Origin of the sequence: Flavobacterium hercynium, from assembly GCF_002217285.1 — a bacterium.
Classification (GTDB): domain Bacteria; phylum Bacteroidota; class Bacteroidia; order Flavobacteriales; family Flavobacteriaceae; genus Flavobacterium; species Flavobacterium hercynium.
The window spans coordinates 57672-101094 of the sequence record NZ_MUGW01000054.1 but is presented as its reverse complement, the minus strand read 5'-3'; the positions used below and the strand labels follow the sequence as shown (position 1 = coordinate 101094).

At 33.7% G+C, this 43423-nt stretch carries 43 protein-coding genes and 1 tRNA gene (1 of these 44 running past the window's edge); 21 read left to right on the top strand and 23 right to left on the bottom strand.

What is annotated here, in order from left to right; translation table 11 throughout:
- Positions 1 to 169: 169 nt before the first annotated feature.
- Positions 170 to 1789, top strand: coding sequence for an alkaline phosphatase PafA (gene pafA, locus B0A66_RS20415; protein ID WP_089051700.1), 1620 nt, complete (start codon positions 170 to 172; stop codon positions 1787 to 1789).
- A 77-nt stretch (positions 1790 to 1866) separates the two neighbouring features.
- Here pafA and ald read toward each other — a convergent pair whose 3' ends face one another.
- Positions 1867 to 2982 carry an alanine dehydrogenase gene (gene ald, locus B0A66_RS20410; RefSeq protein WP_089051699.1) on the bottom strand — a complete coding sequence of 372 codons (1116 nt, stop codon included), beginning with the start codon at positions 2980 to 2982 and terminating at the stop codon, positions 1867 to 1869.
- A gap of 198 nt (positions 2983 to 3180) precedes the next feature.
- Between ald and B0A66_RS20405 the strand changes: the two genes are divergently transcribed.
- Positions 3181 to 3639 (top strand): Lrp/AsnC family transcriptional regulator, encoded by a 459-nt coding sequence (locus B0A66_RS20405; protein ID WP_089051698.1) that lies wholly within the window; start codon positions 3181 to 3183, stop codon positions 3637 to 3639.
- Positions 3640 to 3708: 69 nt separating this feature from the next.
- Here B0A66_RS20405 and B0A66_RS20400 read toward each other — a convergent pair whose 3' ends face one another.
- Positions 3709 to 5157, bottom strand: coding sequence for a glyceraldehyde-3-phosphate dehydrogenase (locus tag B0A66_RS20400; RefSeq protein WP_089051697.1), 1449 nt, complete (start codon positions 5155 to 5157; stop codon positions 3709 to 3711).
- Between the two features lie 161 nt (positions 5158 to 5318).
- The gene (locus B0A66_RS20395) at positions 5319 to 6719 is read right to left on the bottom strand and encodes a Do family serine endopeptidase (protein ID WP_089051696.1); all 1401 of its coding nucleotides are present in this window, start codon (positions 6717 to 6719) and stop codon (positions 5319 to 5321) included.
- 138 nt (positions 6720 to 6857) lie between these two features.
- On the opposite strand from B0A66_RS20395, the gene dapF reads away from it, so the two are divergent.
- From dapF to B0A66_RS20375, 4 genes are all read left to right on the top strand, one after another.
- On the top strand, positions 6858 to 7640 hold the full coding sequence (gene dapF / locus B0A66_RS20390) for a diaminopimelate epimerase (protein ID WP_089051695.1): 783 nt from the start codon (positions 6858 to 6860) through the stop codon (positions 7638 to 7640).
- 81 nt (positions 7641 to 7721) lie between these two features.
- Positions 7722 to 8255 (top strand): GNAT family N-acetyltransferase, encoded by a 534-nt coding sequence (locus B0A66_RS20385; RefSeq protein ID WP_089051694.1) that lies wholly within the window; start codon positions 7722 to 7724, stop codon positions 8253 to 8255.
- A gap of 10 nt (positions 8256 to 8265) precedes the next feature.
- Positions 8266 to 9306, top strand: coding sequence for an endolytic transglycosylase MltG (gene mltG / locus B0A66_RS20380; RefSeq protein WP_089051693.1), 1041 nt, complete (start codon positions 8266 to 8268; stop codon positions 9304 to 9306).
- A 556-nt stretch (positions 9307 to 9862) separates the two neighbouring features.
- On the top strand, positions 9863 to 10522 hold the full coding sequence (locus B0A66_RS20375; protein ID WP_089051692.1) for a peptidoglycan-binding protein LysM: 660 nt from the start codon (positions 9863 to 9865) through the stop codon (positions 10520 to 10522).
- 76 nt (positions 10523 to 10598) lie between these two features.
- On the opposite strand, the gene scpA is transcribed toward B0A66_RS20375, so the two are convergent.
- The 11 genes from scpA to dnaA all read right to left on the bottom strand — a co-directional run bounded on the left by scpA (position 10599) and on the right by dnaA (position 20855).
- Positions 10599 to 12737 (bottom strand): methylmalonyl-CoA mutase, encoded by a 2139-nt coding sequence (scpA, locus tag B0A66_RS20370; RefSeq protein ID WP_089051691.1) that lies wholly within the window; start codon positions 12735 to 12737, stop codon positions 10599 to 10601.
- A 15-nt stretch (positions 12738 to 12752) separates the two neighbouring features.
- Positions 12753 to 13043, bottom strand: a complete 291-nt coding sequence (locus tag B0A66_RS23085) for a type II toxin-antitoxin system RelE/ParE family toxin (RefSeq protein ID WP_089051690.1) — start codon at positions 13041 to 13043, stop codon at positions 12753 to 12755.
- Positions 13033 to 13269 carry a hypothetical protein gene (locus B0A66_RS20360; protein WP_089051689.1) on the bottom strand — a complete coding sequence of 79 codons (237 nt, stop codon included), beginning with the start codon at positions 13267 to 13269 and terminating at the stop codon, positions 13033 to 13035. Before B0A66_RS20360 ends, B0A66_RS23085 begins: the two co-directional genes overlap by 11 nt.
- 43 nt (positions 13270 to 13312) lie before the next feature.
- Complete coding sequence (locus tag B0A66_RS20355; protein ID WP_089051688.1) at positions 13313 to 14677, bottom strand: methylmalonyl-CoA mutase subunit beta; 1365 nt, start codon at positions 14675 to 14677, stop codon at positions 13313 to 13315.
- A 17-nt stretch (positions 14678 to 14694) separates the two neighbouring features.
- A complete protein-coding gene (locus B0A66_RS20350; protein WP_089051705.1) occupies positions 14695 to 15027 on the bottom strand; it encodes an FtsB family cell division protein in 333 nt (110 codons plus the stop codon).
- A gap of 120 nt (positions 15028 to 15147) precedes the next feature.
- Positions 15148 to 15756, bottom strand: coding sequence for a uridine kinase (udk, locus tag B0A66_RS20345; protein WP_029272650.1), 609 nt, complete (start codon positions 15754 to 15756; stop codon positions 15148 to 15150).
- A 254-nt stretch (positions 15757 to 16010) separates the two neighbouring features.
- Complete coding sequence (locus tag B0A66_RS20340) at positions 16011 to 16892, bottom strand: SDR family oxidoreductase (protein WP_165766666.1); 882 nt, start codon at positions 16890 to 16892, stop codon at positions 16011 to 16013.
- 74 nt (positions 16893 to 16966) lie between these two features.
- On the bottom strand, positions 16967 to 18094 hold the full coding sequence (locus B0A66_RS20335) for a methionine aminotransferase (protein WP_089051687.1): 1128 nt from the start codon (positions 18092 to 18094) through the stop codon (positions 16967 to 16969).
- A gap of 105 nt (positions 18095 to 18199) precedes the next feature.
- The gene (locus B0A66_RS20330) at positions 18200 to 18913 is read right to left on the bottom strand and encodes an SAM-dependent methyltransferase (protein ID WP_089051686.1); all 714 of its coding nucleotides are present in this window, start codon (positions 18911 to 18913) and stop codon (positions 18200 to 18202) included.
- A 37-nt stretch (positions 18914 to 18950) separates the two neighbouring features.
- On the bottom strand, positions 18951 to 19418 hold the full coding sequence (locus B0A66_RS20325; protein ID WP_089051685.1) for a low molecular weight protein-tyrosine-phosphatase: 468 nt from the start codon (positions 19416 to 19418) through the stop codon (positions 18951 to 18953).
- Between the two features lie 9 nt (positions 19419 to 19427).
- On the bottom strand, positions 19428 to 20855 hold the full coding sequence (dnaA, locus tag B0A66_RS20320; RefSeq protein ID WP_065451227.1) for a chromosomal replication initiator protein DnaA: 1428 nt from the start codon (positions 20853 to 20855) through the stop codon (positions 19428 to 19430).
- A 186-nt stretch (positions 20856 to 21041) separates the two neighbouring features.
- On the opposite strand from dnaA, the gene B0A66_RS20315 reads away from it, so the two are divergent.
- A complete protein-coding gene (locus tag B0A66_RS20315; protein WP_089051684.1) occupies positions 21042 to 21446 on the top strand; it encodes an acyl-CoA thioesterase in 405 nt (134 codons plus the stop codon).
- 31 nt (positions 21447 to 21477) lie between these two features.
- Here B0A66_RS20315 and B0A66_RS20310 read toward each other — a convergent pair whose 3' ends face one another.
- The 3 genes from B0A66_RS20310 to ribD are packed head-to-tail and all read right to left on the bottom strand — an operon-like array spanning position 21478 to position 23765.
- Positions 21478 to 22110 carry an IMPACT family protein gene (locus B0A66_RS20310; protein WP_089051703.1) on the bottom strand — a complete coding sequence of 211 codons (633 nt, stop codon included), beginning with the start codon at positions 22108 to 22110 and terminating at the stop codon, positions 21478 to 21480.
- A gap of 10 nt (positions 22111 to 22120) precedes the next feature.
- Positions 22121 to 22723 carry an HAD family hydrolase gene (locus tag B0A66_RS20305; protein WP_089051683.1) on the bottom strand — a complete coding sequence of 201 codons (603 nt, stop codon included), beginning with the start codon at positions 22721 to 22723 and terminating at the stop codon, positions 22121 to 22123.
- Positions 22716 to 23765, bottom strand: a complete 1050-nt coding sequence (gene ribD, locus B0A66_RS20300; protein ID WP_089051682.1) for a bifunctional diaminohydroxyphosphoribosylaminopyrimidine deaminase/5-amino-6-(5-phosphoribosylamino)uracil reductase RibD — start codon at positions 23763 to 23765, stop codon at positions 22716 to 22718. The genes B0A66_RS20305 and ribD overlap by 8 nt, the downstream gene beginning before the upstream one ends.
- 116 nt (positions 23766 to 23881) lie before the next feature.
- On the opposite strand from ribD, the gene B0A66_RS20295 reads away from it, so the two are divergent.
- Entirely contained in the window at positions 23882 to 24367 is a 486-nt protein-coding gene (locus B0A66_RS20295) for a GNAT family N-acetyltransferase (protein WP_089051681.1), read from the top strand.
- A gap of 85 nt (positions 24368 to 24452) precedes the next feature.
- Positions 24453 to 25307, top strand: coding sequence for a peptide chain release factor N(5)-glutamine methyltransferase (gene prmC, locus B0A66_RS20290; RefSeq protein ID WP_089051680.1), 855 nt, complete (start codon positions 24453 to 24455; stop codon positions 25305 to 25307).
- 13 nt (positions 25308 to 25320) lie between these two features.
- On the opposite strand, the gene B0A66_RS20285 is transcribed toward prmC, so the two are convergent.
- On the bottom strand, positions 25321 to 26565 hold the full coding sequence (locus B0A66_RS20285) for an ABC transporter permease (protein WP_165766665.1): 1245 nt from the start codon (positions 26563 to 26565) through the stop codon (positions 25321 to 25323).
- Positions 26566 to 27047: 482 nt separating this feature from the next.
- Here B0A66_RS20285 and hisS point away from each other — a divergent pair, with 482 nt between their 5' ends.
- From hisS to B0A66_RS20230, 11 genes are all read left to right on the top strand, one after another.
- The gene (gene hisS / locus B0A66_RS20280; RefSeq protein WP_089051678.1) at positions 27048 to 28475 is read left to right on the top strand and encodes a histidine--tRNA ligase; all 1428 of its coding nucleotides are present in this window, start codon (positions 27048 to 27050) and stop codon (positions 28473 to 28475) included.
- Positions 28476 to 28679: 204 nt separating this feature from the next.
- Positions 28680 to 28750, top strand: a tRNA-Trp gene (locus B0A66_RS20275).
- Between the two features lie 305 nt (positions 28751 to 29055).
- Positions 29056 to 29634: a nucleotide exchange factor GrpE gene (locus tag B0A66_RS20270; protein ID WP_089051677.1), complete on the top strand. Its 579-nt coding sequence runs from the start codon at positions 29056 to 29058 to the stop codon at positions 29632 to 29634.
- Positions 29635 to 29731: 97 nt separating this feature from the next.
- Positions 29732 to 30844 carry a molecular chaperone DnaJ gene (gene dnaJ / locus B0A66_RS20265; RefSeq protein ID WP_089051676.1) on the top strand — a complete coding sequence of 371 codons (1113 nt, stop codon included), beginning with the start codon at positions 29732 to 29734 and terminating at the stop codon, positions 30842 to 30844.
- A gap of 162 nt (positions 30845 to 31006) precedes the next feature.
- Complete coding sequence (locus B0A66_RS20260; RefSeq protein WP_089051675.1) at positions 31007 to 31927, top strand: ABC transporter ATP-binding protein; 921 nt, start codon at positions 31007 to 31009, stop codon at positions 31925 to 31927.
- Between the two features lie 154 nt (positions 31928 to 32081).
- On the top strand, positions 32082 to 33398 hold the full coding sequence (locus tag B0A66_RS20255) for an ABC transporter permease (RefSeq protein WP_089051674.1): 1317 nt from the start codon (positions 32082 to 32084) through the stop codon (positions 33396 to 33398).
- Positions 33399 to 33602: 204 nt separating this feature from the next.
- Positions 33603 to 34766, top strand: coding sequence for a sigma-54-dependent transcriptional regulator (locus B0A66_RS20250; RefSeq protein ID WP_089051673.1), 1164 nt, complete (start codon positions 33603 to 33605; stop codon positions 34764 to 34766).
- 242 nt (positions 34767 to 35008) lie between these two features.
- Positions 35009 to 35701, top strand: a complete 693-nt coding sequence (locus B0A66_RS20245; RefSeq protein ID WP_089051672.1) for a DEAD/DEAH box helicase — start codon at positions 35009 to 35011, stop codon at positions 35699 to 35701.
- Between the two features lie 25 nt (positions 35702 to 35726).
- Positions 35727 to 35945 carry a putative signal transducing protein gene (locus B0A66_RS20240; protein ID WP_089051671.1) on the top strand — a complete coding sequence of 73 codons (219 nt, stop codon included), beginning with the start codon at positions 35727 to 35729 and terminating at the stop codon, positions 35943 to 35945.
- Between the two features lie 60 nt (positions 35946 to 36005).
- Complete coding sequence (locus B0A66_RS20235) at positions 36006 to 36809, top strand: Cof-type HAD-IIB family hydrolase (RefSeq protein WP_089051670.1); 804 nt, start codon at positions 36006 to 36008, stop codon at positions 36807 to 36809.
- A gap of 10 nt (positions 36810 to 36819) precedes the next feature.
- The gene (locus tag B0A66_RS20230; RefSeq protein ID WP_089051669.1) at positions 36820 to 37347 is read left to right on the top strand and encodes a GNAT family N-acetyltransferase; all 528 of its coding nucleotides are present in this window, start codon (positions 36820 to 36822) and stop codon (positions 37345 to 37347) included.
- Positions 37348 to 37453: 106 nt separating this feature from the next.
- On the opposite strand, the gene B0A66_RS20225 is transcribed toward B0A66_RS20230, so the two are convergent.
- Entirely contained in the window at positions 37454 to 37969 is a 516-nt protein-coding gene (locus tag B0A66_RS20225) for a hypothetical protein (protein WP_089051702.1), read from the bottom strand.
- A 490-nt stretch (positions 37970 to 38459) separates the two neighbouring features.
- Between B0A66_RS20225 and mtaB the strand changes: the two genes are divergently transcribed.
- Complete coding sequence (gene mtaB, locus B0A66_RS20220) at positions 38460 to 39794, top strand: tRNA (N(6)-L-threonylcarbamoyladenosine(37)-C(2))-methylthiotransferase MtaB (protein WP_089051668.1); 1335 nt, start codon at positions 38460 to 38462, stop codon at positions 39792 to 39794.
- Positions 39795 to 39949: 155 nt separating this feature from the next.
- Here the strand turns inward: mtaB and B0A66_RS20215 are convergent, their stop codons facing one another.
- From B0A66_RS20215 to B0A66_RS20200, 4 genes are all read right to left on the bottom strand, one after another.
- Positions 39950 to 40459: a hypothetical protein gene (locus tag B0A66_RS20215; RefSeq protein WP_089051667.1), complete on the bottom strand. Its 510-nt coding sequence runs from the start codon at positions 40457 to 40459 to the stop codon at positions 39950 to 39952.
- Positions 40460 to 40523: 64 nt separating this feature from the next.
- A complete protein-coding gene (locus tag B0A66_RS20210) occupies positions 40524 to 41240 on the bottom strand; it encodes a 3-ketoacyl-ACP reductase (protein ID WP_089051666.1) in 717 nt (238 codons plus the stop codon).
- 111 nt (positions 41241 to 41351) lie between these two features.
- A complete protein-coding gene (locus B0A66_RS20205; RefSeq protein WP_089051665.1) occupies positions 41352 to 41939 on the bottom strand; it encodes a phospholipid scramblase-related protein in 588 nt (195 codons plus the stop codon).
- 79 nt (positions 41940 to 42018) lie between these two features.
- Positions 42019 to 43423 carry the 3' portion of a prolyl oligopeptidase family serine peptidase gene (locus B0A66_RS20200; RefSeq protein WP_089051664.1) on the bottom strand. Its footprint extends 752 nt past the window's final position, so only the last 1405 of its 2157 coding nucleotides appear in the window; its start codon lies beyond the right edge, outside the window; its stop codon occupies positions 42019 to 42021.

Below are 43423 nucleotides of genomic sequence, written 5' to 3'. Positions count from 1 at the left end.
ACAATATGCATTGATCCCTAGAAACTCGACAAAGATTGGTAATACTTTAATAAGTTATTTGCGGAGATTTACTAATCTGTTAAATTAAAGTCAATTTTAGGTTTTAAACTAAATCACAATAGACATTTTAGTGGGTATTGAGTATTTTTGCATCAAATTATAATATAGTATGAAAAAAAGTATTTTACTGCTGACACTCTTTGTTATTTCAAATTTAAGTGCTCAGCAACGTCCAAAATTAGTAGTAGGTATTGTGGTTGATCAAATGAAAATGGAGTATTTATATCGGTTTTCTGATGATTTTTCACCTAATGGTTTCAAAAGATTAATGAATGATGGATATACATTTCAGAATATGCATTATAATTATGTTCCAACATATACAGCTCCAGGTCATGCCTCTATTTATACAGGTACTACGCCGGCCACACATGGAATTGTAGGAAACGAATGGTTTAGTAGAACATTAGGGAAACAAATGTATTGCACTGATGATGCTTCGGTAAAAATAGTTGGGAATGGTACAGCGGAAGAAGGCGCTATGTCACCTAAAAATTTACAAAGTACTACAATTACCGATGAAGTAAGAATGGCTACTAATTTTCAAGGAAAAGTAATCGGAATGAGTCTTAAAGATCGTGGTGCTATTCTGCCAGCAGGTCATTTTGCGAATTGGGCATTCTGGTTCAGTAAAACAGGAGCTTTTATTTCCAGTAGTTTTTACGGAGAAAAGTTACCGGAATGGGTTAATCAATTTAATAATGAAAAAAACTATTTACCTTATCTAAATAAAGGATGGGATTTGTTTAAGCCTGCTTCAATCTACAATGAAAGTTTACCGGATAATAATCCGTATGAAGGAAAATTGTATGGTAGTGCAGCTCCCGTTTTTCCTTATGATTTAAAATCAATGTATGAAAAGAATGATGCAGGAGTAATAAGATCAACTCCATTTGGAAATGATTTATTAGCTGAATTTGCTAAAAGAGCTATTGATAAAGAAGAATTAGGTAAAGATAATATCACCGACTTTTTAACCGTGAGTTTTTCTTCTACAGATTATGTAGGTCATTTACTAGGGCCGCGTTCTATGGAATTACAAGATACTTATTTGAGATTAGATCAAACGATTGCTGACTTTTTAGCCTACCTTGATAAAACAGTTGGTAAAGACAATTACTTATTGTTTTTAACAGCGGATCATGCTGGGGCAGAAAACGTAATTTATTTAAAAGATCGTAAATATAATGTAGACAATTATCCTTCAAAAGAAGTTAGAAAAAGTCTTCAGGATTTCTCAATTAAAACGTATGGAGTTGATTTACTTTTAAATTACTCAAATAATAATATCTTTTTTAATAAGCAAATTATAAAAGAGAAAGGTTTGGAATTAGCAAAAGTGAAACAAGATTATAAGGAATTTCTACTAGCACAGCCTCAAATTAAGAAAGTTTATACAGAAGAAGAGATCATGGCAAATGCCGGAAATGATTATGCTCTAAATTTTGTTGCAAAAGGATACGATATTACCCAAAATGGTGATATGGTAATAGTTGATAAGCCTGGAGATATTCAATATTCAGCAACAGGAACTTCACACGGAACAATGTATACGTATGACACACATGTACCGGCTATTTTTTATGGCTGGCACGTAAAAAAAGGTGAATCGTACGATAAAAAAGGAATCACAGAAATTGCACCAACTATCGCTCAGAAAATTAAGGTTGCTTTTCCAAATGGAACCGAAGCTAAAGTACTTCAGGAAGTTTTGGATGATCAAAAATAAATATAGGTTAAATTAGTCTTAAAGTAAAAAGGGCCTTTTCGTTTAAGAAAAGGCCCTTTTTTTATGATTGTGATAGATTAGTTTGCTAAAACTAACTCTTCGTTAAAAGGAAGATTCCAAGCTTCTGCAACCCCTTTGTAAAGGATTTTTCCGTTTGCAATATTTAATCCTTTCTTTAATTCTTCATTTTCAGCACATGCTTTTTCCCATCCTTTGTTAGCTAATTGTACAGCATAAGGAAGAGTAGCATTAGTTAAAGCTAGTGTAGAAGTATAAGGAACTGCACCAGGCATATTTGCTACACAGTAGTGAACAATATCATCAATAATGAAAGTTGGGTTTTCGTGAGTTGTAGGAGTACAAGTTTCAATACAACCACCTTGATCAACAGCAACGTCAACAACAACAGTTCCTGGACGCATTAATTTTAGCATGTCACGAGTAATCAAGTGAGGTGCTTTTGCTCCTGGAATTAAAACAGCTCCAACAATTAAATCAGCATCAGCAATTGCTTTAGTGATATTGTAGTGGTTAGACATTTGTGTATTTACGTTTGCAGGCATAATATCATCTAAATGACGTAAACGTGGCAAACTTAAATCCATAATAGTTACTTGAGCACCAAGACCAGCAGCCATTTTTGCAGCTTGAGTTCCAACGATTCCTCCACCTAAAACTAAAACTTTAGCTGGTGGTACACCTGGAACTCCACCTAAAAGAATTCCTCTTCCTTTTAATGGTTTTTCAAGATATTTTGCTCCTTGTTGAATAGCCATACGACCAGCAACCTCAGACATTGGAACTAATAATGGTAAACTACGATCTGTTTTTTCAACTGTTTCGTAAGCTAAACATACAGCACCTTTTTCTAACATAGCGTGAGTTAATGACTCAGATGATGCAAAGTGGAAATAAGTGAAAAGTAATTGATCTTTTTTGATTAATTCATACTCAGATGCAATTGGTTCTTTTACTTTGATGATCATTTCAGCGATAGCATAAACTTCTTCAATTGTTGGTAAAACAACAGCTCCGGCATTTGCATATTCTTCATCGCTAAAACCACTTCCTAAACCAGCAGTCGATTGAACATAAACTTTATGTCCGTTATTTTTCATTTCTGAAACACCTGCAGGAGTTAAAGCTACACGGTTTTCATTATTTTTTATTTCTTTTGGAACACCTATTATCATTTTATCTAAATTTTTTTGTTTTGTAATTTGATATACAAATCTACAGATAGCGAATATATTATGGATAAAGGATGATTAAATAAGAAAATATTATTTTATTCAGTAATTTTACAGAAAAATATTCTTTTTGGAAACGTTTTTGAATCCCAAAAAAGAAAAAATGACTGAATTTTAATTATTAATTATATCGTTTTCGTTATGGCTTTAGATGAAATTGACAAGAAAATCTTACGTCTTTTGCAAGTAGATGCGCATTACACCTTAAAAGACATTGCAAACAAAATAAATTTGTCGCTTACACCAGTTCATGATAGAGTTAAACGTCTTGAAAAAGAGGGTGTTATAGAAAAGTATGTCTCTATATTAAATAAGAAAAAATTAGGAAATAATTTGACCGTTTATTGTCAGGTTACCTTAACAAAACAAACGTATGACACATCCGAAGGTTTTAACCAATCGATTTTGGAGTTACCGGAAGTTGTAGAATGTAATTATGTGTCAGGAAATTTCGATTACATGTTAAAAGTTATTATTCCTGATATGGAAAGCTATCATCATTTTCATCAAAAGAAATTATCTGTTTTACCTGAGGTTTCTTTAATCAATACCGTGTTTGTTATTTCAGAAGTAAAAAGTACGACAGAGTTGCCTATTTAACTCAAAAAAAAACCATCACTTTACAATGATGGTTTAAAAGTGGTTATATAGTTTTTGGTTTGTATGCTATTAGTAATAAGTGAAACGTCTAACTTTTGCAATATATTTTGCCAGACGAATTACCTGATGGCTATATCCGAATTCATTATCGTACCAAATGTATAACACAATGCTTTTTCCATCTTTAGAAACAATTGTAGCATTGCTGTCATAAATAGATGGAGCAGAAGTTCCAACAATATCAGACGAAACAAGTTCATTATTTAAGGAGTATTTTATTTGCTCTACCAATTCTCCTTCTAAAGCAGATTTTTTCATGATTTTATGAATCCCTGCTAAAGTAGTACCTTTTTTTACATCTAAATTTAAGATTACTAAAGAACCATTAGGTACAGGAACGCGAATTGCATTTGAAGTTAGTTTACCTTCTAAGGTCGGTAATGCTTTTGCAACAGCACTTCCGGCACCTGTTTCCGTTATGACCATGTTCAGCGCTGCAGCTCTGCCACGACGGTATTTTTGATGCATATTGTCAACCAGATTTTGGTCGTTGGTGTAAGCATGAATCGTTTCTAAGTGTCCTTTTACAACGCCTAAATTATCTTCTATAACTTTTAAGATTGGAGTAATAGCATTTGTTGTGCAGGAAGCAGCAGAGAAAATAGCAATGTTATCAGGGTTGTATTCGTTATGATTTACTCCATGAACAATATTTGGAATTCCTTTTCCCGGGGCAGTTAATAAAACTTTATGAGCACCTTTAGAAGTTAAGTGTCTCTTTAAGGCAGCCTCAGTAGTAAATGCGCCGGTATTATCAATTATTAAAGCATCATTAATGCCATAAATTGTATAATCTATTTCTTCCGGTGTGTTGGCAGTAATGACATGCACCGTAGTTCCGTTGATGATTAAAGCGTTATTTTTTGGATCAGCAACTACAGAACCATGAAAATCTCCGTGAATAGAATCATAACGTAATAGAGAAGCTCGTTTCTCTAAACTTGATGCATCATTTTTGTCGCGGGTTACAATTGCTCTCAAACGCAATTGATTTCCTTTACCGGTTTTAGACATTAATTCTCTGGCAAGTAATCGGCCAATTCTTCCAAAGCCATAAAGAACAACATCTTTAGGCTGAATTTCTTTTGAAGCCTTAGCGTTCTTTAATTTTTCAATTACAAAATATCGTGCATCCGGATATTTTTCATCCTCCAGACTATATTCATACGTTAGTTTTCCTAAATCTAATTTTGAAGGAGGAAGGTCTAACGATAAAATAACTTTTGCAATTTCAACGGTATCAAAAATAGAAATAGGTTTCCCGACAAATTCACCTGCATAATGATGCAAATTAATTATATCGCTGACATTTTTATCCAGTAATTGATTTTTAAACAAAACCGTTTCAATGGATTTGTCATACCATAAATCGCTTATGATTTTTATTAATTCGACACCGGCTCTTCTTCGGTCGACTTGTAATGATACCTCTTTCTGGTACAAAGTTTTTTTGCTCATAATTGATTAAATTGAAAAAATAAAAACAGACATATTTGTAAATTTTTCGCAAAAGTATCCATTTCAATCGATTTCGTAAACTATTTTGTCAATTATTTTTAAAATAAAAAAAGCCACCTTAATTTTTTAAGATGGCTTTTGAGTATGTAATATTTGTTATTTTAGATGATGATTCTCAAAATCTCACCAGCTTTATTGATCATTTCGATTCGTACACTTTGACCGTCATCTTTTCTGTTTAAAAGCTTAGATACCGTTTCAACATTTGTTGCTTTTACATTGTCAATACTTAAAATGATATTACCTTGTAGTTCATTTTGATATTGCATTAAATTTTCATTCGTAATTGATCTAATCTTTACACCATAATCAATTTTGAATTTTTTCTTATCAGCAGCATCAATATTTTCTAATTCTATTCCTTTAAATTCCGTGCTGTAAAATTCATTTTTACTTAAAGTTACCGAAACTGTTTTAGTCTTTCCGTCTTTCACGTAAGTAACTTTCACAACATCGTTTGGTCGTTTTGTATTGATATAACCCGAAAGATCGGCAAAAGTTGAAATATTTTGCTCATCAAGTTTTACAATAATATCCCCTTTTGTAAGCCCAGCTTTTTCAGCACCTGAGTTTTTAGTAACTTTATTGATATAGAATCCCTGCGTTTCAGTAATTCCTAATTCTTTTGAAGCATTACTGTTCAATTCTCCACCTTCAACGCCCAAAATACCTCTTTGAACATTTCCGAATTCCATAATATCTTCAATAATTTTTCTGGCATTGTTTGATGGAACAGCAAATGAATATCCAACATAAGAACCTGTCATAGACGAAATCATAGTATTAATACCAATTAACTCACCTCTTGTATTTACTAACGCACCTCCACTGTTTCCAGGATTTACGGCAGCATCAGTCTGAATAAAAGATTGAATTCCTTTCGTATCCAAATTACGTGCTTTTGCAGAAACAATTCCGGCAGTTACAGTCGAAGTCAAATTGTATGGATTTCCAACTGCAAGAACCCATTCACCAACTTTTACAGAATCAGAATTGGCAAAAGCAGTATATGGAAGTTTTTCATTTGCATCTATTTTTAATAATGCGATATCCATTTTAGAATCAGTACCAATTAACTTGGCTTTGTATGCTTTTTTATTGTTTAAAGTAATTTCAATTTCCGTTGCATCTTTAATAACGTGATTGTTCGTTACAATGTAGCCGTCTTCAGAAATTATAACACCGGATCCGGTACCCACTTGTTCTTGTTGTTGCTGTCCTCCGTAACCATAGAAAAATTCCATCATCGGATTACTAACCGTTCTTCGGGACACATTTTTTACGTGAACAACCGTGTGAATGGTCTTGTCAGCAGCAGCTGTAAAATCAACAGTTTCAGCAGCCAGTGCAACATTTTTTCCAAAAGAATTAGGTGCAAGAGTTACAACTGGATTTTCTTTTGCAAAGAAAGAATTATTGCTTTCAAATAAAAGCTTGTATGCACCAAGGGTAGTAGCACCACTCATTAGTGACACTAAAAATAAGGTAGAAAATCTTTTCATATTGGGGTTCATATTTAATTTATTTAACGTAAAATTACTTGAAAAAATTACGTGGAAAAATGGTTTAACGCTCTTTAACAATGATTAACATTTCCTTAAATATTAGTTCGTACTTTTGTATCTATAATTGAAAGAAAAATGAAACTAGAATTTTATAAATATCAAGGAACCGGGAATGATTTTGTAATGATAGATAATCGTTCTGATTTTTTTCCTAAAGATGATATTAAGTTAATAGAACGCTTGTGTGACAGGCGTTTCGGAATTGGAGCAGACGGACTTATCTTATTAGAAAATGATAGCGAAACTGACTTCAAAATGGTTTATTATAATTCCGACGGAAACCAAAGTTCAATGTGTGGAAATGGTGGCCGTTGTCTGGTTGCTTTTGCGAATAAGTTAGGCGTAATAGAGGACAAAACTACCTTTATTGCAACAGACGGTTTGCACCATGCTACAGTTGGAGAAGATGCTATTGTGTCTTTACAAATGATAGATGTAGATGAAATTAAAAACAATGAATCTTATACTTTTTTAAATACAGGTTCTCCGCACCATGTTCAAATGATAGATGATCTCGAACATTATAATGTAAAGGAAAATGGTGCAGCAATTCGCTACGGTGAATTGTATGGAGAAAAAGGAAGTAATGTCAATTTTGTAAAGAAAGTTGATGATGCTACTTTTTCATTACGTACATATGAACGTGGTGTTGAAGATGAAACTTTAGCTTGCGGAACAGGAGCAACAGCAGTTGCGATTGCGATGAATGCAACTGGTCAGACTGATAAAACGGCTATTAATTTAAATGTTGAAGGAGGAAAACTTATCGTTTCTTTTGATAAAATTGGAGAGCACTTTAAAAATGTCTTTTTAACCGGACCAGCCAAATTTGTTTTTAAAGGTACAATTGAGATTTAATATTTAAGTCGAAAGTTAGAAAGTCAAAAGTCAAAAGCAAAAAAAATCTAAAATCTGCAATCTAAAATCTACAATCTAAATATGATGACACTCAAAGGAGATTCGATTTATCTTCGGGCATTAGAGCCGAATGATTTAGAATTTATATATGCGATGGAGAATGACCAGAGTATATGGGAAGTCAGTAATACATGCACACCATACAGCCGATTTTTGATTCGGCAATATCTCGAAAATGCCCAACAAGACATTTACGAAGCAAAACAATTGCGTCTGGCGATCTGTCAGGACGAAGATTTTCCTGCCGTTGGATTAATAGATTTATTTGAATTCGATCCCAAAAATAATCGAGCAGGAGTTGGTATTGTAATTCAGGATAAAGAAAAAAGAAATCAAAGCATTGGTTCTGAGGCATTAGAGTTATTGATAAACTATTGTTTTCATAATTTAAATTTACATCAATTGTATGCAAATATTGCTGTAAGAAATGTAGCAAGTATTGCGCTTTTTACTAAATTTGGCTTTGAGAAGATAGGAATTAAAAAAGATTGGATTTTGCTAGATAACCAATATCAGGACGAAGCAATTTTTCAGTTAATTAACAAACAAATTTAAATTATACACCTTGAGCCTAAAAAAGATCATCACAATAGTTGCTGTGGCCGTAATTTCAGTTTTAATGATTTATGGATTTATTTTAATCAATAAAATTTTCAGCGCCAATACAAAATTTGAAGAAAAAGAAGTATTTGTTCACGTTCCAACAGATGCTACCTATAACGATGTTAAAAAGATTTTAGAGCCTTACATTAAAAATTACAGTGATTTTGAAATGGTGGCTGAAAAAAGAAGTTATCCGGAGAATGTAAAATCAGGACGCTTTTTGCTTAAAAAAGATATGAATAATATCGATTTGGTTCGTGCAATGCGTTCTAATGTTCCGGTAAAATTAGCTTTTAACAATCAGGAGCGTCTGGAGAATTTTGCAGGAAGAGTTGGTTCAGAAATCGAAGCGGATAGTTTGTCATTAATGAAAGCAATAAAAGATTCTACGTTTTTGAAGGCGAATGGCTTTAATGAAGAAAATGTTTTTGCGATGTTTATCCCAAATACGTATGAAATTTATTGGAATACTTCAGCGGTGAAGTTTCGTGATAAAATGATCAAAGAGTATAATAATTTTTGGACACAAGAAAGAATTAATAAAGCAGAGAAGGAAGGTTTGACTCCTGTTCAGGCTTCAATTTTAGCTTCAATTGTTCATAAAGAATCTGTAAAAAGAGACGAAAGACCTCGAATTGCAGGTGTTTATTTGAATCGTTTGCGTTTAGGAATGCCATTGCAAGCAGATCCAACCGTTATTTATGCGTTGAAACTAAAAGACAATGATTTTGATCAGGTTATCAAAAGAGTACTTTATAATGACTTATTAATGAAGTCACCTTATAACACTTACGTGAATGTTGGACTGCCTCCGGGACCAATCGCAATGCCGGACATTACAGCTCTTGAAGCAGTTTTAAACCCTGAAAAACACGATTACATCTATTTTTGTGCAAGCATAGATCGTTTTGGATATCATGAATTTGCTTCAACTTATGAGCAACATACTGTAAATGCAAAGAAATATTCAGCTTGGATTGCCAGTAAAGGGGTGACAAGATAGTAATTAGATCAATCAATATAGAGAACCGAAGTTTTATACTTCGGTTTTTTTATGCCTAAATATTTTTTGAAATTAAAAAAATAGAAAAGCTTTGAATTATCAAGTTTCTAAAATAGTACTGTTTTAAGATTAGTTATTTTGAGAAATACTATTTTTTTACTTATACTTTCTTTTTTTCGTAATAGGATCAGATATAAAATAGCGATTAAAATTTAATTTAAACATAAAATTCTGTATAATTTTTTGTGAAATTTCAAAATATGACATTTCGTTTTTTTCTAAAAACCTTGTTTTAAGAAAGTTAAATCTTATGTTTTTAACATTTTTGCTAAAGAAATGATAAAAATGGCGTTTTTTGAAATTTTTATTTTAGTGTTTTTGAGGCTAATTCAATAATAGCAACATTGCCCGAATACTGCATTAATAAAGGGGTTAAGCAATGTTTAGTAAAATGTTAAATCATGTAAAGTATTGATTTACAGGATTATTTTGTATTTCTTATCTTTGCACCGTAGAAATTTCAAGAGGGTGACAGCGTTTTGAAGAAAAACAAATTATGATAAAGAAATGGTACTATTACACAAGTTTAGTCGTTATTATTACATTTTTGAGCCTGGGGTTTAAACCCTTTACTATAAAAGCCAAACCTTGGTTTTTAACAGAAACAACAGATGGAGCAGCATACTTATTTCCATCTCAGCAAGAGGATGATTATCCTAAAGATAAGGATACTTACCACAATTTAAATTTTCCTTATACAGGAAATCATTTAATAGGTTTTAAAGAAGCTGTTGCTTACAAAGAATCTCAAGGAAAATACAAGTTAGTTAATTCTTTGGGTTACATGGGAAAATATCAGTTTGGTTCTAAAGCTCTAAGAGCAATCGGTATCAAAAGTGATGAAGAATTTTTAAAAGATCCTGCTTTACAGGAAAAAGCATTTGTAGCGTTACTATCTAAAAACAAATGGATTTTGCGTCGTGAAATACGAAAATACGCAGGGAAAATTATTAACGGTGTTGAAGTTACAGAATCTGGAATTTTGGCAGCGGCACATCTTGGAGGAGCTGGTTCAGTAAAGAACTTCTTTAAAAATAACGGAGAACGTCATTTTAGAGATGCATACGGCACTTCATTAAGAAGTTATATGAAAGCTTTTGGAGGATATGACCTTTCATACATCAAAGCAAACAATAATGCTACAATACACGATTAGTCAGATTTAATCAATTTGACAATAAAAAATGCCTTCAAAAGCTTACTGTTTTTGAGGGCATTTTTTTATAAGCTAACTAGTCAATTAGGATATCAAGAATTTTAATGGCGGCTTCGCTAATTTTTGTTCCGGGGCCAAAAACGGCAACAGCACCGGCATCAAACAAAAATTGATAGTCCTGAGCAGGTATAACACCGCCGACAATAACCATAATATCTTCTCTGCCATGTTTCTTAAGTTCTTCAATAACTTGCGGAACTAAGGTTTTATGACCTGCTGCTAACGAAGACACACCTAATATATGCACATCATTTTCTACGGCTTGTTTAGCAGCTTCGGCAGGAGTTTGAAAAAGTGGCCCTATATCAACATCAAAACCAACATCAGCGTATCCTGTGGCGACTACTTTTGCCCCTCGATCGTGACCATCTTGTCCCATTTTGGCAATCATAATTCGGGGACGTCTTCCTTCTTGTTTAGCAAAGGTATCAGCTAACTGTTTTGCCTTTTCAAAATTCTCGTCGTTTTTTATTGCTGCACTATACACACCGCTAAAGGATTTAATTTGCGCCTTGAATCTGCCAAATACACTTTCGAGAGCATCACTAATTTCACCTAATGTCGCTCTGTTTCGTGCTGCTTCAATGGCAATTTCTAACAAGTTGCCTTGTCCTGTCTTAGCGCAATGAATTAATTTATCTATGGATTGAGTTACTTTTTCAGTATCTCTGTTTGCTTTAATTCTTTCGAGCAGATCAATTTGCTGTTTTCGAACCATTTGGTTGTCTACATCTAAAATATGCAAAGGATCTTCTTTTTCTAATCGGTATTTGTTTACCCCAACAATAATATCCTGACTGCTATCAATACGGGCTTGTTTTCTGGCGGCAGCTTCTTCGATTCTTAGTTTTGGAATTCCGGCTTCAATAGCTTTTGTCATTCCGCCTAATTCTTCTACTTCTTCAATAAGTTTCCAGGTACTTTTCAGGATTTCATTAGTCAAACTTTCCACATAATAACTTCCGCCCCAAGGATCGACAGTTTTGGTAATTTTAGTTTCTTCCTGTAAAAAAATCTGCGTATTGCGGGCAATTCTTGCAGAGAAATCAGTTGGTAAAGCAATCGCTTCATCAAGAGCATTTGTATGCAAAGATTGCGTACCTCCAAAGGCAGCAGCAGTTGCCTCGATACACGTTCTGGCAACATTATTAAACGGGTCTTGCTCTGTTAAGCTCCATCCACTTGTTTGGCAATGTGTTCTTAATGCCAGTGATTTATCGCTTTTTGGATTAAATTGCTGAATTAATTTTGCCCAAATCATTCGTCCGGCACGCATCTTGGCGATTTCCATAAAATGATTCATTCCAATTGCCCAGAAAAAAGATAATCTTGGAGCAAATTCATCAATAGTCATTCCCGTAGATAATCCGGTTCTAATATATTCTAAACCATCAGCAAGCGTATAAGCCAATTCAATGTCGGCAGTAGCTCCCGCTTCCTGCATGTGATATCCTGAAATGGAAATAGAATTGAATTTTGGCATTTTTTTGCTCGTATATTCAAATATATCGGCAATAATCTTCATAGAAGGCGTTGGCGGATAGATATAGGTATTACGAACCATAAACTCTTTAAGAATGTCATTTTGAATCGTTCCTGACAGTTTCTCGATAGCAACACCTTGTTCTTCTGCAGCTACGATATAAAAAGCCATAATGGGTAAAACAGCGCCATTCATGGTCATAGAGACAGACATTTCGTCTAACGGAATCTGATCAAACAAAACCTTCATGTCTTCTACAGAATCTATCGCAACACCAGCTTTACCAACATCACCAACAACACGCTCATGATCGGAGTCATAACCGCGGTGCGTAGGTAAATCAAAAGCAATTGAAAGCCCTTTTTGACCAGCAGCTAAATTTCTTCTGTAAAAGGCATTGCTTTCTTCTGCAGTCGAAAATCCTGCATATTGACGTATCGTCCACGGACGCCTTACGTACATCGTTGCGTAGGGACCACGTAAATTAGGAGCAAAGCCAGCGCCAAATTCCAAAAACTCTAAATCCTCAATATCTTTTTCAGAATAAGTCTTTTTAAGTTGGATTCCTTCGGCAGTAAAAAAGTTCTCCGTTATTGGTAGCTGATCTTGTGAATCAACATCTAACTTCTCACTTTTAGCGTTTAACTTTATATGTGTAAGGTCTTTTCTCAATTGTAAAAATGTTGTTTAGAATACGTTTAATTCACTTTCTCTGGAAGTGTGAAAGATGGATTTAATAACGATCCGATTTTCATAAATAGAATAATGGATAGCGTATGGAAAAGTTTTTAAAAATACAACTCTAATGTTATCATATCTTATTTGAAATAATAACGGATCTATTTTTATAATTGCTAAACTTCTTTTAAACGAATCATTAAATCTAATAGCTAATTTTGGATGTACATTTTTATACCAAAGTAAGGATTTTTTATAATCCGCTTTGGCTTCTTCAATAATAACTATCTTATAGATCATCTTCAATTTCTTTTAAAAAATCATCAATGTTTGTTACATTTTTTGGATTTTTTAAATATTTCTCCGTTCTTTCTCTCACTTGATCAACTTGCCATTGGGGAATTTGGTATTCTTTATTTTGTACAGGTAAAATAATTACTTCTACTTCATCAGCTATAAAATCATCTGGTAAAATAACGGTTACAGAGTGGTTTTTAACGGATATAATTTGTCTAATTGCTTCCATAATTATTTGGTTTACATTTAAATATAACTATTTAAAATTTATTTTATTCAAGTTTAAGTCTTTCCTGTTCCAGTTTTTCAGCAAGACGTTTCTCTATAATTGGCGTAATTAATGTTTTTCTTGGTTTTATTTTTACAAACGGAAACAATTCCAGATCGTTTTTCATTTTGTCTTCTTTGTTCGGATATTTATTTGTTCCAAGCAAAACTTCTTTTTTAGAATCAAATAATTCCTGTTCTTTCGCAGCACTTTCCTGAATTTTCTTTTTTATCGTTCCGTCGTTCAAAAGTTTTAAGAAACCGCCGTTGGATTCTATGTCCTTAAATAAAGTTAAGCTTTTTTCAGCCAATTGCGTTGTAAGGCTTTCGATATAATAACTTCCATCAGCAGGATTGTTGACTTTATCAAAATAACTCTCATGTTTTAGAATCAACAATTGATTTCGGGCAATTCGGTCACCAAATTCATTGTCTTTATGATACAAAGCATCATACGGTAAGTTAGCCACAGCATCTGCACCGCCTAAAATTGCCGACATGCATTCGCTCGTAGTGCGTAACATGTTGACATTATAATCGTAAATGGTTTTATTGCGTTTTGTTGGCGTAACCAGTAAATGACAAGATATTTCCGGATTATACTCAGCCGCAATTAATTCAAAAAGCATTCGTAAAGCACGAAGTTTGGCGATTTCAAAGAAATAATTTGTTCCTACCGAAACCTGAAATACAATTTCATTGGAGATTGTTGGCAAACGATTAAGATATTCATTTGCATGCGCTAAACTATAAGCAATTTGTTGCGTAATATTAGCACCGGCATTTTGGTATAAACCTAAGTCAATACTCAGTAAAGAAAGGTTAGTGGTTGCTTTTGAAATCTTAGCTATGGTTTCGAAATTATTTTTATCCAAAGTCGATATCCAATTTCCTTCTCTTGCAAAATGACCAATCGGATCCATATTGCAATAAAACTTCGCTTTTTTCTGAATCGAAATAGTGTCTAATGTCTTTACGAAATCGATTGAAATAAAGCCTAAATTGAAGTAAACGGTTCTGTTTTCTAAAGGAAGGTTTTCCAGTAATTTTTGAATGTCTATTTTTTCGTTTTGAATCGTAAAACGTAAACTTTCAGCTCCTCTTTCAATACTGTTTATCGCTCTTTGAATAGACTTTTCAAGATCGTAAACAAAGATGTTTTGACAAATTTTAAAATTTGATGCTTGTGTTTGTACATTAGCAGATGCTGAAAAATCATCGCTATGATAAAAAGGTTTTACCTGAATATCTTCCGGAGAGTTCCAGATTACAGTTTCGTTGTATTCGGCTCCATCTAATTCAAACTGAATTTTTTGTTTCCATTGTTTGGATGAAATCGAATTAAAATCGTCGAACAGGGTAGTAGCCATTTATTGTTATTTTCGTATTATTCTTCTTCTTGAGTTTTAATTGTATCACCTTCAAATTGAATGATGTAGATATCTTCGCTGTCTTTTTTCATGAAATATTTTTCACGAGCATATTTTTCAATTTGTTCAGGATTTTTTAATTGCTTGATATGTTCCTGGTCTTTTTTAATCTCTTCCTGATAATAGGTTTTATTATCCTTTAACTCGTGAATTTGATTGTCGAGAAAACGATGATCAAAATAAGAATAATTGTCTAAAAATAACATCCAGATAATAAAAAACAGTAAAACCCAGACATATTTATTGCCTAAAAATTTCAACCAGGATTTATCTTTAAATGGATTTTTCATTTTAGTATTCATTTTGAACTTCTGCTAAAAGTCAATATCTTTTATAATTTACTGTTACAGAAAGATATTGACCAAAGCCAAAAGTAACTTTTTATTTTATGGATAAATTTACAATAAAAATTATGAAATTCGTTGATTAATTACCGCCCGAACAACATCAATTGCAACGGTATTGTATTTGTCATTTGGGATAATGATATCTGCAAAAGCTTTTGATGGCTCAATAAATTGCTCGTGCATCGGTTTTAAAGTGTTTTGGTAACGCGTTAAAACTTCATCAATATCACGGCCACGTTCTGAAATGTCTCTTTTTAAACGACGAATTAATCTTTCGTCAGAGTCAGCATGAACATAAATTTTAATGTCAAAAAGATCACGTAATTCAGGATTTGTCAGGATTAAAATTCCTTCCACAATCATTACTTTTCTTGGGTGCGTCGAAACCGTATCATCAGTTCTGTTGTGCTGAATAAAAGAATAAACCGGCTGATCTATTGTTTCACCTGCTTTTAAAGCTTTAAGGTGTCTTTCCAGTAATTCAAAATCAATAGCACGAGGGTGATCAAAGTTTATTAAGGCTCTTTCATCAAATGACAAATTATGGGTTTCTTTATAGTAAGAATCCTGAGAAATTACCCCAACTTCCGTATCTGGCAATTCATTCATGATTTGATGTACTACTGTCGTTTTTCCACTTCCCGTTCCTCCTGCAATTCCAATAATGAGCATATAATTTTATGTTTGATATTTGTTCCGCAAAAATAATAATTTAAGTGGATTGTCTACACAAATTGTTTATTTAAACCATAAACGTAACGGAAGTAAAAGTTAGCAGTCAGATATTTAAATAAATCACTGCTTAACTGAAATAATACTAGCGATATGGTTAAAAAGGATAAAAAAATCCCGACAGCAATGCTATCGGGATTTGTGCAATCAGTATAGTTTTAATAAAATATTCTGAATTTAGTAAGCACTTGTAATTATTTATTCTTTTTAGCTTTAATCATCATTTCCAGCTGATCCCAAAGTTCTTCCGGAATTGCTTCTAACAAATTAAATTGTCCTGCACCTTTAAGCCATTCACCACCATCAATCGTAATCACGTCTCCGTTTACATACGCTGAAAAGTCAGAAACTAAGTAAGCCGCAAGATTGGCCAATTCCTGATGATCGCCGACACGTTTTAATGGAACTTTTTTTGCCATGTCAAACTTTTCAGCCAAATCTCCCGGTAACAATCTGTCCCAGGCTCCTTTTGTAGGGAATGGCCCTGGAGCAATAGCGTTAGAACGAATTCCGTATTTTGCCCATTCTACAGCAAGACTTCTTGTCATAGCCAAAACACCAGCTTTTGCAGTAGCACTTGGTACTACGTAAGCAGAACCTGTCCAGGCATAAGTCGTTACAATATTTAAAATTGTAGAAGAAGTTTGTTTAGTGTCGATCCAGTGTTTTCCAAAAGCCAGCGTACAGTTTTTAGTACCTTTTAGTACGATGTCTATAACAGTGTCAAATGCATTTGCAGATAATCTCTCAGTAGGAGAAATAAAGTTTCCGGCTGCATTATTTAATAAAACATCAACTTTTCCAAATTCTTTCAGAACACCCTGAAGCATGTTTTCTACTTCTTCGTAATGACGAACATCACATTGAAGTGGTAAACATTTTCCGCCAGTTTCTGTTTCAAGTTCTGTAGCAGTTGATTTTAACTTCTCTAAATCTCTTGAAGTAATGGCAACATTAGCGCCTAATTCCAAAAAATATTTAGTCATGGCTTTTCCTAAACCACTTCCGCCACCTGTAACTACAATGACTTTGCCTTTTAAAGCGTCGTCGCGTAACATTTTATCTGTATAGCTCATACTTTTCTTTTTTTACAATATTAATTAAATAAAATAGGATGCACGCATAATATTGTTACAAAATTTCGAAAAAATTATATTTCGCATAATTTTTTTGCTGCAGCCTCTAAAGTCAGATTGTCTTTTGCAAAACAAAAACGTATTAATTTTTGGTCTTTATGATCCGAGTAAAAAGTCGAAATTGGAATGGCAGCAACGCCATGATCGGTAATTAATTTTTTGCAAAAGGTCACATCATCGTCGTTCGAAATAGAGGTATACGAAGCAACCTGAAAATAAGTTCCTTCACAAGGTTTCAATTCGAAACGGCTGTTTTGAAGCAATTTTTGAAAGTAATCCCGTTTTTCCTGATAGAATTTCCCAAGTAATTGAACATCTACAACGTCCAAATAGTGACTAATCGCAACCTGAGAAATACTGTTGACACTAAAAACTAAAAACTGATGTACTTTTTTAATTTCTTTCATTAAATATTCCGGTGCTACCGTATATCCAATTTTCCATCCGGTGATATGAAATGATTTTCCGAAGGAAGAGACCATAATACAACGGTCTAAAAGAAATTCTATGGTGTGGGCTGAAATGTGTTTTTCTTCAAAAGTAATATATTCATACACTTCATCAGACAAAACTAAAGCCTTAGGATATTTAGAAAGTAATTTTTCGAGCTGTAAAAAATCCTCATCCGTCAGGATTTTACCTGTTGGATTGTGTGGATTATTAATGATAATCATTTTCGTTTTTGCAGAAAATGCTTTTTCGATTGTTTCCCAGTTTGGTGTGTAATCATCGTTTAATGCAACCCGAACCGGTTTTGCATGGCAAAGGAGCACAGGAGATTCATACGAATCGTAACTAGGATCTAAGATTACAACTTCATCACCGGATTTTACTAATGCCAATATGGAAGTGAAAATTCCCTGAGTCGCACCTGCGGTGACCAAAACTTCACTTTCCGGATTGATTTTTCTGTTATAAGAAGTATAAACCAATTTCGCAATCTGATCCATCAAAGGCGGATAACCAGCCATTGGTGTGTATTGATGCACATTTTCTTTGGCTAGTTTTGCTATAATATCCGTAAGTCTTTCGTCAACAGGAAAGTTGGGAAAACCTTGTGATAAATTAATGGCATTGTGTTCGGCTGCCATTTTAGACATCACCGAAAATATACTGGTGGTTACATTTGGAAGTTTACTCATGAAAAATTAGTAGTTAAAGCTTTGTGAGTGAAAAACGTTTACTAATAGTGACGTTTTCAGCAATGAAATTACAACATTTTCAGAGATAATGAAACGCAAAGCCGTTTACATTTTATGTATAATAAAAATCGTTGGACGATTATGTAAATCTACTTTTAATTTCTTCCAGTCAGAAATACGCATCGTTTTAATAAATTCTGTTGGTAATGTGATATCCGTTGCAATACAAAGATGTGTTGACGGATTTACAATTTGCAAAATATCTTCAACTAATTTGTTGTTTCTGTATGGTGTTTCAATAAAAATCTGAGATTGATTTTTATCGGCAGATAATTTTTCAAAATGCCTTAAAGCCGATTTTTTTTCGTCTTTATCGATTGGCAAATAACCATTAAAAGTAAAACTCTGACCATTCATTCCGGAAGCCATCATAGCTAACAAAATAGAAGATGGACCAACTAAAGGAACAACCTGAATCCCTTTTTCATGCGCCAATTTTACAATGACAGCACCAGGATCAGCAACTCCGGGACAACCGGCTTCGCTCATTAAACCAACATTTTTTCCTTCTAACAAAGGTTTGATGAAATCTAAATGCTCGCTGGTTTCGGTTCGTTTATTTAAGGTGAAAAGTATAAGCTCTGATTGTTTCTTTTCAGGAGCAACCGCTTTTATTGATTTTCTTGCTGTTTTTTCGTTTTCAACAATATAATGATCTATAAAATCAATAGTTCGTTTTACCGTTTGTGGCAAAACATCCATAGGATCACTTTCGCCCATTGTTGTTGGAATTAAATATAGTTTTCCTAAAAGTTTCATGGGTGATTATTTTATAGGTTGAAAAAACGAGATAAGGTTACGAATGTTTTTCGATGAGTTTTTGTGCAATCAAATCAGTTACTTCGTCTAACATTTGATACACATTATCAAAACCGTTCGCTACTCCAAAGTAAGGATCGGGTACATCTACATTTTCGTTTGGAAATAATTCGTTCAGGATAAGGTGAACTTTTTCTTTGTGTTCAGGAGTTTTAGCAAGATCAATTACATCACGATAATTAGAATTATCCATTACATAAATATAATCGAATTCCTCAAAATCTGAGGTTTGAAATTGTCTTCCTTTTTGAGTGTCAATGCACAAGCCATTTTTTTTAGCAACGGCAATAGAACGTTTGTCTGGTGCATGACCAACATGCCATGATCCTGTTCCTGCAGAATCAACGACAAAATCAGTTTGAGGTAATTTTGATGCCAGAATACCTTCGGCTAAAGGTGATCTACAAATATTTCCTAAACAGACCATTAAAATTTTTACTGGCATGATTCGCGTTTATAGCGTTAATTTCTTGTTGATGTCTTCGACAAATTTCTTGAATTGCTTGTCCGTCGATACTAAATTATCTACTGTTTTACAAGCATGTAATACGGTAGCGTGATCGCGATCTCCAATTTGAGAACCAATGTTTGCCAAAGATGCTTTAGTGAACTTTTTAGCAAAAAACATAGCCAATTGTCTCGCCTGAACAACGTGTCTTTTTCTGGTTTTAGATTGAAGGGTTTCAATATCCAACTGAAAATAATCAGACACAATTTTTTGAATATAATCGATAGAAATTTCTCTCTTTACGTTTTTAACAAATTTCTCTACAACGCTTTTTGCCAGCTCAATTGTAACTTCTTTTTTGTTGAAAGAAGATTGTGCAATTAAGGAGATAATAGCGCCTTCAAGTTCTCTAACATTCGATTTAATGTTGCGGGCAACATATTCTATAATGTCTTCCGGCATTTCAACACCATCGCGGTACAAAATGTTTTTTAGGATCGAAATACGGGTTTCGTAATCCGGCTGATGTAACTCAGCAGATAATCCCCATTTAAAACGAGACAACAAACGCTGCTCGATATCTTGCATGTCAACAGGAGCTTTATCCGAAGTTAAAATTACCTGTTTTCCGTTTTGATGTAAATAATTAAAGATATGGAAGAAAACGTCCTGAGTACCTGATTTACCAGATAAGAACTGAACGTCGTCAATGATTAAAACATCGATCAACTGATAAAAGTGAATAAAATCATTACGATTGTTCTTTTTAACAGAGTCGATATATTGTTGTGTGAAAATCTCGGCAGAAATATATAAAACCGTTTTTTCAGGATATTTGTCTTTTACTTCAACACCAATAGCGTGTGCTAAGTGTGTTTTTCCTAAACCAACTCCACCAAAAATCAATAACGGATTAAAAGAGGTTCCACCTGGTTTGTTGGCAACAGCCATACCTGCAGAACGTGCCAAACGGTTTGAGTCTCCTTCTAAGAAGTTGTCAAAGCTATAGTTTGGATTTAATTGCGATTCAATTTTTAGATTTCTAATTCCCGGAATTACAAACGGATTTTTAAGCTCAGGGTTTAAATTTTTAAATGGAGCATCAACCTCTTGCGGTTTCATAGGTACTCTATTGGAACTTGGCAACTGTTCAGTGAACGGTTGTTTGTTTCCATAAGTATTTTCCATTTTGATTTTATAGAGTAACTTTGCGTTTTTTCCCAGTTCTTTGGTAAGCGCAACTTTCAATAATTTAACGTAATGTTCTTCTAGCCATTCGTAGAAAAATTTACTTGGAACTTGAATATATAATGCGTTGTCGGTTAGCTCAACTGATTTGATTGGTTCAAACCAAGTTTTGTATGCCTGGTCTTGAATATTGTCTTTTATAAAGGACAAACAGTTTTCCCATACCGATTGAGCAGTTTTAGTCATAAATTCAAGTAAATTTGTTTATTATTGTTTAAGATTCTCCTGATAAAAATGGAGCAATTTTATTCCGTATTTCGGGATAACAAATATGTGAACAAATTTCTGTAAAAAAAAATAAATTGAACTTAAATTTTATAAAATAAAGTTGTAAGGGAAGTTTTTTAAAGCTAATTTTTTAATATAAAAAGAATGAAAAATCATCAAACGCAAGTGCGTGTTCGTTACGGAGAAACCGATCAAATGGGGGTTGTATATCACGGGAATTATATACCTTATTTTGAGATAGGACGCGTGGAATGGCTTAGAAATAAAGGAGTTTCGTATAAAAGCATGGAAGAAAGCGGTATTGGGCTGCCAATTGTATCCATGCAAGTAAACTATAAAAAATCGGCGCGCTATGATGAACTTCTGACTATTCATACAACATTCAAAAGTCAATCCTCTGTCAAGATCGAATTTGACTGCGCAATTTACAACGAAGCAAATGAGTTATTAACAACTGCCGTATTTATTTTGGTTTTTGTTTCGCTAAAAACGGGTCGTCCAACGGCTCCTCCGGATTATATTTTAGAATTGTTCAAAACGTTAGAATAAGTGTTAAATTGAAACGCGTTTTTTAGCTATTTTATATAATTTTAACGTCGATTTCAAACATTAAATCAAAAATGTCGAATACCATTTCGGCATTTTTTTTTCGTGTTTTGGTAACAATTTTTCCAATTGGCATTCCGGAATCTTCATCAATTTCCATTTCCTGAGATATGATTTCCAGTTTTTTTTCTTTGATTACACGCATTACCTTGTTCATGTTTTTATAATCAAAGGAAACTAAAAAATGTACATCAATAGTTTTTTCTGTTATTTCGCAGATGTCAAGCGTCATTTGAGCAGTTGTTTTGTAAGCAGCAATTAATCCGCCCACACCTAGTTTTACTCCGCCAAAAATCCGAACGACCACTACAAGAACGTTAGTTAGTCCAAAAGATTGTATCTGACCGTAAATTGGTGCGCCAGCCGTATTGCTTGGTTCTCCATCATCGTTAGTACGATACGCTATTTTTGGAGCTGTTCCTATTTGATAGGCATAACAAAAATGTACAGCGTGGGGATGCTGTTTTTTTAAGTCTTCAATTATGGGTTTAACGGCATCTTCGTTTTCAATAGGAAAAGCGTAGCCAAAGAACTTACTGCCTTTTTCCTTCAATAAGACTTCTTCAGATTCGAAAGCAATAGTTTTAAAAGTATCGGGATATTCCAAAAGTAAATTTCTAAAGTAATTTTTTATCAAATAAATCAACAACATCTTCCTGACCAACCTGCAGGTTCCATACATGCAAGCCTAAAGCAGCTGCTGCATCCGTGTTTTCTTTTTTATCATCGACAAACAACGTCCGTTTTGGTGATAGCTCGTGTTTGTTGATTACGTATTGAAAAACTTCTGCGTTTGGTTTTCTCATTCCAATTTCAAAAGAAAAATAAACTTTTTCAAAACATTGGTAAAAGTCGCTGTAAAAAGAAATGCCGCTTTTGTTCTCAAAAGTCTGAATGTGTATAGCATCGGTATTACTCAATAAAAACAAACGGTATTTTTTAGAAAGCATTTGCAGAAACTCTAATCGGTACAAAGGGAAATCCGCCAAAATAGAATTCCAGGCTGCCAAGATGTCTTCAACAGAAGCGTTGGGAAGTTCTTTCTGAAAACCTGCCAAGAACTCGTCCTGCGAAACATCTCCTGTTTCATATAATAAATTTAGGCGATCCAGTTCGGGAGTCCATTCCGTTAAGCCTAGCTTTTGCAATCCCGATATCGTAGCTTGTTTATCTAAATTGATAAAAATATCTCCAAAGTCAAAAATGATAGTATCAATCATGATTTCTAATATTTAATAGTTCGTCTTTTTCGATGTATGTTTTTTCGATGTTTTTCTTAGAAAATATCGGGGCTTTAGTTCCTTTTCCGAAAGTAGTATTTCCAACAAATATTCGGGCTTCATCCCAAACATCTTCGTCAATAAAGGATTGTAAGGTCTGTAATCCTCCTTCGATAATAATAGACTGAATTTGATTTTGATACAAAACAGCCAATATTTGTGGTACAATGTTTTGGTCGAAATCCAATACTTCAAATAAAGTATTCGTGTAATTATTTGTAATTGGAGATTTTGTGAAAACAATTGTTTTTACACTATCGTCAAAAACAAAACTGTCTTTTGCAATACGATTGTTTTGATCCAGAACGACGCGTACCGGATTATTTGCGCTCCAATCCCGAACATTTAGTTTTGGATTATCATCAACAACAGTTTGTGTGCCTACTAAAATAGCCTGCTCTTCGCTGCGCCATTTGTGAACTAATTGTCTAGAATAAGTATTGGTGATCCAAACTGGTTTACGTTCCTGATTGATTTCTTTTTCAGGTGCCAGAAAACCATCCTGACTTTCTGCCCACTTTAAGATGATGTAAGGTCTCTTTTTTTGATGAAAAGTAAAAAAGCGTTTGTTTAGCTCGTTACATTCTTTTTCTAATACGCCAACAACAACATTGGCTCCTGCCGCAATTAGTTTTTTAATTCCATTACCGGCTACTTTTTCATTAGGATCAACCGTTCCAACAATGACGTTTGGAATCTCGTTTGCAATTATTAAATCGCAACATGGCGGTGTTTTTCCAAAATGACTGCAAGGTTCAAGACTCACATAGATGGTTGCTTTTTTTAATAATGATTTATCTTTTACACTATTTACAGCATTTACTTCTGCATGCGGTCCGCCAGCTTTTTTATGCCAGCCTTCGCCAATAATTTTACCTTCGTAAACAATTACACTTCCTACCATCGGATTAGGAAAAGTAGTTCCTAAACCATTTTTAGCCAATTCGATGCAACGTTTTATGTATTTCTCATTTGTATTCACAGTACAAAAGTAATTATTTTTGAGTTTAGGTCTTCAAAATGAGTGAATCTAATTAGCAATTAACAGATATAAAAACTATTTTTACTTTTGTAGAAATATCAGAAAATAGTGAAGAAATGCAAAATTGGGTAATCAGGAAAATAAAAATAGAAGACAATCAGTCAGTTGCCCGTTTAATAAGATCCGTTTTTGATGAAATGGAGATTCCTAAAGTGGGTACAGCTTATGAAGATCCGTATTTAGATTTGATGTTTCAGGAGTATAATAAACCTCAATCTGCTTATTTTGTTGTGGAGCACGAGGGTAAAATTGTGGGTTGTGCCGGAATTGCACCTTTAGCCAATGAAGATGCAAGTATATGCGAGTTGCAGAAGATGTATTTTCTGCCTGAAACACGTGGTTTGGGAATAGGAAGTGCCATGATGGAGAAATGTTTGGAGCAAGCGATGGAATTTGGTTTTAAAAAATGCTACATCGAAACAATGCCATTTATGCATGCTGCTCAAAAATTATATAAAAAAACAGGTTTTACATATTTAAATGCTCCGCTTGGTAATACTGGGCATAATTCTTGCCCCGTCTGGATGTTGAAAGATTTGTAAAAATAATTGTAACAAAATTAGTTTTGTAAAGCCTAACAAAGAATACAATTGACTTTAGCCGAAAATTAATGATCATAGTCCTAAAATGAAAATTAAACAATATCGTACTCAATTTATTAAAGAACTTTCGCCGCTTTACGATGCGTATGAAGCAGAAAGTTTTTTCTATTTGATTTTAGAAGATAAGCATAAACTGCGACAAATTGATTTAGCCTTGAATCACGAATTAACTTTTACCAATTCAGATTTAACGGCGTGGAGTTCATTTTTAGCACAATTAAAAAAAGAAGTTCCGGTTCAGTATTTAATTGGAAAAACAAATTTTTACGGTTTGTATTTTGAAGTTAATGACAATGTATTAATTCCAAGACCGGAAACAGAAGAATTAGTCGAATGGATTATTAGTGAAAATGTAAAAAGTGCAAATCCCCGTAAAATAAAGATTCTGGATATTGGTACGGGAAGCGGTTGTATTGCTATTACCTTGGCTAAAAATATTCCGCATGCAGAAGTGTATGCTATCGATGTTTCTAAAAAAGCACTCGAAACCGCAAAACGAAATGCAATAAACAATAAAGTCGATGTTACTTTTATGTTGAAGAATGTCTTAGAATTAGAACAGCTAAAGTCTGATTTTGATATTATCGTTTCCAATCCACCTTACGTTCGCAACCTCGAGAAGCAAGAAATCAGAAAAAATGTTTTGGATTACGAACCTCATTTGGCACTTTTTGTTGACGATAATGATGCTTTGATTTTTTATAAAAAAATTGCAGAATTAGCACAGGTAAATTTACTTGAAAACGGACAATTGTATTTTGAGATCAATCAATATCTTGGAAAAGAAATGATTGAACTGCTTGAAAATATGAATTTTAGAAATATCGATTTGCGAAAAGATATTTACTCTAATGACAGAATGATAAAAGGAAATATTTAAAGTTTTCTCGAAATTATTCGTAACGCAAAGCTTCAATAGGGTCTAATTTTGAAGCTTTTATTGCAGGATACAATCCGGAAACAATCGCAACTGAAAAACTAGTCGCAAATGCTGCAATAATAGCCATCCACGGAATAACGAATACAAAACTCATTGCGGTGGCAATAGCAAAACCAAGCAAGATTCCCAGTACAATTCCAACCAATCCCCCAATCTGACCAATCAGTAAGGTTTCGATAAAAAACTGAACCGCAACCGTAACTCTTTTAGCTCCTAAAGCTTTTCGAACACCAATTTCACGGGTACGTTCTGTAACCGATACAATCATAATGTTCATCAAAGCGATTGATGATCCCAGGATAGTAATGATACTAATAATCCAGGAAGCCCATCCCAAATATTTTGTAATTCCGAGGATTCTGTTAATCAAATCATCACTTCGGCCAATGCCGAAATTATTATCACGAACCGGACTTAATTTACGAACTCTTCGCATGGTACTTGTTGCATTATCAATGGCTTCGTCAAGAAATTCTTTTTTAGAAACCATAACACTCATAGTGTAGTTGATGTTTGGAGCTGTAAACAAAGAACGCGCTACCTGAATCGGAATCAGAACACGTAAATCCTGGCTGTTTCCAAAAGTGGAACCTTTTTCTTTTAAAACCCCAATCACTTTAAAACGTGCGCCTCGAATTGAAATTACTTTGTCAATAGGATTAACATCTTTTAAAAGACCTTTTTCAAAATCAGATCCGACAACACAAGAATACGTATTATTTTCAATGTCAAACTGATTAAAACTGCGGCCTAAAGTCGTTTCTAAACCAGAGTTGTTTATAAAGTGCTCGTCGACACCCACAATAGTAATTTCCGGATCTGTTTTTTTATCCAAGTATTTTACTTCTGCTTTAGATGTTGCCGTAAAAGAAAGAGAAGTTTCGCTAAACGGATATTTGTATTTGTTTTTGAAAGCAACAGCTTCCGGGTACGAAATAATCGGATTTACAATTTCACGTTCATTTCCGCCACGATTTTTTAAGTTGTTTTCGTATTGATTAATGTTGAAGGTATTCGCTCCCATAGAAGCAAAATTGGTCGAAATAGTATTTTCAAGTGCTGTAACAACCGTTAAGATTCCGACCAAAGCCGTAATCCCGATAGCGATAATTAATACAGTAAGAATGGTTCGCAGTAATTGTGTTTTGATAGAACCAAAAGCAATTCGGATATTTTCTTTAAATAATTTTAGCATCATGACCAATTTGTCACGAAAATACGTTTTTTGTTACAAGTTTGTTTTCGAACAAGCATTATTTATTTTAAAAAATAAGATATTTGCACTCGATTAGAATTTTGAAAGAAATCAGATATTCTAAACACGCAGTTAATGATAAGAAGGTTTCAAATTTAAGTTTCAAAAGAATCTAAAATCTAAAGTCAGCAATCTAAAATAAAACAATACAGGATTTTAAGGTAAAGAGAGTAATCTAAAATCAAAAATCTAAAATAATAAAAAGATTTAAGGTAAAAAGAGCAATCTAAAGTCTAAAATCAGAAATCTAAAATAATAAAAAGATTTAAGGCAAAGAGAGCAATCTAAAATCTAAAATCAAAAATCTAAAATAATAAAAAGATTTAAGGCAAAGAGAGCAATCTAAAATCTAAAATCAGAAATCTAAAATAAAAACAAAGGATCTAAATAATCTAAAGATCCAAAAATCTAATAATCTAAAAAAGATGGCTTCAAAACCAAGCATACCACAAGGAACAAGAGATTTTTCGCCGGCAGAGGTGTCAAAACGTCAATATATAATTCAGACGATAAAAAATAATTTTGAGAAATTTGGATTTCAGCCAATTGAAACACCTTCATTTGAAAATTCAGATACCTTAATGGGAAAATATGGAGAAGAAGGTGATCGTTTGATTTTTAAAATACTGAATTCAGGTAATTTTTTCTTCAACAAAAGCAAAATTGAATTACCGGAATCTATAGACGAGTTACAAGTTAATTCTGCGGAGACAATTAGTTTAGATCAGAGAATTGAGCTGAATAAATTTACTGGAAAAATTTCTGAAAAAGCATTACGTTACGATTTAACAGTTCCGTTTGCAAGATACGTGGTACAACACCAGAACGAAATTGAATTTCCTTTTAAAAGATATCAAATTCAGCCTGTTTGGAGAGCCGACAGACCGCAAAGAGGTAGATACAGAGAATTTTACCAATGCGATGCCGATGTGGTTGGTTCAAAATCATTGTGGCAGGAAGTAGAATTGGTACAATTGTATGATACCGTTTTTACATCCTTAGGTTTAGAAGGCGTTACTATAAAAATTAACAACAGAAAAATATTATCTGGAATTGCTGAAGTTATTGGAGCATCAGATAAGTTAATTGATTTTACAGTTGCTTTAGATAAGCTGGATAAAATTGGAGAAGACGGTGTGAAAAAAGAAATGATTGAAAAAGGAATTTCTGAAGCAGCGTTAGTAAAAGTGCAGCCACTTTTTAGTTTCACAGGAACTTTTTCAGATAAAATAAAGCAGCTTTCTTCATTATTAGCTTCATCAGAAGAAGGAATGAAAGGTGTTGAAGAGTTAAAATTTATTTGTGACAATGTGGCAACTTTAGGTTTGGCAACAGCAACTTTAGATTTGGATGTAACCTTGGCACGTGGACTAAATTATTACACCGGAGCTATTTTTGAAGTAGCAGCACCAAAAACCGTTTCAATGGGATCTATTGGAGGTGGCGGAAGATATGACGACTTAACAGGTATTTTTGGTTTAAAGAATATGAGTGGAGTTGGAATTTCTTTTGGTTTAGACCGAATTTATTTGGTTCTGGAAGAATTACAATTATTTCCGGAAACAGTTGCGGCAACATCAAAAGCATTGTTTATTAATTACGGTGATGCTGAGGCGCTGTATGCTTCGCAAGCCATTCAAAAATTAAGAAAAGAAAATATTAAAGTAGAACTTTATCCTGACAATGTAAAAGTAGGGAAACAGTTTCAATATGCCGACAAGCGTTTGATTCCTTTTGCTGTAATTGCAGGAGATCAGGAAATAGCCTCTAATTCTTATTCGCTTAAAAATTTAGTTTCTGGAGAACAAATAACAGTCGATTTTGAAGGATTGAAGGCAGCTTTATTGGCTTAATAGTGTTTTTATGTGTCAATTTTAGGGCTAAATGAATCCAAAAGGCTGCGAAGATTCTAATCGGATTAAAAAATATGAAATTCACAAAGCTTTGGAGGTGATTGTGTTAATGATTTATTAGCGCTTTTCAGCTTAAAAATTTTCAAATTTGCATGAAAAATGATTGCCGGAAAAGAAAAAAGCTTTTAATTTGCGGCTTGAATTACGGGCGTAGTTCAAGGGTAGAATAGCGGTCTCCAAAACCGTTGATGGGGGTTCGAATCCCTCCGCCCGTGCAATAAAAAGAAAGCATAAAAAAAAGCTTCGTCTACAATAGGCGAAGCTTTTTTTAATATAAGGTAAAGTTGAATTAATAATTTATTATAAAGCCGAAGCTAACCCTTAAATTCAATTTTGATAGATAATTTTCATTTACTAATCTGGTTTCAAATATAATACAAACTAAAACGTAATAGTCTTAAAATTATACTAAAATTTTTACGTCCGGATTATTTTTTAAAATGCTGAAACCGAATAGAGTGACAATTTGACATTTTAAGAGTTTTGGCAGTACTTTTGCAATCCAACAGAAAGAATAAAAATGAAGTTTAAGAATATTTTTAAAAATACAAATAATATGACTACGGAAAATACAGAATTCGATCAGGAATTAGATGATGTAACGTTAGAAAACAATGCCAACGGTGAGCAGTTAATTGTTGAAGAATTAAGTGTTGAAGAGCAATTGGCTCAAGACTTGGCAAAAGAAAAAGATAAGTTTTTGAGATTATTTGCCGAATTTGAAAATTACAAAAAAAGAACTTCAAAAGAGCGTATCGATTTATTTAAAACCGCAAACCAAGAAGTTTTATTGGCGATGCTTCCAGTTTTAGATGATTTCGACAGAGCTATGGTAGAGATCAGTAAATCTGAAGATGAAACTCTGACAAAAGGAGTGGAGTTAATTCATGAGAAGTTAAAAAGTACTTTGGTTTCTAAAGGTTTAGAGCAAGTTGAAGTAAGAGCAGGTGATGCTTTTAATGCTGATTTTGCAGAGGCAATTACCCAAATTCCAGCTCCGTCTGACAAATTGAAAGGTAAAATTGTTGATGTTATTGAAAAAGGATACAAATTAGGAGATAAGATTATTCGTTTTCCTAAAGTGGTTATCGGAAACTAAAAAAATGCAAACAAAGATTTCAAATGGCACGACCAAAAGTGTTTTTTGAAATTTAGACAAGAACGCTAGTAAACTGGCGTAGCAATTTAATCTAACTATGAAAAAAGATTTTTACGAAATACTTGGCATTTCAAAAAGTGCCGATGCTGCCGAAATTAAAAAAGCGTACCGAAAAAGTGCTTTGAAATATCATCCGGATAAAAACCCGGGCGACAAAGAGGCAGAAGAAAACTTTAAATTAGCTGCAGAAGCTTACGAAGTTTTAAGCGATCCTAACAAAAAAGCGAAATACGATCAATACGGACATCAGGCTTTTGATGGTTCTGGCGGATTTAGCGGTGGTGGCCACGGTGGTATGAATATGGATGACATTTTCAGCCAGTTTGGTGACATTTTTGGTGGTGGATTTGGAGGTTTCAGCGGAGGCGGAGGCGGACCACGTCGTGCTAAAGGAAGCAATCTTAGAATTAAAGTTAAATTGACTTTAGAAGAAATTGCCAATGGTGTTGAGAAAAAAGTAAAAGTAAAACGTAAAGTTCAGGCTAAAGGTGTAAGCTACAAAACTTGTTCGACTTGTAATGGTCAAGGACAGGTAATGCGCGTTACAAACACAATTTTGGGAAGAATGCAATCAGCATCAACTTGTCCAACTTGTGGTGGATCCGGACAAATATTAGATAAAAGACCTTCTGAGGCAGATGCACAAGGAATGGTTTTAGAAGACGAAACTGTTTCTATCAAAATTCCTGCAGGAGTTGTTGATGGTATGCAATTGAAAGTTTCTAACAAAGGAAACGATGCTCCCGGAAATAGTGTTCCTGGTGATTTAATTGTAGCTATCGAAGAATTAGAGCACGAATTCCTGAAACGTGAAGGCGAAAATATTCATTTTGATTTATACATTAGTTTTCCGGAAGCCGTTTTAGGTGTTTCTAAAGACATCGAAGCAATCAACGGAAAAGTGCGTATTAAATTAGAAGAAGGTATTCAATCCGGAAAAATTCTAAGACTAAAAGGAAAAGGTATTCCAAGTATAAATGGTTACGGAAGCGGTGATTTACTGGTTCATGTAAACGTTTGGACACCAAAAACGTTAAACAAAGAGCAAAAACAATTTTTTGAAAATGCTTTAAACGACGAGCACTTTGTACCAAGTCCTGAAAAATCAGAAAAATCATTTTTTGAAAAAGTAAAAGATATGTTTTCATAAGCATTACTTTTTTTAGAATGTAAAAATAAATTCAAAAACCCATCCCGGAGTAAATTTAGGATGGGTTTTTTGCGTATAAGTAACCAGATTCGCCTTGAATTATTTACTTTTACACGATTAAGACAACAAAGATTAAACTGACGCAGAAAATTTAAAAAAAGCATGAGCAACTTACTCGAAGTACATAAAGTCGTAAAACGATATGGCGATTATGTAGCGCTTAACGAAGTTTCATTAAATGTGCCAAAAGGCAGTATTTATGGGTTGTTAGGTCCTAACGGAGCTGGAAAAACTTCTCTAATCCGAATTATAAATCAAATTACATTGCCGGATAGCGGTGAAGTAATTTTGGATGGAGAAAAATTGCAGCAAAAACATGTACAGACAATTGGATATCTTCCAGAAGAAAGAGGTTTGTACAGTTCTATGAAAGTGGGCGAGCAATGTTTGTATCTGGCACAAATGAAAGGTCTTTCTAAAACCGAAGCCAAACAACAACTGGACTACTGGTTTGACCGATTGGGAATTCAGGGCTGGTGGAACAAAAAAATTCAGGAGCTTTCTAAAGGTATGGCGCAAAAAATTCAATTTGTTGTTTGTGTATTGCACAAACCTAAATTGTTGATTTTTGATGAGCCCTTCTCTGGTTTTGATCCGGTGAATGCAAATGTAATTAAAGATGAAATTTTAGCATTAAAAGAACAAGGTGCAACAATTATTTTCTCTACACACAGAATGGAAAGTGTTGAAGAACTTTGCGATCATATTGCTTTAATTCATAAATCGAATAAACTGATTGAAGGAAAAGTAAGCGATGTAAAACGCCAATTTAAAACCAATAGTTTTGAAGTGGGAATCCTGACCAATAACGTAGAAGGTTTGATGTACGATATAACACAAAAATTTACCGTTTCACCTGCTACTTTTAAATCTTTAAATGACGATTTGAAATTAGAAATTCAAATTGGGAATGCCACGCCAAATGAGTTACTGCATATACTTACACAACGTGGACAGGTAACACATTTCGTAGAAAAAATTCCAAGTGTAAACGATATTTTTATTCAAACAGTAACGTCTTAGATTTTTAGATTGTTAGATCTTTAGACTTCTTAGATTTTATTTTTAAGTATGTGTAGACTTCAGTCTAACATGCAAAGAATCAAAAAAATCTAAGAAGTCTAAGGAGTCCAAAAATCTAAGAAGTCTAAAAAATCTAATAATCTAAAAGAAAAAAATGAGCATAATTTCATTAATTATAAAAAGAGAATTCATTGCAAAGGTTCGTAATAAATCTTTTGTGGTCATGACTTTTTTAAGTCCGTTATTGTTTGTGGCAATTGCAGGATTTATTGGTTATTTGAGTTCTATGAAAGCTGAAACCAAACGAATAGCCATTCATGATGAAACTGGTTTGTTTGCAGATGATTTTATAAAGAAAAACAAAAAAGAAGCAGAATTCAAATATCTGAATCTGTCTGAGATTGATATCAATGCTTTAAAAGACAGTATTACAAATGAAAGTTTTTCGAGTCTGATTATTATTCCAAAAACGAATAATCTGAAAGACTTAGAAACAAAAATTGAACTGATTTCGAATAGCAGCCCAAGTATTGCTTTTGTAGAAAAAACACAGGACGTTATAGCAGATAAAATCACTAAAATAAATCTTGAGCAAGCAAAGCTGGATACCTTGGCAATTCAAAAAGCGCAGGCAGCAGTTAATATTCATTTAGTAAAAACTTCCGGAGAAGAAAGTTTAAAAGGATTGAATGAAATTAAAATTGGTATTGGTGGCGCATTTGGATATCTAATCATGATGTTTATTATCATTTATGGTAACATGGTAATGCGAAGTGTTATTGAAGAAAAGACTAACAGAATTATAGAAATTATTATTTCCTCAGTAAAACCGTTTCAGTTAATGATTGGTAAAATTGTGGGAACCTCACTTGCGGGATTATTGCAATTTGTAATTTGGGCGATAATTGGTTTGGGATTAATGTTTGCTGCTTCAGCATTTTTTGGTGTAAATGTTGGACCAACAGCAAGAATTTCACCTGAATTGATGCAATCTGCACAAGCTGAATTCTCAGGTACCGCTCAAATGTATATTCTCGAATTATGGAATTTACCAATTGCCAGTATTATTATTGGCTTTGTGATTTATTTTATAGGAGGATACTTTTTATACAGTTCATTTTATGCCGCAATTGGAGCCGCAGTTGATAATCAAACCGATTCTCAACAATTTCTATTGCCTATTATTATGCCGCTTATTTTAAGTGTTTACATTGGTTTCTTTACTGTTGTCAACGATCCACACGGAACAATTGCGGTCGTTTTTTCAATGATTCCATTAACTTCACCAATTGTAATGTTAATGCGACTTCCGTTTGGTGTGCCTTGGTGGCAAATCGCTATTTCGGTATCATTATTGTTTGCTACTTTTTTTCTGGTTGTCTGGTTTGCTGCAAAAATTTACCGCGTTGGTATTTTAATGTATGGCAAAAAGCCAACCTGGAAAGAATTGTATAAATGGCTTAAATATTAGTTTTTGTAGTTACAAAGGTTCAGAGGGACAAAGTTGCAAAGGTTTTCAATATTGGAACGTGTGCATTTTATAACAAAGAAGCTTTAATAGACTATGTAAACACTAGTAAAAAAATATAATAATATAGGTTAAAAGGTGCAAAGCGACAAAGATTATAAACTTTGTACCTTTGTACCTTTGCAACTTTGAACCTTTAGAAGAAAAATGAGTAAAATACTAATTATAGAAGACGAAGCATCGATCAGAAGAGTTTTGGTTAAGATACTATCAGAAGAAAACGATACGTATCAGGTAGACGAAGCAGAAGATGGTGCAGCAGGTCTGGAAAAAATAAAAAACAACGATTACGATTTGGTTTTGTGTGATATCAAAATGCCAAAACTAGACGGTGTTGAGGTTTTAGAAGAAGTTAAAAAAATCAAACCGGAAATTCCAATGGTCATGATTTCAGGTCATGGTGATATGGAAACCGCTATTCATACCATGCGATTAGGTGCTTTTGATTATATCTCGAAACCACCAGATTTAAATCGTTTACTGAATACTGTTCGTAATGCTTTAGACAAAAAACAACTTGTTGTTGAAAATAAAATTCTAAAGAAAAAAGTGAGCAAAAACTACGAAATGGTAGGAGAGAGCGAAGCGATCAGTCATATTAAAGTTATGATTGATAAAGTGGCGCAAACAGAAGCCAGAGTTTTAATTACAGGTCCAAACGGAACCGGAAAAGAATTGGTTGCACATCAATTGCATGAAAAAAGCGAACGTGCTAATTTCCCACTGATTGAGGTGAATTGTGCTGCAATTCCAAGTGAGCTGATCGAAAGTGAATTGTTTGGTCACGTAAAAGGAGCTTTTACATCAGCAGTAAAAGATCGTGCAGGAAAATTTGAAGCAGCTGACAAAGGAACTATTTTCTTAGATGAAATTGGAGACATGAGCTTATCGGCGCAAGCCAAAGTTTTACGTGCCCTGCAAGAAAGTATGATTACCAGAGTAGGTGCAGAAAAAGATATAAAAGTTGATGTTCGTGTTGTGGCCGCAACCAATAAAGATTTAAAAACCGAAATTGCCGAAGGACGTTTTCGTGAAGATTTATACCATCGTCTGGCTGTTATTTTAATTAAAGTACCGGCTTTGAATGACAGACGTGATGATATCCCGGCTTTGATTGCACACTTTACAGAAAAAATTGCTTCGGAACAAGGAAACGCCATTAAGGTATTTTCAGCACCAGCTATAAAATTGCTGCAAGAATACGATTGGACAGGAAACATTCGTGAACTTCGAAATGTAGTTGAAAGACTAATCATTTTAGGAGGTAACGAAATATCGGAGAATGATGTAAAAATGTTTGCGAGCAAGTAGGTGCTACGCTTCGCTTCGCTTCGCGCGATAAGCTGTATGCTTTAGGCTTTAAGCCTGCTGCGTATAGCCTAAAGCAAAAAAAAGAAAAATATATAAAGCTTATAGCCTACAGCTTAAAGCCTACAGCATAAAAAAATAAAGCTTATAGCCTACAGCTTAAAGCCTACAGCATAAAAAAAATAAAGCCTAAGGCCTAAAGCTTATTGCCTATAGCCAAAATAAAGCTTAAAGCAAAAAAAGAAATGAAACTAAAAAAAATAAACGAAAAGCTTCAAGACGCTTTAATTGAAAACGGATTAACGGAAGCAAATGAATTACAGCAGGAAACTTTTTCTACGATAAAAAGTGGTGCTGATTGCATTATTCTGTCTCCGGCAGGAAGCGGAAAATCGACTACAATTGTATTAAATGTAATTCAGCAATTGTCTGGTCATACAGAAGAATCGCCACGTGCTTTGATTTTTGTTGAAGACAAAGTAAAGGTACTGGAAATGGTGGCGCTTTTTGAAAAGTACGGTAAACACAGCAATCTTGAAGTGTATGGTGTTCATGACAAAGGGGATATGGATTATGATAAAAACTATGTTTCTACGGGAATCGATGTTTTGATTGGAACTCCGAATAAACTAAGTGATATGTTTACGACTGCGGGATATAATGTAAACCGTTTAAAAATGTTTATCATTGATGATGCTGATCCTATTTTGAAATTACGCCATGAAACAAAAATCATGCGTATTTCGAATAGTATTGCTAAAACACAACGTATTATTTTTGCAGAAACTTTGACAGAACGTATCGATATTTTGGCAGAAAAAATGATGCTTGAGCCTTATATATTTGATATGGAAGAGCAGGATGAGGAAGAATTTGAAGAAGAAGACGGTGAGGACTTTGAAGATGAAGAGGAAAATATTGATGATGAAGAAGAATAAAATTTAAATAATAAAATAGTAGGTTATGGGCTTAATGAAGGTGTTTTCGGGAAGTGAAATATTAGCGATTGCGTTGCAGGAAAGATTAGAAGCTGCAGGTGTAGAAACGCAAAAGAAAGACAATATTCAATCTGCTCGTTTAGGTGGGTTTGGAGCTACAGGTTTAGCGGTTGAGGTATTTATTCAGGAGACTGATTTTGCTAAAGCAAATCCGGTAATCGAAGAATTTAGAATGAGTATTTAATAATAACCGGAAATTCAGCAACTGCTGTTATTGAAGGTATAGATTAAAAAATAAAAAGAAATGCAATATAAAATGCTGGTGCTCGACATGGATGATACCTTGTTGACAGACGATCATAAAATTTCGGCTTTAAATAAAAAAGTACTTCTTGAAGCACAGGCTAAAGGAGTATACGTAGTTTTAGCTTCAGGAAGACCAACCTCTGCAATGACTGCTTATGCTAAAGAATTAGAATTAGATTTAAATGATTCGTATATGATTTCTTTTAATGGTGCTGTTATCAGTACCGTAAAAGACGATCTTGTGTTGTTTGAACAATGTTTGACACCAGAGCAAATCCACGATTTATACGATTACAGTGTAAAAAAGAAAACGCATATTATTACTTATATAGATGGCGAAATCGTAAGTGAAACAGATTCTGAATATATTGATATCGAAAAGCACATTACAGGACTAAAGCACAACAAAGTACCAAGTTTTAAGGAAGCTGTTACTAAGCCTGCTGTAAAATGTATTTTGTTAGAAGATCCTGTTTATTTAAAAGAACTTGAAGCAGATTTAAAAGAATCAATGCCACATTTAAGTGTTGCGATGTCAAAACCTTTTTTCCTTGAGGTAGCTCAAAACGGAATCGATAAAGCAGCCAGTTTGAAATTACTGGCAGAGAAACTTAATATTAAACAAAGTGAAATTATAGCCGTTGGAAACGCAGGAAATGATCTAACGATGATTGAATATGCCGGACTTGGTGTTTGGGTTGATAATGTAACGCCGGAATTGCGTGACAGAGCCAATGTAATTGTTGCATCAAATAATAATGATGGAGTTGCAGAAGTGGTGCAACGCTATATTTTAAATTAATTTATTTGTTATGAAAGAATCAATAGAAACAGAACGTCTAATTTTAAGAGCATTACTTTTTTCAGACCTTGATGGTATGTTTGAATTGGACTCGAATCCTAATGTTCATGTTTTTGTTGGTAAAAAGCCTGTACAATCAAAGGAAGAAAGTTTAGCACAAATAAAAAACATTCAACAGCAATATCAGGATTTTGGTACCGGACGCTGTGCTGTAGTATTAAAAGAAACCAATGAATTTTTGGGTTGGTCAGGTATCAAATTCATTACAAATGAAATCAATGATTATAAAGGTTTTTATGAAATAGGATATCGTTTTATTGAAAAATATTGGGGTAAAGGATATGCTACTGAAGCTGGAAAAGCTTTTGTAGAATATGCTTTTAATGTAATGAAAGTGGATGCTCTTTATGCGTATGCAGACGCTGGAAATGAAAACTCAAGAAGAATTTTAGAAAAGCTGGGTTTACGCTATGTAAATTCTTTTGATTATGAAGATGAATTACAAGTTTGGTATGAACTTAAAAATCCAGACTTGTAAAAATTTTATTCAGAGAAATGCATTCCAAATCTTTGTAAACTAAATAGTTTTATACTTTGCAAAGATTTGGAAACAAATCATTCTTTATTCTCTGAAAACAGGGGTATTATTTTTTAGCTACAGAAACAAAATATTTGTTACCATCACCCATTGTAAGTTTTACACGCTCGTCGCAAAGATCGATTGCAAAATTTACACTTTCGTAGCAAGTACAAATTGTGTTTTTGTCTTTAGACATTTCTGTTTTACAATTGTTGCTTTTGAAAGTCGTTAATTGTGGAGTATACAAGCTTACTAAATCTGTTGAAGCTGTTACTAACGAAATAATACTTGCAGAATTATTGTTTGCAATTCTGTAAACTATTCTGTCAGTATAATTTACATCATTTACTGTAACTTTACGAATATATGTGTATGCTGTAGAGCCTTCTCCTGGTTCTTTTACTTCAAATTTAAAGCCAACAGCACGAACTGCAGTGTCGAATTGAGTTTGTGAATTAAAACTTGCCCAAGTTGTTAAAGTACTAATTGATGGAAATGGATTAGTAGCAGGCGCATTTTGCGATTGTGCACTAGTAAGGGCTAAGAACATCAAGCAGATTGTGGTTAAAAATGCTTTCATAATAGGTTTGTAATTTAATTGTTGCCTACTCTTTATGGTTTTCGGCTTACCCATTTTATTTATAACAAAAAAAACATAACGGTTAAAAAATAGAATTGTTGTTAACGCAATTTAGTCTTTTATTACATTTTTTTGTTATTTTTTTTGAACTTCAAAAAGAGGTGCAAAAGTAAATAAATTTTGATGGTGTAAAAGTAAGAAAAATTTAATCTAATCTTTAACAAATTGTATTTTATCGGTAATATTAGTCCTTAACTGACATTTTTCACATTTAATTTTTCTAATCACGCTATTTTTTTAACATTTTGGCATTTCAAGTTTTCCATGACCTTGGATTAAATTTAAGTCAACTGAAAAACACTTTGCTGCAAAATATTGATTTATAGTCAATTATTCATTTTATTTTAAAGAATATTGTATGTAAATTTGCAGACTCTTAAAACTAAGATGTAAATATATTATCTTCCTACTTAAAACGTAGTGTATTCCCATGGAAAATAGAAAAAAAGTTGCGTTTTATACGCTTGGATGTAAATTGAATTTCTCAGAAACATCTACGATTGCCAGAAACTTTAATGATGAAGGTTTCGATCGTGTTGATTTTGAAGAGGTGGCTGATATTTATGTAATCAATACTTGTTCGGTTACAGATAACGCTGATAAGCAATTTAAGCAGGTAGTAAAAAAGGCAATGAAACTGAATGATAAGGCGTTTGTTGCTGCGGTAGGTTGTTATGCACAATTAAAACCGGAGGAGTTAGCGGCTGTAGATGGAGTTGATTTGGTTTTGGGTGCTACTGAAAAATTTAAAATTACAGATTATATTCATGACTTAAGCAAAAATGACATGGGTGAGGTACACTCTTGTGAAATTGCTGAAGCCGATTTTTATGTTGGAAGTTATTCCATTGGTGATCGTACCCGCGCATTCTTAAAAGTGCAAGATGGTTGCGACTATAAATGTACCTATTGCACCATTCCGCTAGCGAGAGGAATTTCAAGAAGTGATGCGTTAGAGAACGTATTGCAAAACGCTAAAGAGATATCAGCTCAAAATATTAGAGAAATTGTTTTAACCGGAGTAAATATTGGAGATTATGGTAAAGGTGAATTTGGAAACAAAAAACATGAACATACTTTTCTGGATTTAGTTCAGGCTTTAGATAAGGTAGAAGGAATCGAACGTTTGCGAATTTCATCTATTGAACCTAATTTATTACGTAACGAAACGATTGAGTTTGTTTCTAAAAGCAGAACTTTTGTACCGCATTTTCATATTCCGCTACAATCAGGAAGCAACGATATTTTAAAATTAATGAAACGTCGCTACTTACGTGAAGTGTATACGGAGCGCGTAAACAAAATTCGTGAGGTTATGCCGCACGCTTGTATAGGTGTAGATGTTATTGTTGGTTTTCCTGGAGAAACAGAAGAACATTTCTTAGAAACTTATCATTTCCTGAACGAAATGGATATTTCGTATTTACACGTATTTACGTATTCTGAAAGAGACAATACAGAAGCTGCGAATATGTCTGGAGTTGTTCCGGCAAATGTGCGCGCAAAACGCAGTAAAATGCTTCGTGGATTATCAGTTAAGAAACGTCGTGCTTTTTACGAAAGTCAACTTGGGACGAACAGAACTGTTTTATTTGAAGGAGAGAATAAAGAAGGATACATTCACGGATTTACAGAAAACTATGTAAAAGTAAAAACGCCATGGAATCCTGAGTTGGTAAATACGCTGCAGGAAATTAATTTGACAAAAATAGATGAAGACGGAAGTGTGCGTTTGGAGTTTTTAAATAAACTTGCCGAAGCTTAGGTTCTTCAATTTTGACAAGCGTTGATGTCGTTATTTTTATAAAACGCCGATGACACGGATTCGCTAAGCGAAAACACTGATTTATACCGATTTTATATTTTATATAAAAACAGAAACGCCCTTTTTAAAAAGGGCGTTTCTGTTTTTTAAAATAACTATTTCTGATCCTGTGGAATCACCAGTTTCAAAGAATTGATATAATCCGTATCAAACTCGATTACTCTGATCTTTTCGGGATTAAAACTTAATTCACCGCCAAACTGACCTTTAGTGTCCAGAAAATCAATGGTAAGTTCTTCGTTGTTCAATTCGATTAAGCGTCCTAAGTAAGCGGATTTTGCTGATTTTTTAGAAATCTGAAAAATGCCATATTTTTTAGTGATAAAATTTACAATCGAATTTAGATCCCTAATCGGAATAATATCTTCTGCATTGGTCTTTAAGCCTTTTAACCGAATAACTTTCTCTGTAAATTCAAGATCATGATCGCGGTGTACGGCTTCGATGTTTTTGTTTTTCAAAATAACAAAACCATCCAGGATGTAATCTACAGGATTATTTCGAAGTAATATCCAGTCATCTGAATAGTCAATTAGAAAACCGGTAAAAATTTCTTTTTTGTCCTGAAATTCTATTGCAATTAATTGTCTTAAATATTGTTCCATCGTATTGTTGAAGCGTTTAAATCTTTACAAAGCATAGCACTTTGAGAGACTATGAATAAATTTTTTATGGATTTGTAGACCAAATACTGCTGTTTTTGATAAATACTCTTCTGCTTAATTTTAGCTGAGCAATAATCAATTCAGCGATATCCTCAGACTGCATTACTTTCTCCGGATTGCCATCTGTAAGGTTTAAATCTTTTGCCATATCAGTTGCAACTGTACTTGGTGTTAAAGCAGTAACACGAATGTTGTGTTTTCTCATTTCCTGCATTAAAGAATCGGTTAAACCAAGAACTGCAAATTTTGAAGCACTGTACGCACTTGTTAACGCATTTCCGTTTAATCCTGCTGTCGATGAAATATTGATAATGTCACCTGTTTGTCTTTCGATCATGTTTGGTATAAGGGCACGGGTTGTATAATACGTTCCCATTACGTTTACCTTAATAATTCTTTCCCAGGCTTCAGGTTCTAATTCAAGAAACTTACCAAAGGCAGCAATTCCGGCACTGTTGATTAAGATGTCAATATTTTTGAATTCTGCTAAAGCTTTTTCTGCAGCAGCATTTATCGAATTAATGTCTGAAACATCTGCCGATAATGCTAAAGATTTTACACCTAATTTAGTGGTTTCTGCAGCTAATTGATCTACATCGGCCTGAGTTCTTGAAACTAAAACTACATTTACACCTTCTTTGGCAAGTGCAATAGCAATTGCTTTTCCGATTCCTTTTCCAGCTCCTGTAATAAAGGCATTTTTATTTTTTAAGTCTGTCATGATTTATTGTTTAGTAATGCAAAAAGCATCATTTTAGTATTGCAAAAGTACTGTTTTTGCTTACTAAAATGATGCCTTGCTATGTTTTCTTAATTTAAGTTTAACAGGTTTTTATTCTTTTAAAACCATATCGATACACATTACTGCTGCCAAAATTAATTGTCTAAGCGGACTGTCTGCAGCAACTGTTTCTTCTATTTGAAGGGCATAATTATCAGCACTGGTAAAAAACTCTTTTCCAACTCCTGCCCATTTTTTATTTACCTGAGCCAGTTGTTTGTTTTCGTGTGTAAATTTAAAATCCCAGCCTGTCCATTTTCCCTGAAGAGTAGCCACAGGTTTTTCGTTTTTGTCCAGAATTTCAAATTTTCCTCCAATAGAAAATAGTTTTTGTTTGAAGGTTCCAACCAAACGGTCTTTTTCGTCAAAAACTTCAACTGTTGATCTTAGCCAGGCAACACCACGTTTTACTGAAATTAATTTTTCACCTTCTGCTGTTGAAATTTCAATATTAAAAGGTGTCATTCTTTTATAATCTGTAAAACGAAATACTTTGGTAAAAAAGCCCAGATTGTTTTCGCGGCAGTTCATAATAATCTGATTGCTTTCAGGATGGTATATATCGTAATTGTTGGCAGCTTTAAACATACCAACGTGTTCTTTTACAAGAAATAGATTTTGATTTAAAATTGGATTCATTTTATAATTATGATTTATTGTTTAACCGTTTAACTGTTTAGTCGTTTAATTGGTTTAGTTTGAGGGTTATTATTTGTTATTATTTTTTAATTTGAAATTTTGAGTTACCTACTTGCCATAACGCGAAGGCAAACATATCTGCATTATCGCCAAAGGTAACATCGAGATCATTAGAAAAATGTCCGTTTTGATAATTAACGTGCAAAAGAATTGGTTTGTCAGAAGCATTATAGTTTTGCAGAATTGCAGCAAATTTTCCAGGTTCAGATGGTGATACTCTTGGATCGTTGATGCCCGTTCTTATTAAAACTGCTGGGTACTTTTCGCCTTTTTTAACTTTACTCTGTGCATCCATTTCTAAGATGTGTTTGGTATCCTCTTCATTTTTTAGAGAACCAATTTCCGGTATCTGATTTGGTCCGTTTGGAGTTGTTTCCATTCTGATGGCATTGGTACATCCCACTTCGATAAGAGCAACTTTATACAAATCAGGACGTTCTGTGATTGCTCGTCCGATTAGAACGCCACCCATACTAGCACCATTACCAATAAGTTTTTCAGACGAAGTATATTTTTCTTTTATTAAATATTCTGAACAGGCAATAAAATCCTTCCAAGTGTTAGGTTTCGTTGCTTTCTTTCCGCCTTTATGCCATTCATTTCCTTTTTCGCCACCTCCGCGAACGTGGGCAACTGCGATTACTGTGTTTTGTTCTAATAATGCCATCAATGACGGATCTAGAAAAAAAGGCAAACGACTGCTGCCATAAGCACCGTAACCGGTAATGTAGCAGGCATTTGAACCATCTAATTTTAAATTTTTTGGATAGATTAAAGATAGTGGAATCATAACGCCGTCATGACTTGCAACTTCAATTTCTTTTACGGTAAACTGTTTGCTATAATCAGGATGATTTCCGCTGGAGATAAATTGTTCGCCTTTTTTCACTTTTTCTGTTGCACCATTATAGTCATAATTGGTAGAAGGCGTAATCCATCCGTTATTGAATAATATGATATTATCATTCTCACGCGGATTTAAAACAATTGATCCGTTTGAACCTTTTGGGATTGGGATGTATTTAGATTCCAGCGTCTTGGTATTGATTTTGTATTTATCCTGATTGATTCCGTCGCTTAAAGAGTAATAAACAAAGTTTTTAGATTTTTGCATTCTGCGTAAAACCTTGTTTGTTTCAGGTACTACAATTGCAGCATTATTAAAATCCGGATTGTTAATATCAGTGACACCAATTTTGTAATTGGGCGCATTTTTGTGTGTCAGAAAAAATATTTTGTCACCAAATATAGCAGTAGCAGTTATTTCGTCGTCATACTTAACAAGCGGTTTCCAGTTTATTTTGTCTTTTGAAAGTTCAGAGAATGGAGCATAAAAGGACAATATTTCACTTTTAGTCGAGCCAATTTCTAAAATGATAAACTTGTAATCATCAGTAAATGCAATGTCCGGAAATTGTTCTGAA

Bases quoted from the DNA above. Each gene is read 5' to 3' on its own strand.
- pafA (WP_089051700.1), top strand. From the start codon at position 170: ATGAAAAAAAGTATTTTACTGCTGACACTCTTTGTTATTTCAAATTTA.
- ald (WP_089051699.1), bottom strand. From the start codon at position 2,982: ATGATAATAGGTGTTCCAAAAGAAATAAAAAATAATGAAAACCGTGTA.
- B0A66_RS20405 (WP_089051698.1), top strand. From the start codon at position 3,181: ATGGCTTTAGATGAAATTGACAAGAAAATCTTACGTCTTTTGCAAGTA.
- B0A66_RS20400 (WP_089051697.1), bottom strand. From the start codon at position 5,157: ATGAGCAAAAAAACTTTGTACCAGAAAGAGGTATCATTACAAGTCGAC.
- B0A66_RS20395 (WP_089051696.1), bottom strand. From the start codon at position 6,719: ATGAAAAGATTTTCTACCTTATTTTTAGTGTCACTAATGAGTGGTGCT.
- dapF (WP_089051695.1), top strand. From the start codon at position 6,858: ATGAAACTAGAATTTTATAAATATCAAGGAACCGGGAATGATTTTGTA.
- B0A66_RS20385 (WP_089051694.1), top strand. From the start codon at position 7,722: ATGATGACACTCAAAGGAGATTCGATTTATCTTCGGGCATTAGAGCCG.
- B0A66_RS20375 (WP_089051692.1), top strand. From the start codon at position 9,863: ATGATAAAGAAATGGTACTATTACACAAGTTTAGTCGTTATTATTACA.
- B0A66_RS23085 (WP_089051690.1), bottom strand. From the start codon at position 13,043: ATGATCTATAAGATAGTTATTATTGAAGAAGCCAAAGCGGATTATAAA.
- B0A66_RS20360 (WP_089051689.1), bottom strand. From the start codon at position 13,269: ATGGAAGCAATTAGACAAATTATATCCGTTAAAAACCACTCTGTAACC.
- B0A66_RS20355 (WP_089051688.1), bottom strand. From the start codon at position 14,677: ATGGCTACTACCCTGTTCGACGATTTTAATTCGATTTCATCCAAACAA.
- B0A66_RS20350 (WP_089051705.1), bottom strand. From the start codon at position 15,027: ATGAAAAATCCATTTAAAGATAAATCCTGGTTGAAATTTTTAGGCAAT.
- udk (WP_029272650.1), bottom strand. From the start codon at position 15,756: ATGCTCATTATTGGAATTGCAGGAGGAACGGGAAGTGGAAAAACGACA.
- B0A66_RS20340 (WP_165766666.1), bottom strand. From the start codon at position 16,892: ATGAGCTATACAGATAAAATGTTACGCGACGACGCTTTAAAAGGCAAA.
- B0A66_RS20335 (WP_089051687.1), bottom strand. From the start codon at position 18,094: ATGAGTAAACTTCCAAATGTAACCACCAGTATATTTTCGGTGATGTCT.
- B0A66_RS20330 (WP_089051686.1), bottom strand. From the start codon at position 18,913: ATGAAACTTTTAGGAAAACTATATTTAATTCCAACAACAATGGGCGAA.
- B0A66_RS20325 (WP_089051685.1), bottom strand. From the start codon at position 19,418: ATGCCAGTAAAAATTTTAATGGTCTGTTTAGGAAATATTTGTAGATCA.
- dnaA (WP_065451227.1), bottom strand. From the start codon at position 20,855: ATGACTAAAACTGCTCAATCGGTATGGGAAAACTGTTTGTCCTTTATA.
- B0A66_RS20315 (WP_089051684.1), top strand. From the start codon at position 21,042: ATGAAAAATCATCAAACGCAAGTGCGTGTTCGTTACGGAGAAACCGAT.
- B0A66_RS20305 (WP_089051683.1), bottom strand. From the start codon at position 22,723: ATGATTGATACTATCATTTTTGACTTTGGAGATATTTTTATCAATTTA.
- B0A66_RS20295 (WP_089051681.1), top strand. From the start codon at position 23,882: ATGCAAAATTGGGTAATCAGGAAAATAAAAATAGAAGACAATCAGTCA.
- prmC (WP_089051680.1), top strand. From the start codon at position 24,453: ATGAAAATTAAACAATATCGTACTCAATTTATTAAAGAACTTTCGCCG.
- B0A66_RS20285 (WP_165766665.1), bottom strand. From the start codon at position 26,565: ATGATGCTAAAATTATTTAAAGAAAATATCCGAATTGCTTTTGGTTCT.
- hisS (WP_089051678.1), top strand. From the start codon at position 27,048: ATGGCTTCAAAACCAAGCATACCACAAGGAACAAGAGATTTTTCGCCG.
- B0A66_RS20270 (WP_089051677.1), top strand. From the start codon at position 29,056: ATGAAGTTTAAGAATATTTTTAAAAATACAAATAATATGACTACGGAA.
- dnaJ (WP_089051676.1), top strand. From the start codon at position 29,732: ATGAAAAAAGATTTTTACGAAATACTTGGCATTTCAAAAAGTGCCGAT.
- B0A66_RS20260 (WP_089051675.1), top strand. From the start codon at position 31,007: ATGAGCAACTTACTCGAAGTACATAAAGTCGTAAAACGATATGGCGAT.
- B0A66_RS20255 (WP_089051674.1), top strand. From the start codon at position 32,082: ATGAGCATAATTTCATTAATTATAAAAAGAGAATTCATTGCAAAGGTT.
- B0A66_RS20250 (WP_089051673.1), top strand. From the start codon at position 33,603: ATGAGTAAAATACTAATTATAGAAGACGAAGCATCGATCAGAAGAGTT.
- B0A66_RS20245 (WP_089051672.1), top strand. From the start codon at position 35,009: ATGAAACTAAAAAAAATAAACGAAAAGCTTCAAGACGCTTTAATTGAA.
- B0A66_RS20240 (WP_089051671.1), top strand. From the start codon at position 35,727: ATGGGCTTAATGAAGGTGTTTTCGGGAAGTGAAATATTAGCGATTGCG.
- B0A66_RS20235 (WP_089051670.1), top strand. From the start codon at position 36,006: ATGCAATATAAAATGCTGGTGCTCGACATGGATGATACCTTGTTGACA.
- B0A66_RS20230 (WP_089051669.1), top strand. From the start codon at position 36,820: ATGAAAGAATCAATAGAAACAGAACGTCTAATTTTAAGAGCATTACTT.
- B0A66_RS20225 (WP_089051702.1), bottom strand. From the start codon at position 37,969: ATGAAAGCATTTTTAACCACAATCTGCTTGATGTTCTTAGCCCTTACT.
- mtaB (WP_089051668.1), top strand. From the start codon at position 38,460: ATGGAAAATAGAAAAAAAGTTGCGTTTTATACGCTTGGATGTAAATTG.
- B0A66_RS20215 (WP_089051667.1), bottom strand. From the start codon at position 40,459: ATGGAACAATATTTAAGACAATTAATTGCAATAGAATTTCAGGACAAA.
- B0A66_RS20210 (WP_089051666.1), bottom strand. From the start codon at position 41,240: ATGACAGACTTAAAAAATAAAAATGCCTTTATTACAGGAGCTGGAAAA.
- B0A66_RS20205 (WP_089051665.1), bottom strand. From the start codon at position 41,939: ATGAATCCAATTTTAAATCAAAATCTATTTCTTGTAAAAGAACACGTT.